The organism is Streptococcus mitis bv. 2 str. SK95 (assembly GCF_000222705.1).
Classification (GTDB): Bacteria; Bacillota; Bacilli; order Lactobacillales; family Streptococcaceae; genus Streptococcus; species Streptococcus mitis_AY.
This window is the reverse complement of sequence record NZ_AFUB01000042.1, coordinates 57672-115166: the sequence shown is the minus strand read 5'-3', so window position 1 is coordinate 115166 and position 57495 is coordinate 57672. Positions and strand designations below refer to the sequence as shown.

The following is a 57495-nucleotide window of genomic DNA, read 5'->3' as shown; positions in this document are numbered from 1 at the left end:
CTCGTTGCAGTTGAAACACCAGCCAAGTCCATGGTATTGTACTGCCCCGTCATGGTTGTATCGACAAAAGAGGCAGAATAATTGGCAAACTGATAAATCAGGATAGGGAAAAATATCTTAAGAAATAAGACAAACTTATCTTTAAATTGATGGGTTGGATACATATACGCTCTCTATTCTTATAGTTTATAGAGCAGAGTCCCATCTAGTTTTGGTAGACGATTTGTCCCTTACAAATAGTATATTTGACCTGCCCTTTTAAGGTTTCGCCGATAAATGGTGAATTGGATGATTTTGAAGCAAAGTCTGGACCAACAGTACGATTAGCCTTGTCATCAAAGATGGTGATATCCGCTGGACCATTTTCAGCTAAGTAGCCTGCTTCAAAGTTATAAAGCTTAGCTGGATTGACAGTCATTTTTTCTAGCAATTCCATTAAGCTTAGCTCACCAGCTTCCACCAAATAAGTCAAGCCGAGAGAAAGAGAGGTTTCCAAGCCAGTCATACCAGATGGCGCTTTAGTGATATCTTCTACATTTTTCTCATCTGCATGGTGAGGGGCGTGGTCTGTCGCAATCACAGTGATGACGCCTGACTTGAGACCTTCAATCACGGCACGACGATCTGACTCCAAACGAAGCGGAGGATTCATTTTAGCATTGCTACCTTGAGTCAAGAGGAGGGCCTCTGTCTTAGAGAAATGCTGTGGAGCTACTTCCGCTGTGACTTGCGCTCCCAGACCTTGAGCGAACTCCACTACCTTGACACTTTCCTCCTTAGACAAATGCTGAATATGGACATGTGCCTTAGTTGCGTAGGCAATCATGACATCACGCGCAATCATAGCGTATTCTGCCACCCCTGTCGCACCACAGATCTTGAAGTGGTCTTTAGCGATGTTTTCGTTAAAGCCAAGAATCCCATTCAAGCCTGGATCTTCCTCGTGTAGACAAACAAAGGTGCCAAGTTTCTTAGCAGTTTCCAAGGCTTCTTTGAGAACCTTACTGCTTTCAAGTGGAATACCGTCATCAGAGAAACCAACGGCACCTGCTTCTAAAAGCGCCTTAAAATCAGTCAAGTCTTGGCCATTAAAGTTCTTAGTAATGGTCGCAACTGTCTTGACATTGATCTTTTCTTTAGCAGCTGACTGGAGAACTTCTTGCAAAGTCTCCACATCCGAAATGGTTGGACTAGTATTAGCCATCATGACAACCGTTGTAAAGCCACCTGCAGCGGCTGCTAGGGCACCAGTATGAATGTCTTCTTTATGAGTTTGACCAGGTTCACGGAAATGAACATGAATATCAACTAGTCCAGGCGCAACTACAAGACCAGTAGCATCAATCAGTTCTGCTCCTTCTTTCTTGATTTCCGGAGCAATTTTGACAATTTTCCCATCTTGGACTAAAACATCACACACTTGATCCAAACCAGACTTAGGATCCATTACACGACCATTTTTGATTAGTAACATCTGCTTTCTCCTTTATTCATAGAAATCAACTTGAGTATCCAACAATTTATCCCCATCATAAACAAACTTAGCTGAAAAGAAGGGTTTGTCCTCTAAAAGCCACTCAACAAAGGTGTGGTCACCTTCCCAAGTTGGCTTGCTCAAAACTTCATCATAGGGAACCCATTCTAGCGTCCCCTCATTGCAGTCAATCAAATCACCTTCAAACTCTGTCACCTTAAAAACATAGGTGTACCAGTCTAAATCTGGTGTGAATTCTGGAAAAGTGATAATGCCTTTTAGAACTGGCTTAGCTTTCAAACCCGTTTCCTCGAAGATTTCACGCGCTGCGCATTCCTGAGGTGTCTCCCCTCGCTCTAACTTACCACCCACACCAATCCATTTGCCTTCATGGACATCATTCAGCTTCTTATTACGATGCAGCATGAGCAGTTCTTTTCCGTTATCAATGTAGCAAATCGTCGCTAACTGAGGCATATTCTCTCCTTATCTAAGCCAATCAATTGGCACTTGTCCTGTCTCTTTTAAGAATGCATTAGCCTTGGAAAAAGGCTTGGAACCCCAAAATCCTCTATAAACAGATAAAGGACTTGGGTGAGCTGATTCGATAATCAAGTGGTGAGGATTGGTAACCAAGACTTTCTTCTTGCGTGCATAAGCACCCCAGAGTACAAAAACTACAGGTCTGTCTAGATTATTGACAACCCGAATCACAGCATCTGTAAAAGGCTCCCATATCTGCCCAGCATGACCATTGGCTTGACCAGCAGGAACCGTCAAGCAAGCATTGAGAAGTAAGACTCCTTGCTCAGCCCAAGATGTCAAATCATGAGATTTCTTAACGCCAAGATCATCTGATAATTCTTTCAAGATATTTTGCAAGGATGGCGGGGCTGGGATAGAGTCAGGTACAGAAAAACTCAAGCCCTGCGCCTGACCTGGTCCGTGATAAGGATCCTGCCCCAGAATCACCACCTTAACCTCTTCAAGCGGTGTAGTTAATAGAGCCTGAAAAACTTTTTCCTTGGGTGGGTATACAGTTCCCTGAGCATAGACCTGATCCATAAATTGATTGATTTTCCCGAAATACCCCTCAGGTAATTGCTCCTTAATCAAAGCATGCCAAGATGAGTGTTGCATCTTTTTCTCCTTTACCGTATCCATCTAAAAGCACGTTTTAATTCATCTATACCATTCTCAAAAAAGCATAGACCGTGTGCAAGAATGATTTTATCCGGTTTCCAGTTTAATATACGGGCAAAGGAAACCTTTGCTTCCCTTTGTCTTCCTAAAAAAGTCATCCGATAATCGATAGGAGTTTGACCATCAGGGGCTGTTACACGGGCTAAACGATAGATTTTTCTTCGGATTGGACTAGCTATCTTTTCCGGTTCAAAATTCTCTATAAGGTCCGTTACAATGAGTGTTTTAGTCGATTTATGAAAAAACACCACTTCTTCAATCACAGAACTTCCCTTAAAAATAAGTTGATCAATCTCATCAGACCATAAGTCAGGAGACTCATCTGCTAAGGGAGCATCAAATTCCACCTTGACATTCTGACTTTTCACTCTCTCTTCAACTCCTGGACTAGACCATGCTTGTGCATAAGGATATCTTTTTTTCCAATCTGCAATATAGGCGTAGTGAATCTTATTTGGTGAAATCAGGTAAGCGACTCTGCCCAAAGTATCCAGTTCAGTAAAGAGCTCCTCATTGGGCGCAATAGGAGAATGAATCCAGAGTTTTCCATCATTTAACTTAACCACCGTCATACGTGTCTGAAAAGGAAGTTTGAAGATTTTCATATCCATTTGAATCAAATCACCATCTGCAATCCAGATATTTTGATCAACTTCCTTTAGTGTATACAATGGTTCATAAAGAGAAAGAGCTGGTCTTGACATCATTTACTATTCCTTAGTTTTTCCTGCCTCTATTATAGCAAAAAGTGGCTATTGAAACCACTTTTTACAGTTTATCTAAGAGTTCTAGTAGAGCTAGGTAAGAATGGACTTCGTAAGTCGGCTGGGCTTGCGTCTTAATTTCCAGATGATGGGGATTATACCAGATAGTATCGATACCAGCATTATTGCCACCTTGAATATCAGCTGTTAGGGAATCTCCAATCATCAGGGCCTTTTCTTTATCAAATCCAGCAATCTGCTGACCGATTTTTTCATAGAATAGTGCATCAGGCTTTTGCGTTTGCAACTGCTCGGAAATAAAGATTTGGTTGAAATAGGGAGCCAGACCAGAATGAGCCAAACGCCCTGTCTGAATGGCAGTAATCCCATTTGTCGCAGCATACAAATCATAATCACGCTCGATAAGGCTGTCCAAGAGTTCATGAGCACCTGAAAAAGTTTGTCCCTGTTGGGCTAAGTAAAATTGGTAACGCTGAGCAAGTAACGTACCGTCTTTCTCCAGTCCAAAATGAGCAAATAAACGAGAAAAGCGCGTGTTAACCAGTTCTTGTTTACTGATTTTCTTTTGCTCCAAGTCCTTCCAGAGAGCCTTGTTCATTGGAACGTAATAGTCCTTGTAGGCTTGGATATCCGTCACTCCTTCTTCTTTTAGTAGTTGTGTCAGAGCCACATCCTCAGCAGTATCAAAATCAAGCAAAGTGTGGTCAAGGTCGAAGAGTAAAAATTTGTAGGACAATTTGATGGTTTTCCTTTCTAAGCGAGAACAAGTTACTAGTATTTATTAGGGAAATATTCTTTTCCCAACTGCCATAAATACTGATCAATCTCTCTAAGATTAAATTCGTCTAATCCGTAGTATTCTCTAAAAGCAATAATTATATTTTTAAATTTTTGATAATCTTTTAGATCTGCATTCTTAAAGTTGGAAAATTTATCTGTTTTTCTAAAATATTTCAATACTTTTTCTACATAGCTATCATAAATAGGGTATTCTTTAGGATTATGATGGGAACAGTATTTGGTAGAAAAAGAATAAAACTTTCTAGTGACTCCATTAATAGTAACATTTTGAATTTCATTGACTAAAGTTACATCACCTTGTCTCAACCTCTCATCAATTTTAAGACTCAGTATATGCTCTGCAACTGGATAAACTGAAAAAATATTTGTACTATAAAAATCATTCAACGTAGCAACCTTTAATAAGATGTCAGAAATTTCTTCGTTACTTGGTAATAGCTCAAAAAACAATTTATCTAAAGCATCTTCTTGCAACTTATAATTTTTAAGATTTTTCCACGATTTTAAGTATTTTTCAACTTCAATGGCTGAAGGTTTTGAAATAACAATATTTGATTTCTGTTTTCTATTGTAGTTTATTTGCATATCTATCTCACTTCAAGTAGTTATTCAAAAAATTTGATAGATTAATTATAGCATATTACAAAACGAATGGGTAACCTCTTTATTCTCCCCTACCCCAACTCCTTCGCTATTCTGCTTTTTTCAAGTTTTCCCTTAGTAATTCGTTTCCATAAAACAAGAGGGTTCAAACTATAAGATAGACGTACGAGGAAATAATTAACCCATTCGATAAGGGCAAAAAGTTGTATCAGTGTGGCTAAGATAGCCACTTGGAAACTCTGTGTGTTCCAGACTATAAAAGGAAAGCCTGAAATAAGTAAAACAAGGTCTAGTATTCTGAAACCACCATATAGTTTGGGGACACTACCGCTTCCGAACTGAGGTTTCGATAGTCTTCTAATCAAAATCGCCCAATAGATTGAACCTTGAAGCAATATAAATGTCAGTAAAGACAAAGGATAGAGAATGGTTACTAGACTATTCCAATCAGCAAGCCGATTTTTTAAAAGGAAAAAGAAAACCAAAAGGATAGGACGGCTGTAAACTCTCCCAAACAGAGGGACATCAACTCTTTTCTAACTTTCTCTTTTTGTATGTTCATCATCTCACCCATCTATCTATCATCCTATATCAGAAAAAAGCCATTCGAAGCATCGAACAGCTTAATTCCTTTAATATCAATGCAATTCCAAACTTAGAATTACTATAAAATAAATGTTTTCGTACTATTCTAAGCCATTGATTGCTTTAAATCTAAATTTTTGAAGGATTCTAAAGCTAAAATTGTTCAAAAATCACGAGAATAAAGCTATTCGAAGCTTAGAAGAACCTTTTCTAAATTTCATTATCAATTCATCTAGTTGCTCTTGCAATTTTTCTGATGAGCTTTGAGTTTTTTCAGAGCCCAGTCATAGTGACTGGAAGTGGCACTCACAAAGTAGGAACCTAGACTTGTTCCTCCCGTCCACTTATAGACACCTTTTGTGAACAATTCGTCATTGCTGAAGCCTTCCATCAACTCTAAAACCTCTTTATGCGATTGATTGAGGAGTTTGGTCGCTTCTTCTAAGGACGTACTCTGGTGCTTCTTCCAAAAAGCGACATTCATTTCCCCATAAGTTTTCCAATTATAAGGTTCAGGGAGAAAAGGTCTTTCATGATCCTTTTGATTGGAATGTACCCAGGTCAAAAGTAACTGATGCCATTCATAGAGATGGATCAGGACATCCCGTAGATTTTTATCTCTTTTCCAGTGAGCTTCTTTTTTCTTTTGGTCTTTTGAAAAATCAAAAGGAGTCTGTAGTTCCTCTTCACTTAATTTAGATATAAAGTGATTGAGCTTTTCATAGTTTTCCTTAGAGGCTAGCACTAGCTCCTCTTTTGTTCTTGGTCTAGGCATAGGAGTTCTCCCTTCATTTTTAAGTAGAATAAGCTATTTTCTTACTTCATTATACCATAACCATAATCAAAAAGCAGTTCTTCATGTTACGAAAAACTGCTTTTACTAACTATTTTTTTATGCTTATAGTCACTACTTTACATATAAATCTCTAAAGCGACCATCCACTTCTGCTATCTGATAGAGCAAGTGGGCTAGTTCTTGGTAATCTTCTTTTAAACACGAAAGGTGGGCTTGGCCAAATAAAGAAGCCAATTCCTCTTTTAATCGTGCCCCTTCTGGATCATGATCTTTTAAGAATTTACTGAGATAGAGATTTCTAACAGCAGCAAGTTTAAAACTGAAATACTGATGCAATTGTTTTTGCTCTGTATTTAAGCCATTTTCAGCAACTGCTTTTGCATAACATTCCAATACACCACTTTGACCATCCAGATATCGGGTCTTCATAATCCTTGCTGTTTCCTGATAGATTTCAGTCTGACTAGGAGTCTTGACCTTCTTAAAATTTCCCCACATGGAGTATGCTCCGCGCTTATAGTCAATAGCCTCCGCCTTCCAGGCTTCTGAGATGTCATTAAAAGCAACTTTCATACAGGCAAAACCAGCTGGATCATGCAAATAGAGATACTGACCATCAAGAGCATACACGGTTACAAAGTGATCCACACCATAAAGGATAGTGTGATTGGGGTTGTAGGTCAGTTGGCCCATATCAAGAGGTCCCAGTACTACAGGTCCATTGGACAGAAAGGTTTCCAACTTTCTTTTAATTTCTTCCAAATTAACTTCTGCTCCATCTTTTAGATAGAAATCCTCATAGTCAAACCCTAGTATTTTTAAGGAATGGGAGATGGAAAGGTCTGGCATTCCATTATCAAAGAATACTAAAGGGTGCTCCTCATCTTCCTTTACGATACTAGCGCCATTTCCCATCACCATAATTGCCTCTAAAAACTCTGCTTTAAAGTCATAACCATAGGCGTCGAGCGCCATTGCCAATGAGTAGCTATAGCAAAGCGACACATCTCCAAAATACATCTGCATATTCATGCCTCCTTATCTTCTATGGGACTATTATACCTAGAAAACGTTACTCATACCCCATTAAATCCAAACAAAAAATATGGGTATTTGTGATTTACGGACATGAATGTCAACAATAAAAAACTCTGTAGAGATTCTTTCTACAGAGTTAGGTTTGCATCTTTATAAAAAATCAGAAAATGTTCTAGTTCTTGATCACTGGTATCCAGAGTTCCATTTGATAGTCTGGTGACGACATATCTCCTTCAGTATAGACTTCAAAGTCTGGTGAGCCTGAGTGGCGATAGCCAGTTTCTGGGAAAAAGACCTCCAAAACATACTTCCAAGCATGGTGGATGCTGGTTGGTACAGCCCCCTTGACTGGTACGATAGCATATTCAGCTTCGGAGATGTCTTTGATTGACAGACCCAATTCTTCTGCTTTGACTTTATCCGTCACATCATAGGCAGCCATATAGTTAATAATCTCGCCTTCTTTGACATCCGAGCAGACACCAAAGGATTGGCCACTGCCCATACTTTCTAAGCTTTCAAAGCTGTGATTTGCATAGAGCTGCTCCCAAGCAGATGGGCACTGGCTATTGTCGATATCTTCCAATAGGACGCCTGCTACAGTAAAAGCAGATTTCTTTTGAATCTTGATATCCATGTTCTTTCCTCCTGTAATCTTTAAGGATAATTGAAGTCTAGGAAAGACCCGATAAGGTTTTCCATTTCGAACTTCTGAGGGGGTCGCACCATGGAATTTCTTGAAGGCTGCGCTAAAGGCATCCGCAGACTCATAGCCGTATTTCAGTGCTATATCAATGACCTTCTCAGAGCCTTCCAGCAAGTCTGTCACTGCTTCTGACAGCCTGCGATTACGCAAGTATTCTGCTAATGTCATATCTGCCAGGATAGAAAATAGCCTGCTAAAGAGAGGGTAAGAATAGCCCGATAGCTGCTGAATTTTTTTCATATCCACTTCTCCAGTCAGCTGTTGCTCCAAATAATCCATGGTTTGGTTGAATTGATGCATCATATTCTTTTCTTCTTACCTCCACAAGATACAAAGGCCGTTAAAAGCAAAGTTAAAATAGGAAAATTGACGCTGAAGCTTCTGGTTCTAGGAAATTTTCTCTTTTTCTCATAGCTTTTAGGCCGTGTTCAATTCTATCTATAGTTTAACAGATATCAGATACTTCCGCCCTAGAATCTTTGTACAAGATCTAAAGGTGTAAATTTCTATAACTTATCCTTTAATTTTTCAACAAAGAGATAAGCTGCAGGGCAGGTCAAGGTGTTCTTAATCGTTAAATGGTTGATTTGATGGATCTTCTTACGATCTGTATGGGGGAACTCGCGACAGGCCTTGGGACGAACATCATAGATGGAGCAGAGATTATCTCCTCCTAGAAAGGGGCAAGGCATAGATTTAAAAACCTTATCTCCATCTTCATCTACCTGAAGGAATTCCACTTCAAAAGCTGGTAATTTCATCTTAAAGTACTTAGCAATACGGGTAATATCGGCTTCTTTAAAGTCAGGCCCCAATGTCTTACAACAGTTAGCGCAGGCAGTGCAATCGATCTCAGCAAAAACTTCTTGGTGGATCTGCTGAGCTATCTTATCTAGATTCTTTGGTGGTTTTTTCTTTAGATTAGCTAACACTTTGCGGTGCTCCTTCTGCTTTTGCAAGGCTAGCTGATGGTAATACTCAATATCAATTTCTTTAGTCATAATTTCTTTCTAATTCAAGTGTTTTTGTCTATTATACCATAAAGACTGTCCCCTTTTTGCCCCCTGAACAAAGAAAAAGCCCTTCGGATAAAATCCGAGGGGCTTAAAACGTTGTTAAATCAACGATTATTTTTTCAAGTTGTAGAATGATTTCAATCCACGGTATTCAGCTACTTCACCAAGTTGGTCTTCGATACGAAGCAATTGGTTGTATTTAGCGATACGGTCTGTACGTGAAAGTGAACCAGTCTTGATTTGTCCTGCGTTAGTTGCAACTGCGATGTCAGCGATTGTTGAATCTTCAGTTTCACCTGAACGGTGTGATACAACTGCAGTGTAACCAGCTTCTTTCGCCATTTCGATAGCGTCGAATGTTTCAGTAAGAGTACCGATTTGGTTAACTTTGATAAGGATTGAGTTAGCAGCACCTTCTGCAATACCTTTTTCAAGGTAAGAAGTGTTTGTTACGAAGAAGTCATCACCAACCAATTGAACTTTACCACCAAGACGTTCAGTAAGAGCTTTCCAACCGTCCCAGTCGTTTTCGTCCATACCATCTTCGATAGTGATGATTGGGTATTTGTTAACCAATTCTTCAAGGTAGTCGATTTGTTCTGCAGCAGTACGTACAGCAGCGCCTTCACCTTCGAATTTAGTGTAGTCGTAAACTTTACGTTCTTTATCGTAGAATTCTGATGAAGCACAGTCAAATCCGATAAATACGTCTTTACCAGGAACATATCCAGCAGCTTCAATTGCAGCAAGGATAGTTTCAACTCCGTCTTCAGTTCCTTCGAAACGAGGAGCGAATCCACCTTCGTCACCTACGGCAGTTTCCAAACCACGTGATTTAAGGATTTTCTTAAGAGCGTGGAAGATTTCAGCACCCCAACGAAGAGCTTCTTTGAATGATGGTGCACCAGCAGGTACGATCATGAATTCTTGGAAAGCGATTGGAGCATCTGAGTGAGAACCACCATTGATAATGTTCATCATTGGAGTTGGAAGAACTTTAGTGTTGAATCCACCAAGGTAGCTGTAAAGTGGGATTTCAAGGTAGTCAGCAGCAGCACGAGCTACAGCGATAGACACACCAAGAATTGCATTTGCACCCAATTTACCTTTGTTAGGAGTACCGTCAAGAGCGATCATAGCACGGTCGATAGCTTGTTGATCACGTACATCGTAGCCGATAATTGCTTCAGCAATGATGTTGTTTACGTTGTCAACAGCTTTTTGTGTACCAAGACCACCGTAACGAGATTTGTCACCGTCGCGAAGTTCAACTGCTTCGTGTTCACCAGTAGAAGCTCCAGATGGAACCATACCACGTCCGAAAGCACCTGATTCAGTATAAACTTCTACTTCAAGTGTTGGGTTACCGCGTGAGTCTAGGACTTCGCGAGCGTAAACATCAGTAATAATTGACATTTCTTACTCTCCTTTGAGCTTATTTATTTTACACCTCTATGATACCTCAAATACACGCCTTTTTCAAGGAAAAACGTTATCTTTGTGCAAATTTTCCTTAACTTTATAAAGTAATCGCTTTCTTTGGCCTGTTTTCTCATAGCTTTTGTGATATACTAATTTTATGACAGATTTATCAAAACAACTACTAGAAAAGGCTCACGGTGGGCCAAAACTAAACCCGGATGAACAACGTCGTTTTCTCGGCACTTTCGAGGAAAGAGTTCTTGGATATGCGGATGTTGAGACGGCCAATAGCCTTCAACTCCAAAAAGGATTTTTAACGATTTTGGAAAACTTTCAAGAAAAGACAGAGAGTCTTTTTGTGAAGATTTCGCCAAATATCGAGTTTGACAAACAGGTCTTTTACTTAAAACAAGCAAAGGAAAGTAATTGCCAGGCGACTATTGTTTCAGACGATCATATCACCTCTCCTTTTGGCCTTGTCATTCACACGAACGAACCTATTCAAGTATACGAAAAGGACCTAAGACTCGCTTTCTCAGACCTCTGGCAAGAGAAAAAGGCAGAGGCTCCTAAAAAATCTATCTGGAAAAAATGGTTTGGTTAATGATTTCTCAAATTTAACAAACGACCAATATTAGTAGCTGTGTGCTCCAAATAGAGACTTGCATTTTTCAAACTGTCTTCTAAAGGCTCACTTTTCTCTAAAATAGAAAAGGCAGCTTGTATATTTTCGAATGGTAGGGGAGGCAAATCGTTAGAAAGACTTCCACAAATAGCAATAACAGGGACTCCGTTAGGGGTTCTTTTTGCTACGCCGATAGGAGCTTTTCCAGTAAGGCTTTGACTATCCAGTCTGCCCTCTCCAACGATAACCAAGTCAGCATCTCCAACTTTCTTGTCAAAGTCAATCAAATCCAAGCAAGTATCAATCCCAGATACGATACAGGCCTCAGCAAAGGCGCAGAGCCCAGCCGCAATGCCACCCCCAGCTCCTGCTCCTTTCAGAGACAGGGTTAAAGGCGAAAATTTTTCATAGAACTCCTGTATAGCCAGATCTACTGTTTCAAACAAAGCAGGATCCAAACCTTTTTGTCTGCCAAATGTATAGGTTGCCCCTTGATGACCACATAGAAGGCTCACGACATCTGCTAAAATGCGGATTTTCACATCTTCAGGAATCCTATACAAGTACAAGTCGCTGTCTGAAATTGACTCGAACTCAAGCAAAGTCTGACCGCAAGCTGGCAATTCTTTTCCATTCTTATCATAAAAACGATAACCTAAACCAGCAGCAATGCCTATTCCACCGTCATTAGTAGCCGTACCGCCTACACCGATATAGATTTCCTTCATTCCTTGATCAATGAGATGACGAATCAGCTCTCCAATACCTCTGGTTTGGATGTGGAGAGGATTTCGTTTCTCATGCGGAATCTTTCCAAGACCAACCAAGTCAGCAACTTCAAAGAGTGCCCTGTTATCTTTCTGAAAGTAGCGCATTGATTCTTTTAGACCAAAAGGTCCCGTAACCTCTTGCCTTTTTTCTTCGAGATCAAGAGAATGTCGAATAGCATCTACAGTTCCTTCCCCGCCATCACCAACAGGACAGAGCAGACATTCTACATCCGCTATTGACTGTTCGAAGCCTTTTTTTATAGCTTGAGCGACCTGTTCTGCCGTCAAACTTTCTTTAAAAGAATCGGGTGCAATTACAATTTTCATAGTTCCCTCTCATTCTAAGAAATCAATCAAAGGAAGAACTTCTAAAAGATCCCTCGTATCTACATGACAAGCTATCTCAGCTTTTACGACATCTTTAGCACAAAAGGCTATACCGTGACCTGCTGATTTTAACATGAATAGGTCATTAGCACCATCACCGATTGCAATCGTTCTTTCTTTGGAAAGTCCTAATTCCTCTCTCCATTTCTCAAGAGTAGCTTGTTTTACTTGACCTGTCACAATTTCACCAACTAATTTTCCTGTTAAAAGACCGTCTTTAACTTCAAGTTTGTTGGCAGAAAAATGGGTAATCCCTAGAGATTTTGCTAATCTCTCAACTATTGGTGTAAATCCACCAGACACTAGACCGACTAGGATGCCATTCTTTTGGAGAATAGAGATAAATTTTTGAGCATTTTGGGACAGATGGATGGATTTGAAAACTGTATCCAAAACCGAAATCGGAAGACCTTTTAACAAAGCCACTCTCTCTCGCAAACTCCTTTCAAAGTCCAGTTCACCTCGCATTGCCTGGCTTGTAATCTGCGATATTTCTTCTTCGCAACCTATTTCTCTTCCTAAAAGGTCAATCACTTCCTCTACTATCAGGGTGCCATCAACATCCATAACACACAGGCCTTTTACTTGTGTCATCACTTCTCCTCTTTTCTAAACAGCCCAAAAATCGTATGAAAGAATCATACGATTTTATCTATTAGTTGACTAGACTATGGTACAAGTCAAGATAAGACTTGCAGGCTGTATCCCATGAGAAATCACATTCCATAGCTTGTTTTTGTAGATTTCTCCAAACGTCTGGCTGGTTCTTATAAACATCCAATGCTGTTTGGAAACTCCAGTTAAGCCAGTATGGTGTTAAATTGTCAAAGCTAAATCCAGTACCAGTTCCTTCGATCGGATTGAAGGCTTGAACTGTATCTCTTAGTCCACCCACTTCATGAACCAATGGTAGAGTTCCATAACGCATAGCCATCATTTGAGACAAGCCGCATGGTTCAAAACGACTTGGCATGAGGAAGAGATCACAGGCTGCGTAGATTTCTTGAGCAAGTTTGACGTCAAAAGTGATATTTGCTGATAGCTTGTCAGGATAGACTTGAGCAAACCATGAGAAAGAATGTTCAAAAGCAGGATCGCCTGTTCCTAAAAGGACTATTTGAACGTCCTCTTGTAAGAAACGATGCAAGCTTTCTACAACGACATCAAATCCTTTTTGGCGTGTCAAACGAGAGACAATCCCAACTAGCGGAACATCTGCTCGCACAGGTAGACCAACTCTCTCTTGCAATTTTGCTTTGTTTTGTGCTTTTCCAGACAAATCATCCTTATCAAAATGATGGTCTAAAAGAGCATCTGTCTCTGGATTATAGAGATCGGTATCGATTCCATTAACAATACCAGAAACCTTGCCAGACTCCATTCTAAGAATCTGATCCAAGCCACAACCGAACTGACTAGTCATAATCTCATGTGCATAGCTAGGCGATACGGTTGAGACACGATCCGCGTATAGGATACCAGCTTTCATCCAGTTTAGACAATCATTCCAACGAAGGGTCCCATCAGCGTAACGTTCAAAACCGACTCCAAACAAATCCCACAACATTCCTTCAGAAAATTGACCTTGGAATTCCAAATTATGAATAGTTAAAACAGTTCTGATTCCTTGATATGCCTGAATCCATCTGTATTTTTCCTTCAAGAGAAAAGGAATCATAGCGGTGTGATAATCATGGACATGGAGAATATCTGGAATGAAATCAATTCGCTCCATGGCTTCAAGAGCAGCCAGTTGGAAGAAGGCAAAGCGTTCACCATCATCGAAATCTCCGTAAACATGACCTCGGAAGAAATAAGTTTGATTGTCTACGAAGTAGAAGGTAACACCATTTAAGACGGTCTTCTTAATACCACAGTACTGTCTGCGCCATCCCACACTCACTTCAAAGTGAAGAACATCCTCAATCTGGTCGCCGAACTTAGCCTCTACCATGTCATAGTAAGGTAAGACAACCGCAACTTCGTGCCCTGCCTTTACCAGTGATTTGGGAAGAGCGCCAATGACGTCTCCCAAACCACCTGTTTTTGAAAAGGGCGCACCCTCTGCTGCTACGAATAAAATTTTCATGAATGAATATCCTCTGTAACTTTTTCGCCTTTTTTGACTACAACTGGGTGTTCTGCAGTACCGCGAATAACGACACCGTCAGCAACTTCAACCCCTTTGTCCAAGATTGCATACTCAACTTGGGCACCTTGACCAATCACAACACGTGGGAAGAGAAGGCTGTCTTTAACTAGACTATCCTTATGAACGTGAATATTACGTGATAGGACCGACTGAACTACTTCACCCTCTATGATACTACCAGAGGCGAACTGCGAAGTACTTACCTTAGAGGTATTTGAGTAGTAAGTTGGTTCTTCGTTCTTAACCTTGGTATAAATCTTTTGGTTAGGTGAGAAGAGAGAGTAGAATTTTTGAGACTCCAGCATATCAATATTGGCTTGATAATAGGATTGAACAGAGTGAATATTGGCTAGGTAGCCAGTGTATTCATAAGCAAAAGCACCTTCTTTAGCTGCCAACTCACGTAAAACATAGCGTAATTTTTCTGGGTATTCTTTTTGAACTTCTTCTTCCAAACGCTTAATCAACCACGGAGTATCAACGACGAATATATCTGTAGACATGTTGAAAAGTTCATCTGTTGATTTGGCATCAAAAAGTTTATGAGAAAGAACACGGTCTGTTTCATCCACTTCCAAGATGGCATTAACATCTGAAATATCCTTTTTAGGTAATTTCTTATAAACAACCGTAATTGGACGCCCAGCAGTAGTATGTAAATGGAATACTTGATTGAGGTCAATATTCACCACGATATCACAGTTAAGTGCAACCGTCTGATTTGATCCTGAACGTTTCAAATAAGTGAGAAGCTGTTGGTAATATTCTTTCCCAACTGTGCTACTTTCAACACGCGTATTATAAATACCTAGATAGTAGTGACTGAGAAGGGTAGATAAGCCCCACTCACGTCCTGAACGAATGTGGTCAAAGACTGAACTGATATTATCTTGTTGGAAAATTCCAAAGACACTACGAACACCAGCATTTGCAAGGCTAGAAAGAGGGAAGTCAATCAAACGATATTTTGCTCCAAATGGCAAACTGGCTACTGGACGATGATCTGTCAAAGTTGACATATCGTGAAAACCAACGGTGTTTCCTAAAATGGCTGAATATTTATCAATCTTCATCTGTTGCTACCCCCACTACTTCATCATATCCTACTACTTGTACTTCGTCTGTTCCATCAATTTCGACACCTTCAGAAATAACAGCACCTTCACCAATGATGGCACGTTTAATTTTTGCACCTTTTCCGATAATGGCACCACTCATGATTACAGAGTCTACTACTTCAGCGCCCTCACGTACTTGCGCTTCTGTTGAGAGAATAGAATGCTTAACAGTTCCATCCACGAGACAGCCATCCACAACTAAAGAATCTTCTACATGAGCGTGTTTTCCAATAAAGTTTGGTGGTGAAATCAAGTTGCGTGAGTAGATTTTCCACTGACGATCACGACTATCCAAAGCGTTGTTTGGATCAATGTATTCCATATTTGCTTCCCATAGAGACTCGATAGTACCAACGTCTTTCCAGTAGCCTTTGAATTCATAAGCATAGACACTTTCTCCAGACTCAAGGTAATTTGGAATAACGTTTTTACCAAAGTCTGACATATCTACCTTGCTCTTTTCAGCAGCAACAAGCATATTGCGAAGTCGTTTCCAGTCAAAAATATAAATCCCCATAGAAGCCTTTGTAGACTTAGGTTGAGCAGGTTTTTCTTCAAATTCAACGATACGATTATTGGCATCTGTATTCATGATACCAAAACGGCTAGCTTCTTTGAGAGGCACATCTAGAACAGCTACTGTCAAGCTGGCGTTGTTGTCCTTATGGGACTGAAGCATATCATCGTAGTCCATCTTGTAGATGTGGTCACCAGAAAGGATCAGAACATATTCAGGATTGACACTGTCGATGTAGTCAATATTTTGGTAGATAGCGTGGCTAGTTCCTTCAAACCAACGATTTCCCTCGCTTGCAGAGTAGGGTTGAAGAATAGAAACACCTGTGTTAATTCCATCCAGACCCCAGCTCGAACCATTTCCAATATGGTTGTTTAAGGCAAGAGGTTGATACTGCGTAATAACACCGACGTTGTGAATCCCAGAGTTAGCACAGTTTGAAAGCGCAAAGTCAATGATACGGTAGCGCCCACCGAATTGCACTGCTGGTTTGGCAATGCTTTGAGTGAGTTTTCCGAGACGTGTTCCTTGCCCACCGGCAAGGATCAAAGCTAGCATTTCATTCTTCATTTTCTACTCCTTTTTGGGTTTTATTTGTGACAGTTTTAGTTGGTTTCAAGCGACGTTTAATCTTCCAGATACTTGCTCCCATAGCTGGCAAGGTAAAGGTCAAGGTCTGCTCATAATCCTTCCATAATCCTTCTTGAGTTTGAACCGTTTGGTTGTATTCTTTCCAGACACCACCCCATTGTTCCAATTCTGTATTCCAAACTTCTTCATAAACTCCTGCGACAGGAAGTCCGATTGTAAAGTCTTTTCGTTCAACAGGCGCCATATTAAAGACACAGACTAGCATTTCACCCTTTTTACTCTTACGAATAAAGGAAAGGACACTCTGATCTCTATTATCCGCATCGATAATTTCGATGCCATCGTAGCTGGTGTCAATTTCCCAAAGGCAACGATGCTCTTTATAGAATTGATTGAGTTGAGAAGTGAAGTACTTCATCTTAGCATTCATTGGATCTTCCAAGTTAGACCATTCTAGCTGTTCCTCAGACTTCCACTCTAAAAACTGACCATACTCGCTTCCCATGAACAAGAGTTTCTTACCTGGATGACAAATTTGATAAGTGTAGAGATTTCGCAAACCTGCAAATTGATTGTAGCGATCTCCCCACATCTTGTGCATCATGCTTTTCTTACCATGCACGACTTCATCGTGTGAGAAAGGTAAGAGGTAGTTTTCATTGAAAACGTACATGAAGCTGAAGGTTACCAAGTTAAAATCATACTTACGATAAATCGGGTCCTCCTCGTAGAAACGGAGAATATCATTCATCCAACCCATATTCCACTTGTAGTCAAATCCAAGACCGCCCATTTCTTTCATACCAGTAATCTTTGTTGCTGATGAACTTTCTTCTGCAATCATCATCACATCTGGATGAGCCAACTTGATAACTGTGTTCAAACGTTGAAGGAAATAGTAGCCTTCGTAGTTGAGATTGCCACCGTCTTTGTTTGGAGTCCAAGGAGCATTATCATAGTCGAGGTAGAGCATATTGCTGACTGCATCCACTCGAATACCGTCTAAATGATAAAAGTCAATCCAGAATTTAATGCTAGAAATCAAGAAAGACTGAACTTCATTCTTCCCAAGGTCAAAGTTAAGAGCTCCCCAACCATAGTTATGAGCCTTATTGTGGTCTTGGTATTCAAAAGTCGGTGTTCCATCGTAATAAGCAAGAGCGTCATCGTTGATGGTAAAATGACCTGGAACCCAATCCACAATTACACCGATATTGTTTAAATGACATTCCTCAACAAAATCTTGGAATTCCTCTGGTCGCCCATAAGAGTGCTCCATAGCAAAGTAACCCATAAGCTGGTAGCCCCAACTCAATCCAAGCGGGTGAGCCATTAAAGGCATAAACTCGATGTGAGTGTAGTTCATCTCAACAAGATAAGGAATCAGCTCCTCCTTAAGTTGTGCAAAGCTGTATGGACTACCATCTGGATTTCTTTTCCAAGATCCAGCATGGGCTTCATAAATATTGACTGGTCTCTCAAAAAAGCCCCAGCGTTTTCTCCTAGCTAGCCAAAGACCATCTTTCCATTTTTTCTCTGGAATATCAGTCAGGATGGCTCCAGTCTCTGGGCGAGCCTCAAAACGAACTGCCAATGGATCAATTTTCATAATCTGGTGCCCATTTGCACGCGTGATATGATACTTATAAATCTGCCCTTCATGAGCTAGACTTGTGAAGACTTCCCAAACACCCGATTCATTCCGTACCATAGGAATTTGGTGTTCTGTCCAGTTTGTAAAATCACCAACTAAGTGCACAGCCTGAGCGTTAGGTGCCCAAACACGGAAAGTAAAACCAATTTCTCCGTCTTTTTCCTCTTTATGTGCTCCTAGATAGTGCTGAAGATGAAAATTTTCTCCAGTAGTGAAGGTTCTCAATGCTTCTTGATTATTCATCCAATCCCCTTTCTTTTTGTAAGCGTTTTCTATAATTCTATTATACACTCTTTTAAGATAACTTTCAAGTAATTTACGGAATTTCACCAAAATTATCTTGAAAATTTTGGAAAAAATATCTTAACTTAGCTTTCACTCATTTCAGAGAGAAAAGAATAATTTCCATATATTTTTTTATTATAATACCAGAATATTCGTTTTTTATCAATTTTAAACTGTAATTTTTTGAAAAAATAAAATCAGGAAGCCCTTTTCCTGATTTTATAGATTATTTCACATCAAAAACAATGGATTTGACATTTGTCATTGCTTCAATGCTGTATTTAATCCCTTGCACACCAGCACCAGATCCTTTGACCCCAAGGAATGGGAAATTATCTGGTCCACGCTGTGTTTTATTATTAATATGAACGGTGCCCACTTCAAGTTTTTCAGCGATTTCAAACGCTTTTTTAAAGTCATTTGTGAATACGGATGATTGAAGACCGAACTCAGATTCATTGGCAATTGCTACCGCTTCACTTGCATCGGAAACACGGATAATTGGCAGAACAGGACCAAATGGTTCTTCCCATGCTAATTTCATATCTCTTGTGACATAATCAAAAAGTCCTGGCCAAATGAGATTGCCCTCACGTTTGATTGGACTGAGCGCTTTGGCACCTTTACCTTGCGCATCCTGAATCAATCCCCAGATAAAATCAGCTGAATCATTGTCAATAACAGGTGTGATATCAGCATTGTCAAATGGGTCACCAACGGTTAGCTTAGCAACTTCTGCTTTAAGTAATTCAGCCAATTTATCCGCTACACTTTCCACAACCAAGACACGCTTGATGGCAGTACAACGTTGTCCTGAATAGCTAAAGGCTCCACCGACGATTTGTTTAGCTGCGTGTTCCAAGTCTGCATCTTCGAGAACAATAGCTGCATCTTTCCCACCAAGTTCAAGCATGATAGGACGCATTCCAGCTAAACGACCGATTCGCTCACCAATTGGAGTCGAGCCAGTAAAGTTGATAAAGTTAACTTCTTTGTGTTCAATGATATAGTCACCGATTTCAGAACCTCGTCCAGTTATCGTATTAAATACTCCTGCTGGAACACCTGCCTCATCAAAAGCCTTGGCTAATAACAGACCTGAGATAGATCCTTGTGTTGGCGGTTTAAACATGACGACATTCCCTGCAATCAAAGCCGGAGCAATCTTAGATCCAGAAAGGTTAACTGGATAGTTAAATGGTGCGATAGCTAAAACGACACCAACTGGCTCACGACGGACAACGGCCAGTTTGTTTTTACTTGCAGCTTCAAAACCGCCCCCTTCCATTGCTTGTCCAGTGATACGGAGACCTTCTTCAGCAGCAAAACGAATCAAATCTGCTGTACGTACTACTTCTCCAATGGCTGCTTTTATCCCTTTGGCAACCTCTTTGACAAGAATTGTACCAATTTTTTCTTTATCGCGTTCTAAAATAGCTGCTACCTTATGCAGATAGGCTGCACGTTCAACTGGTGCTAAATCACGCCATGCTGGGAGAGCTGCACGCGCAGCTTTCATAGACTCATCTACTTCAGCCTGACTCATAGCTGGTACTGTCCCCAGCTTTTCCTGATTAATGGGTGAATAGATTGTAATTTCCTTTTCAGATGATTTCCAATTTCCATTTACTAAATTCTGATATCTTGCCAATTTTCTTCCTCCTAAAAATTATTAAGACTTATTTTATCAAATTTTCAGAAAATTACAACCCTTTTTGTGAAAAATTGAGATTTTTTTCACAATCTTGATCCTTCAAATTATTTGAAACTTAATTCTACTCTTCATTAAAAACCTCATAAATGACAAAAAGGATTAGATAATCTAACCCTTTTTACTACATTAATTTATGAGAGAACTTTTAAAACTGCGACACTAATATCATCAATAACATTTTCTTGTTTTGAACGACTGTTGGTAAGGAACATTTCAAGCTTACCTGCATTTTCAAAGTAGAAGGAGGTTCCCTTAGCATTAAATACCACCAATAAGTGCTCTGCTCCACCGTGAATCTCATAAACAATCCACCCGCTATTCTCAGCAGCTGTATGGACAAAGACATGACGGTAAATTTCTTCATATGTTGGATAAGAGAAGGCACTGATTTGCGTTTTTAGGCGGATAATCTGACGAATAAACTCAATGCTGTCTTGGCGTTCATTGATCAGATCCCAGTTGACTTGGTTAACACTGTCCGGAGCATTATAGCTATTCATAGCACGTTCTCGGTCTGCAGGAGTTAGTTCTCCATGTTCACCAGTTGGAATCAACTTAGTTCGACCAAACTCTTGACCTAGTTCTATAAAGGCCATTCCTTGCATGAGAAGATTCATAGCTGTCGCTGTCTCAACCTTGCGCATAATCTGGTCGGAACTCTTATCAGGATGAAGGGTTGCTAGCAAGTCATGAAGATTGTAATTGTCATGAGCTTCAACATAGTTGAGAACTTGGTTTGGACTGAGATAAGATCCCAACTCTCGGCTACCAAGAATAGCCTTGGCGACGATTGGTTCTGTAGCAGCACCACTCACAAATCCTGATTTGATTGCTCCATAAACTTCTCCTCCTTTGATCGCATCACGCTGATTATCGTTAAAGAAACCTATATTTGGCATCTGATAGGCGTTATCCTTCTTAGCCTTGTCATAAGGAGCAAGACCTGTTCCCATATCCCAGCCTTCTCCATAAGTGAGAATACGCGGATCGACCTCATCCAGTGCCCAACGAATTGCCTGCATAGTTTTGACATCATGAATGCCCATCAAGTCGAAACGGAAACCGTCAATATTGTATTCTTTCACCCAATAAAGGATGGAATCAATCATATACTTGCGGAACATCTCGTGTTCACTTGCAGTTTCATTTCCTACCCCCGTACCGTTTTGAAAAGTTCCATCACGATTCATACGATAGAAATAATCGGGAACAGTTGTCTGGAATGGAGCGTCAACTGTTGAAAAGGTATGGTTGTAAACGACATCCATAATGACACCGATTCCTGCATCATGATAAGCCTGAATCATGGTCTTGAGGTCTCGAATAACCTGTCCGGGATCATCTGGATTGCTAGAGAAGCTCGTTTCTGGTGCGTTGTAGTTTTGAGGATCATAACCCCAATTATAGGTTACATTTCCGTTCTCGTCATATTCCTTATGACGATCAAAAATAGGCTGAAGTTGAACATAGTTGCAGCCAAGTTCTTTGATATAGTCAAAGGCGGTTGCTTGACCGTATTGGTTAACCGTTCCAGTCTGAGCAGCACCCAAGAAGGTTCCGCGGAGTTCTTCAGGAACACCAGATGTAGGCGATTTGGTAAAATCACGAATATGCATTTCACAGATAACTGCTTTACATGGATTCTCCAAACGCCATGGAGCTTCTGTCCCATGTTTGACTTTGAATCCTTCTACTTGTCTGTCTTGATGAGAAAGAATTACGGAACGTTTTCCGTCAGGACTTGTGGCAATCGTGTAAGGGTCTCTCGTCAAAGTCTGGTGGTGAGGAAATTCAATCTGATACTGATAAGCCTTACCAGCAAGATTTTCATCTAAGTCTAGACTCCACACACCAATGGTATTGTACTTATGGCTGTATGAATAGCTATTACCACGCTCTAGATTAAAAGTTTTCCAAATCGGTGCATCGTTACTAGTGTTTTCATAGACAACCACCTGAACAGCTGTAGCTGTTGGAGCCCAAAGTTTAAAACTTGTCTGATAATCTGAAAGGCTGTAACCTAGTTCTCCTTGGTATCCCCAGTGATGATCAAAGCTTGCGCTATGGATGGCTTTATCAAAGGCAAATGGATTCTGATCCTTATAATATGGACTAGCAATAGCTGGATTTTCTGAATAATACACAGTCTCGTCTCCCTCTAAAATCCAAGCTTCTGTCAGCAAGGGATAGTAGTTAAAACGTACAAGATATTCTTTTAATACACCATCTATCTCGGCTTTGAAGGTGAAACTATCCACCTTCTCCTGACTGGTCACGGTAAAAGAAAACTGAAGACCAAAATAAGTGGTCTCTGAAGTTAAAGAGCTTTTGTTTTCATCTCGGTCTGTGCTAAATGAGCAAGCTGTATAATCTCCATTTTTTCTATGAAAATGGAGAAGAACGGGATAATTGTACATGTTTTTTCCTAATTTCTAATTTCTATTTTAATTTTATTTGATTCTGATGGATTCAATTGGCATTTCATCACGATGGACAACAGATTTTAACCATGTCAAAACACATCAGGAGAAATAGTTTCAGGTTATCTGATACCTAGTTTTCAACTATTCTTTACAAACTTTCTAGCCAGGCTTCATCTCGAACTTCGATACCTAGTTCTTGTGCTTTTTGCAGTTTACTTCCCGCATCGGCTCCTGCTACGACAAGATCCGTTTTCTTGGATACACTGCCTGTAACTTTGGCACCAAGACTTTCGAGTTTACTTTTGGCTTCTGAGCGTGTGAGCCGTTCCAATTTTCCAGTTAATACAACGGTCAAACCTGACAAGGCTGCATCTTCTACTACTGTCTGTCCTTTGTAGTCCAGATTTACTCCAGCTTCTTTCAACTCGTCTAAGAGAATCTTCGATCCTTCTGTAGCAAAATAAGTCTGAAGGCTTTGAGCAATCACACCACCCAAGCTCTCGATACTTGCCACTTCATCTGGATTAGCTTGTACTAGATTTTCAATAGAGTGGAAATGTTGGAGCAAGAGCTGACTTGTTTTACTTCCGACATGGCGAATTCCCAGACCAAATAAGAGCTTTTCAGCAGAGTTTTCCTTAGATGCTTGAATGGCCTGATGCAGTTTCGAGGCTGATTTTTCCTTGACGCCCTCTAAAAGGAGGAAATCGTCTTCTTTCAAACGGTAAATATCTGCCACATCTTTGACTAAATTGGCAGCAAAAAGCTTTTCAACGATAGATGGACCAAGTCCTGTAATATTCATGGCATCTCGAGAGGCAAAGTGAATCAAACCTTCCATGATTTGGGCAGGGCATCTTGGATTGATACAACGAAGAGCCACTTCATCTTCAAAATGAAGCAAATGACTATCACAACTTGGACAGTTAGTCGGAATATCTAGTTTTTCTTCAGAAACACGCTTAGACTCTACCACACGCAAAACAGCAGGAATGATGTCCCCCGCCTTATAAACGATAACCGTATCATCTTTGCGGATATCCTTTTCAGCAATATAATCTACGTTGTGCAGTGTTGCACGACTAACAGTTGTTCCAGCTAGTTGTACTGGTGTTAGATTTGCAGTTGGGGTCACAACACCCGTACGACCTACTGTCCAGTCAACTGAGAGTAGTTGGGCTTCTTTTTCTTCAGCAGGGAACTTGTAAGCTACTGCCCACTTGGGTGCTTTAACGGTAAAACCGAGTTCTTCTTGACCTGCTAGGTCATTGACCTTGATTACCACCCCATCAATGTCATAAGGTAAATTGTCCCGTTCTTGTCCAACTTCTTGGATAAAGTCCCATATCTCACCTATACTTTTAGTCAATATTCGTTTAGGATTAACCACAAAACCTAGTTGTTCTAGGTGCTTCAAGACCTTTTCTTGGCTATCACGAGTAGAAGGGCTTGCTTCTTGATAGAGGAAAGTGGCAAGATTGCGTTTGGCTACTACTGCTGTATCCAACTGACGCAAAGTTCCAGCCGCCGCATTACGAGGATTAGCAAATTCAGGCTCTCCATTTTCTTGGCGAGCTTGGTTGACTTGGTCAAACGAAGCGCGTGGCATATAACACTCTCCACGAACGGTAATATCAAGTTCTTCTGGCAAGGTTAAAGGAATGTCCTTGACACGCTTGAGATTTTCTGTGATATTTTCACCAACAGAACCATCTCCACGTGTAGCACCGACAACCAAAATCCCCTTTTCATACGTAAGCGAGATAGACAAACCATCGATTTTCAGCTCACAAATATAGGTCGGTTGGGATAATTCTTTTCGCACACGCGCATCAAAAGCTTCTAACTCTTCACGTGAAAAAGCATCCTGCAAACTATAAAGAGGATACTGATGACTGTATTTTTCAAAACCATCTAAAACCTTACCACCAATACGATGGGTCGGACTGTCCGCTAAAACTTGATCTGGATAGGCAGCTTCCAATTCGACCAACTCTCGGTAGAGACGATCATACTCGCTATCTGACACCGAGGGATTGTCGCTCGTATAGTACTCGGTCGCATAGCGGTTGAGCAAGGCAACTAACTCATTCATTCTTTCATTCATAAAACTATTCTACCATAAATCAAGCCCTCCTCACAATAGAGAAGGGCTGAAAAATGGATTGTAGAGAAATATTTTTTAAAAAAGAGAAATTATAACTCTTTTTTAAAATGACTTCGCACATAAAAGAGGGATAAACAAGACAGGGCAATAACCCCGCTTCCAATTATCAGAAAAGAAGAGAGATGTACACTTGGCAGCACCGTCATAAAGCCTTTTGCAATTGGCATAAATAGAATGGCTAATGTAAAAATTGTACTTAGCACTCTCCCCAAGTATTCCCCCTCAACTTTGGTTTGCACCTGAGTAAAAAAGTGAATATTAAAAATCGTCATAAACAGTTCACAAACTAAATTTCCAGAAAAGGAAAGAAAAGTTGGCAGTGGTAACCCCATCATAAAAACTCCAACTCCAGTCAAAGCCAATAGAATCAAAAGATTATAAACACTTGCCTTTATTTTACTAGCTAGAAGAGCTCCGATAATCGAACCAATAGCGCCCATAGTTAAAATAGTTGCATAAGCTCCTTCTACCCCATATAGTCGATTTGAAAAAGGAAGGAGAAATTCAAAAGCCGCAAAAAAGAAATTGACACTGGAAGCTACTAACAAAAGGAAAAAAATCTCTTGCTGGCGCCAGATATAGCCAAGTCCTTCTTTCATATCAGCAAAAATATTTTTCCAGCTGAAAGTCTTTTTCTCTTGTTCCTGAGTCTCTTTTTGGGGGAGAAAAGCTACTAATGTAAATGCGATGAAAAAACTAATGGCATCTAAAACGAGCGTCATATGGAGACTGGCAAATTGTAAAACGATGAAAGAAAGTACAGGGGAGCTAACGCCTACAACCTGCAAAACGAGCTCTAAGCGAGCATTATAGGTCACAATCTCGTCTTTCTCTACAACCTCAGTTATAATAGCTTTATTGGCTGTACGAGAAAATGCAAAGGCAACCGCCTGAACAATATTGGCAAAAATCAAGGCAGCAATCATCAAGCTATCATTTCTGATGAAAGAAATAGCTAAACAGAGAATACCGCAAATCAAGTCCGTCGTCATCAAAATTTTGCGACGCGAAAAGCGGTCTGAAATCACTCCACCAAAGGGATTGACCAGAATCGATGTGACGAGTTCAGAAATTTGATAAATCCCAAGAACAGTCTGCCCTATCGTCCCCATTGATGCTAACCAAATACTATTTCCATAATCATAGAGCATATTTCCTATCTTATTAATCGCACCACGACTAATCAACTGGATTGCATGTCGATTCATATAAAAAACTCCTCTCAAATTTTGAAACTATTGTATCAAAACTGAAAGGAGTCTCTTTATTTTTCCCTTATTTGGGAAATTTAAACATTTACAAATTTTTCATAATGTTCCTGATAGTAAGCCACTTGCTCTGGGAGTCCTAGCACTTCAAAGATATGCATGGCTTCCTGCATCTGTCTACAACCTTCTTCTTTCTGACCTCTCTGGTAGAGGGAAAATCCCTTGATATAATGGAAGATATTTCGCTCATAAAGCTTGATACCATTTCCAATCAACTTCTCTACATAACCCTCGAAATAGTCCGCATCCGTAAAGGAACGGTTCTCCAAACAATGCTGGTAACAGTTAAGAGCTAGAATCAAAACGAGTTTTCGATGGCGACCAATTTCTTTGTAGTACTCTTCTCGTTCCATGACTTCTCTACCAATCCGAGCCACATAGTCCACATTGTAGAAAGTATAGAGATTACCAAAAAGGATCAACTCATACATGGTCCATTCTTCTGTTTGGAAAAGATAATCCGCCACTTTATCCAAATCACTCTGTTCCATACTGTAACTAGTATCTCTTTGACAAATAAGGCCTTGTAGCAGAATCCAATTCAGCTCAAAATAGAGGGAATTGGTCGAACTCTTTGCTTTCTGTAGTTGTTCTTTTTGAAGCTGTTGAAAACCTGCAATATCATTTGAGTAGTAAAGCGGAATAATCTGCGCCATCAAGGCAACGTGTTCATGATTTTGAAAATCCCTAGCCTTGTCCATAAAATTTTCAACAGTCACGTGAATATTATCCAAAATCTCAAAGAAACGGGAAACTGCTAGATCAGACTCGCCAAGCTCGAAGCGAGATAACTGAGAGGTCGAGCAAGAATCGCCCGCTGCTTCCTTTAAAGAGTACTTCCCACTTGTTCGAAATTCGCGAAATACCTTTCCAAGATGATTCATTTTACACCTGCTCCGATAATTCTTCCCATTCCAGCATAGCCTCTTCCTGACGGTGACTGATTTTGTCCAGTTCAGCCTGCAATTCTATCAGTTTTTCGGCATCATTGGTTTCCAACATTTGTTCAGAAATGGCTTGACTTTGATTTTCTAAGGTTTCGATTTCAGCCTCCAAGTTTTCGATTTGACGCATAAGTTTGCGAGCTTCTTTCTGACTTTCTTTCTGGGCTTGATAGTCATTAACTGGACTTGCTTCTTTTTCTTGATTGCTAGTAGAAAGTTCCTCAGTTCGACTCACTTCTACTTCTGCTTTCTTTTCAACATAGTAGTCATAGTCTCCTAGATAGAGGGTCGAACCATTTTCGGATAATTCCAGTACATGAGTAGCCACGCGGTTGATAAAGTATCGGTCGTGGCTGACAAAAAGAAGCGTTCCATCAAAGTCTATCAAGGCATTTTCTAGCACTTCCTTACTGTCAATATCCAAGTGGTTGGTCGGCTCATCCAGAATCAGGAAGTTGTTGTTTTCCATAGAAAGTTTAGCAAGTAACAAACGAGCCCTTTCACCGCCTGACAGCATTCCAACTGATTTTTTGACATCATCACCAGAGAAGAGGAAGGCACCTAGGCGGTTGCGGATTTCAACCTCTGGTGTCAGTTTAAAATCATTCCATAGTTCATCCAGAACAGTATTACTTGGTGTTAACTTGCTTTGAGTCTGGTCATAGTAACCAACCTCAACATTTGCTCCAAAACGCTTCTCTCCTTTGATAAAAGGAATCTGGTCTACTATTGACTTGATAAAGGTTGACTTCCCGATGCCGTTTGGTCCAACGATGGCAATAGCATTCATTTTACGAAGGTCCAGATTGATAGGCTCTGACAATATTTCCCCATCATAACCAATAGCTGCATTTTCAACTGTCAGGACAACATTACCAGATGTTTTTTCAGACTGGAAAGTCATATTGGCTGATTTCTTCCCAGATTCAGGCTTATCCAAGCGATCCATTTTTTCCAGTTGCTTACGCCGAGATTGGGCACGTTTGGTTGTCGAAGCTCGTACTAGATTGCGATTGACAAAGTCTTCCAGAGCAGCAATTTCCTTCTGTTGCTTTTCATAATTTTTAGCTTCGGTTGCTAACTTTTGCTCTTTTTGTTCAACAAAACGAGAGTAATTCCCCACATAGCGATCTAAGGAATGCTTAGTCAAATCAAGTGTAACCGTCGCAACCTTGTCCAAAAAGTAACGGTCGTGACTGACAATAATGAGTGCACCGCTATAGTTCACCAAGTAATTCTCTAGCCAGGCAATGGTTTCAATATCCAAGTGGTTGGTTGGCTCATCTAAGACCAAAAGATTTGGTTTTTCAAGGAGCATTTTGGCCAGAGCTAGACGAGTATTTTGACCACCTGAAAGCTCAGCAATTTTCATCTGCCACATAGTCTCATCAAACTTGAAACCATTTAAAATAGCTCGTATATCTGCTTCGTAGGTGAAGCCACCTGCCTGACGGAAATTCTCTGACAAACGGTCATAATCCGTCATCAGTTTATCCAACTCTGCACCAGACTTTTCACCCATTTCCAACTCCATCTGACGCAGTTGTGTCTCTGTACGCCGTAGACCATCAAAGACATGGAGCATTTCATCGTAAATGGTATTCTCAGACTCAAATCGGCTATCTTGGGCTAGGTAAGACAGTGAGATGTCTTTTTTCTTATTGATTTCCCCACTAGTTGGCTCCTCTTCCCCAACTAAAATCTTCAAAAGAGTAGACTTTCCTGCTCCATTTCTCCCAACAAGAGCAATCCGATCACGTTCATCTACCTGCAGATTGATATTATCAAAAAGAACCTCTCCTGCAAAAGACCGTTCAATTTTATTAGCTTGTAAAATAATCATATAGCTAGTATAGCATGTTTCCCTAAGGGGTTCAAGACTATAGAATCCATTTCATTTCAAGCTTTTTCAGAAAGTTATGCTAACGTTTTACTAAAATCCTAAATCATGGTATAATGAAAGCGATTAAAAGAATTTACAATAAAGGAGACGCTCAATGACTTACCAAGAAAACTATCAAAAATGGCTCGATTTTGCTGAACTTCCAGACTACCTTCGTCAAGATTTGGAAAACATGGACGAAAAGACAAAGGAAGATGCCTTCTATACCAATCTTGAATTTGGTACTGCCGGTATGCGTGGATTGATTGGTGCTGGTACCAACCGCATCAATATCTATGTTGTCCGTCAGGCGACTGAAGGTTTAGCTTGTTTGATTGAGTCAAAAGGTGGAAATGAAAAAGAACGCGGTGTGGCAATTGCCTACGATAGCCGTCACTTCTCACCTGAGTTTGCCTTTGAATCTGCTGCAGTTCTTGCTAAACATGGTATCAAATCTTACGTATTTGAAAGCCTCCGTCCAACTCCAGAACTTTCATTCGCTGTTCGTCACCTCAACTGTTTCGCAGGTATCATGATTACTGCCAGTCACAACCCTGCTCCATTTAACGGTTACAAGGTTTACGGTGAAGACGGTGGACAAATGCCTCCTCACGATGCAGATGCTTTGACGACTTACATCCGTGCAATCGAAAATCCATTCGCAGTTGAAGTTGCTGATGTGGAAGCTGAAAAAACTTCTGGCTTGATTGAAGTCATTGGTGAAGCTGTCGATGTAGAATACCTTAAAGAAGTCAAAGATGTGAACATCAACCCAGCCTTGATCGAAGAATTTGGTAAAGACATGAAGATTGTCTACACACCACTTCATGGTACTGGTGAAATGTTGGCTCGTCGTGCTCTTGCTCAAGCAGGATTTGACTCAGTTCAGGTCGTGGAAGCGCAAGCAACTCCAGACCCTGACTTCTCAACTGTTAAGTCTCCTAACCCAGAAAGCCAAGCAGCCTTTGCACTTGCAGAAGAACTCGGACGTAAAGTTGGTGCTGATGTGCTTGTCGCAACTGACCCTGACGCTGACCGTGTCGGTGTCGAAGTTCTTCAAAAAGATGGTAGCTACCTCAACCTTTCAGGTAACCAAATCGGTGCTATCATGGCTAAATACATCTTGGAAGCCCACAAAAATGCTGGTACTCTTCCTGAAAATGCTGCTCTCTGCAAATCCATCGTATCAACTGACTTGGTAACGAAGATTGCCGAAAGCTACGGCGCAACCATGTTCAACGTCTTAACTGGTTTCAAATTTATCGCTGAAAAGATTCAAGAATTCGAAGAAAAACACAATCACACTTACATGATGGGATTTGAAGAAAGCTTCGGTTACTTGATTAAACCATTCGTACGTGATAAAGACGCGATCCAAGCCGTTCTTGTCGTTGCTGAGCTTGCTGCCTACTACCGTTCACGTGGTTTGACACTTGCTGATGGTATTGAAGAAATCTACAAAGAATACGGCTACTACGCTGAAAAGACTATCTCTGTTACTCTTTCTGGTGTTGATGGTGCTGAACAAATCAAAGCGATTATGGCTAAGTTCCGTAACAATGCTCCGAAAGAATGGAACTCAACAACTATCACTGTCGTAGAAGACTTCAAAGCTCAAACTGCTACTGCTGCAGACGGTACTGTTACAAACTTGACAACTCCTCCAAGTGACGTGTTGAAATACACACTTGCAGATGGTTCATGGATTGCCGTTCGCCCTTCAGGTACCGAACCAAAAATCAAGTTCTACATTGCAGTTGTAGGTGAAACAAACGAAGAATCACAAGCTAAGATTGCCAACATCGAAGCTGAAATCAATGCTTTTGTAAAATAAAAATCTATAAAAGATGAGACCAGCCAATCTCATCTTTTTTTCGTATCAAATCTAAGCAATTTTAGAAACTTTATGGCATACTAGTTTTATCAAAAAAGAGAGGTATTCTTATGAATCAGTTTTTAGAAGATATTAAAGCCCTTGAAGTGACTACAGTTTCGCGCGCTCAAGAAGCACTCGATAATAAAGAAACAGCAACCTTCTTCATCGGTCGCAAAACTTGCCCTTACTGCCGTAAATTTGCTGGCACATTGGCAGGTGTCGTAGCTGAAACCAAAGCTCACATCTACTTCATCAACAGTGAAGAACCAAGCCAATTGGAAGCCTTGCAAGATTTCCGTTCACGTTATGGTATCCCAACTGTTCCGGGATTCGTTCATGTTGCTGATGGCCAAATCAATGTCCGTTGCGACTCTTCAATGTCAGCACTAGAAATCAAAGAATTCGCTGGATTGTAAAAGACAATAAATAAAAGAAGGCACTCGCCTTCTTTTTATATATCTGTCAGTGGTGTTGCTGTATCTGGGGAAGTGTCGTAAACCTTAAAGTCTACTCCTACTCCCAGATCAGCTTGAGCCAGCTGATTGACCATGGTCATATGAGCCAACTCCTTGATATTGTTCTCTTTGGACAAATGCCCGAGGTAGATTTTCTTGGTCCGATTTCCCATTGCACGAATCATGGCCTCAGCACCGTCTTCGTTAGAAAGGTGACCGAGATCTGATAGAATTCGCTGTTTAAGACGCCAAGCGTAAGAACCTGCTCTCAAGATTTCCACATCGTGGTTGGACTCGATGAGATAACCGTCCGCATTCTCGACAATCCCTGCCATACGGTCACTTACATAACCCGTATCGGTCAACATGACAAAACTTTTGTCGTCTTTCATAAAGCGGTAAAATTGTGGCGCTGCCGCATCGTGGCTGACCCCAAAACTCTCAATGTCGATATCGCCAAAGGTTTTGGTTTTACCCATTTCAAAAATGTGCTTCTGCGATGAATCCACCTTGCCGAGGTACTTGCTATTTTCCATAGCTTGCCAAGTTTTCTCATTAGCGTAAAGATCCATACCATACTTACGAGCCAATACACCGACTCCATGGATATGGTCGGAATGCTCATGCGTAATCAAAATCGCATCCAGATCCTCAGGTTTGCGGTTGATTTCACTCAAGAGACTGGTAATTTTCTTACCAGACAAGCCTGCATCCACTAAGATTTTCTTTTTTGGGGTTTCCAGATAAAAGGAATTTCCACTGGAACCTGATGCTAAAATACTGTATTTAAAGCCTATTTCACTCATTCTAGTCTTCTATTTCGTCCTCCCATATTTCTTCTTTTACGGCATCCTTATCATAAGGGAGCACGATGGTAAAGGTTGAGCCCTTACCGTATTCACTTTTGGCCCAAATAAAGCCATTATGTTGTTTGATGATTTCTTTGGCGATAGCCAAACCTAGACCAGTTCCACCTTGAGCACGACTTCTTGCGCGATCCACACGGTAAAAACGGTCGAAAATCTTCGGCAAATCTTGCTTTGGAATACCTAGACCTTGGTCTTTTATGGATAAAATCATCTGGTCATCAGTAGTTTTCATGCTGACAGTGATTTTTCCACCATCTGGTGAGTACTTGATGGCATTGTTGAGAATATTATCAATCACCTGGGTCATCTTATCAGTATCGATTTCGATCCAAACTGAATTGATTGGGTAATCTCTAACCAGCTCATATTTTTTCTCTTCATCCTGGCTCCTCATCTTATCGAAACGATTGAGGATAAAGGTGATGAAGGCTGTAAAATTAATCAATTCCACATCCAACTGAGTGGTCGCATTATCAATACGAGAGAGATGCAAGAGATCTGCCACCATCCGCATCATACGGTTGGTTTCATCAAGCGAAACCTTGATAAAATCAGGAGCAACAGGATCATATAAGGCTCCCTCGTCTAAGGCTTCAAGATAAGATTTAACACTCGTCAAAGGAGTCCTCAACTCATGGCTAACATTGGACACGAAGAGTCTCCGTTCGCGCTCCTCCTTCTCCTGTTCGGTCGTATCGTGCAAAACGGCAACCAAACCAGAGATGAAACCTGACTCACGGCGAACCAGAGCAAAACGTACGCGAAGGCTGAGATACTCTCCATTAGCATTTTGGGAATCAATCATCAATTCAGGAATCTGTGTAATGAGGTCACGCAGTTCATACTCTTCCTCTATCTTAAGCAATTCGAGGATGCTTTTGTTCAATGCTTCTTCTTTTACGATACCCAGCTGTTTCTTAGCCATATCGTTAATCATAGTAATCTGACCACGGCGATTGGTTGCAAGAACTCCATCTGTCATATAAGAAAGAATACTGTTAAGCCTTTTTGTTTCTTGCTCCAGATTTTCCTGCGTTAAACGAATGACCTCAGACAAATCATTGAGGTTATTGGTGATGTTGGTAATTTCAGAGCTTCCCTGCATATCCAAAACTCGAGAATAATCTCCTGCAATTAAATCTTTAATCTTTTGATTAATCTGCTTTAGACGAATATTATCCCGACGATTTTCTAGTAACAACAAGGTTACCACCAAGATAAAGCCAAGTAAAATCAGGATAAAGATAAAATCACTGGTCAGAATCGTTTGTCTAATATCTTCAATCATTATTTCTCATATAGTAACCCACACCACGACGTGTGAGGATGTACTCTGGACGGCTTGGAGTGTCTTCAATTTTTTCACGTAAACGTCGGATGGTCACGTCTACTGTACGAACATCACCAAAATAATCATAGCCCCAAACAGTCTCAAGCAAGTGTTCACGAGTAATGACTTGACCAATATGAGAGGCCAAGTGGTACAAAAGTTCAAACTCACGGTGGGTCAATTCCAGTTCCTCACCATATTTTTTGGCTACGTAAGCGTCCGGCAGAATTTCCAAATCGCCAATCTGTAGGGGTTGGGATTTCTTTTCATCAGACTCTTGACTATCCACTGAAGCGAGGTCTGTACGACGGAGTAATGCCTTGACACGCGCCTGCAATTCACGGTTTGAGAAAGGCTTTGTGACATAATCATCTGCACCTAACTCCAAACCAATAACCTTGTCAAATTCACTATCCTTAGCCGAGAGCATAATGATAGGCACACTGCTCGTCTTACGAATGGCTTTGGCTACTTCTAAACCATCAATTTCAGGTAGCATCAAGTCTAGGATAATAATATCTGGTTGCTCCGCCTCAAATAGCTCGATAGCTTCTCTACCGTTAAAGGCTGTTACAACCTCATAGCCTTCCTTGGTCATATTAAACTTAATAATATCTGAGATTGGTTTCTCATCATCTACAACTAATATTTTTTTCATATGTTCACCTTTTCTCTATCTATTATAACAAAAAAATGTAAAGAAGGCACAAATGGCTAATTCCAGCCTTCATCTTCAAGAACTGTTTTATAAGCCTGCCAAATCTTTTGTTGAGGTTTAGCAAATGGATAATCAGAAAATTCCTGAGGAGAAACCCAGCGAATTTCTCTGTCAGAAAACTGTTTTGATTCTATCACCTGACCCGCTAGGATTTGAATATGCCATTTCCGATGACTAAATACATGCTTGACTTGATCAAATACTTGATGGGACCAATCAACTTCTAAATCATAATCTTGCTCAAAACTTTCTTGGGGTGTTGGACCGAAAGTAACGCTTTTTTCAGCGACCTGAGCAAACAGATTCAGCTGTTCCTCTTCCTGTGAAAACTCCTCTACTTCTATCAAGGGGAAATGCCAAAAACCAGCTAGCAGTTTCTCACTTTCATTTTTCTCAAGTAGATATTGACCTTGAGCATTGCGCACAACCAAAGCCTTGAGATAGATTGGGAGAGGCTTTTTCTTGGGTTCTTTAATCGGATAAGAATCCATGGTTCCATTCTGATATGCAGCACTAAAGTCCTTAACAGGGCTTTCTTCTGGTCTAGGATTAACTGGCGCCTCTATGTCAGAACCCAAGTCCATCAAAGCTTGGTTAAAGTCTCCCGGCCGTTCTGGATCAATCAAGATTTCCATCATAGCTTGAAAAATCTTTCGATTGCTAGGAACTCCGATATCATGATTGACCTCAAACAAACGTGCCAAAACCCGCATAACATTGCCATCGACCGCGGGCTCAGGTAAATTAAAAGCGATACTGGAAATTGCTCCCGCAGTATAAGGACCAATCCCTTTTAAACTAGAAATTCCTTCATAGGTGTTTGGAAATTGACCACCAAAGTCAGTCATAATCTGCTGGGCCGCAACCTGCATATTACGCACTCTAGAATAATAACCTAACCCCTCCCATGCTTTCAGCAAACGCTCTTCAGGAGCATTCGCCAAACTTTCTACAGTTGGAAACCAGTCCAAGAATCGTTCATAGTAGGGAATAACTGTCTCTACTCTAGTCTGTTGGAGCATAATTTCAGAAACCCAGATATGATAAGGATTTTTACTTCTACGCCATGGTAAATCCCGCTTGTTTTCATCGTACCAGTTGAGGAGTTTCTCGCGGAAAGAGGAAATCTTCTCCTCCGTCCACATGTCAACACCGTATTCTTTCAAATCTAACATATATCTAGTATAACATAGAAGCTTCTAACTGTCCTTTTCTCAGTACTAAAAAGCCCCTTCCTTTAGTAGAAGAGACTCCATTTCTTATTGATTGATCGCCTGAGCTGCTGTGATGAGAGTTAATTTGTAAACATCATCTGGGTTACATCCACGTGATAGATCGTTGACCGGTTTATTCAATCCTTGTAGAACGGGACCAATAGCTGCGAAACCACCTAGGCGCTCAGCTATTTTGTATCCAATATTACCTGCCTCGATACCTGGGAAGATGAAGACATTTGCTTGACCTGCTACATTGCTCCCTGGAGCTTTTAGGGCTGCTGTTTCTGGAACGAAAGCTGCGTCGAATTGCAATTCCCCATCAATCTCAAGGTCTGGACGTAGATCGTGTGCTAATTTAGTTGCTTCAACCACCTTATCAACACTATCACCAAAACCAGAACCTTTTGTAGAATAGCTTAGCATAGCGATTTTGGGTTGAATCCCAAACATTTTGGCAGTAATTGCTGAGTTAATAGCAATTTCAGCCAGAGCTTCTGCATCAGGATTAATATTAAGGGCACAGTCACCAAACAAGTAACGTTCTGTACCACGCACCATAAGAAAAGCTCCTGAAGTACGAGTTACATTTGGACGCGTTTTAATAATTTGAAGAGCTGGACGAACTGTTGAAGCTGTTGAGTGAATAGCACCCGATACCATTCCATCTACCAAGCCCATATAGACAAGCATAACACCAAAGTAGTTAACATCTTTTAGCAAGATCTGGCGCGCTTCTTCTTCTGACATTTTTCCTTTACGACGTTCTACAAGTGCAACCACCATATCTTCAAATTGAGGATAGTGTTGGGGATCAATCACTTCATAACCATCCATGATCCCTTCGATTTCAAGATAAATTTTAATTTTTGCAGGATTTCCAAGTAAAACAGGAACAACTTCTGTTTCTTTTACCAAGCGTTTTGTCGCTTGAAGGATACGAGGCTCTTCCCCTTCAGGTAGAACAATACGAGCATTTTTGCCAACTAAACTGGCTTTGAGACTTTCAAAAACTTCCATGAGTTTCTCCTTTAAGATAATTAATTATACTCAAAATAGATTTTAAAGAGTATTAGTTGATAACTGAGTGATAAGATTGTTAAAATCATCTGGCAAAGGGCTCTCCAGCTCCAGCTGACGCCCTAAGAAGGGATGATAAAATGATAAGGAATGGCAATGCAGGGCCTGGCGTTGAATGCCATCTTCTAGGCTACCACCATAGAGATCATCTCCCAACAAGGGGAAGCCGATATGAGAAAAATGCACTCGGATCTGATGAGTTCGACCAGTATGCAGGCGAATATCGACTAGGTAAATATCTCCATAAGACGCTACAACTTTATAAGATGTATGAGCGTATTTCCCACCCTTGGCGACTCGTCTCGTAATAATGGAGTCCACATCACGCGCAATCGGGGCAATAATTTCCCCTTCAGGATCCAAAACACCATCTCCTTTAACCAGTGCAAAATACCTTTTTTCGATAGACTTTCGTTGCAGTTGCTTGTCTAAACGTGCATGAGCATAGCCGTGCTTGGCAAAGAGCATCAAACCAGATGTATCTCTATCAAGCCTGGTCACGATGTGAACCTGCTGGTTTTCATATTCCCGCTTGACATAGTAACCCTTGATAAAATTGGCAATGGTATTAGAATGATTAACACTAGGAATAGAGGCTACTCCATATGGCTTATTCAAAACCAGAAAATGGTCATCCTCATACAAGATATCTAGTGGTCGATCAATAGCTTCAAGGCTCTCAAACCCTTCCTCTGCTGGAATATCAATGGTAACCCTGTCTCCAACATCTAAGAGATAAGTCGCATTTTGAGGTTGGTCGTTGACCAAAATAGCCCCACCTCGAAACTTTATCTTAGCCAAAAGTCCTTTAGAAACCTCGTGTTTCTTAAGAAAGGTTTTGACTTTGACATGTTCATCTGCGATAAATTCAAACCTCATTCGTCCACCTCGCCGATGAAGGCATCTTTGACGCGATTCCAGAAACTAGTGTGACTTGGCGTCGCTACGAAGTGTATCTTGTGATGGTCGATTTGGTACTCAATCCGTTCTATATTTCGGAAAGAATAGATACTATTGTCAACTGATAGCGTGTGATAGTCATTACGAGTCGGTAAAAGCTCAATTTTATCTTTCTTCGGAACGATGATTGAAGAACCTAGGGTTCGATAAACTCGGTTGTTGAGACTTGCAATTTCAGTCAGTTGCAAAGCCTCAATAGTAGGATGCAAGACAGCTCCCCCCAAGGACTTGTTATAGGCAGTGCTTCCCGTCGGCGTTGAAACAGTTACTCCATCTCCTCGAAATCGCTCAAACGGAACATGGTTAATGATGATATCCGCAACCATGGTGCGATCCGATCGACGGATGCTGGCTTCGTTTAATGCACGGAAGGTCTTAACTTCTCCGTTTTCAAGTGTCACCTTGACATTCAAAACAGGATAGGAAACCTTGGCACCAGTATCCAGTTGGAGATTGGTAACCAACTGGTCCAGCTCAAAGTCGCGGTAATCCGTGTAGAATCCCAAGTGTCCTGTATGTACGCCAATAAATCGAACTTTATCTAACTGATTCTCGTACTTGTGAAAGGCAGACAAAAGCATCCCATCTCCACCAATTGATATGACGATGTCAGGATTGGTGTCGTTGAGTATAAAATGATGTTTTTTCAACTGATTTTTCAGCTCATACAAAACCTTTTGACTCTGCGGTTTTCTATTTGCAATCAGATCAATTCGTTTACCTGTATTCTTCATCTGTATCGTCACTATTTCCTACACCGTCGTTTAGTTTTCTACTTAAAGGATCAAAGAGAGCCTGTGCTTCCTGAATATCATCACGAATTTTCCCCATTTCTTCATCCAATTGATGGGAAATTCTAGCTGTAATCTCCAAGCGTTTCTTGATCTCCTCTGGGAAATCCCCCTGATACTTATAATTGAGCGAATGCTCAATCGTAGCCCAAAAATTCATGGCTAAAGTCCGGATTTGAATTTCAGCCAGAATCGTCTTAACACCACTGATGGTGTCAACTGTATACTCTACCACCACATGATAGGAGCGATAGCCCGAAGCCTTACGATGAGTGATATAATCTCGTTCCTGAACGACTCTCATATCATGGCGTTTGCGTAAAATCGCAACAACTTCCTGAACATCATCGACGAACTGCACCATGACCCGCAAACCCGCGATATCCTGTAAGTCATGTTCCAAAGTATCGTAGCCAATCCCTCTGCGATTCATTTTTTCTTTGATACTTTCAATCGGTTTGACACGACCCGTTACAAACTCAATCGGAGAATGCTTGTTTTGTTTACGATACTGTTTGCGAATCCCACGAAGTTTAATCTTCAATTCACCAACAGCTTGAATGTAAGGATCTAAAAATTCTTCCCATTCTATGGTCATATTTTCTCCCTTTTGGTATGTGATTGTGTTGTTTAAAATTTTTGATTTTTTCACTACAATCATATACAATAAATACATTGTCCATTATACCATAAATCGCTTTCAAAGATAAAAAAAAGGTTAGAAAAATGAAACATTTAGAAATTGAACTGAAAACACTACTGAAAAAAGAGGATTACGATCATTTAAAAGAACAGTTTCCCCATATCCAACCCATCCTACAGAAAAACTACTACATTGATACACCTGATTTCCAATTGCGTGAAAAAAAGGTTGCCATGCGCATTCGTATCTTTTCAGATTGGGCGGAGTTGACCTTGAAGGTGCCACAAACTGTAGGAAATATGGAATACAATCAGAAACTGAATCTTCCAGAGGCTGAATCTTACCTAGAAAAACAAATACTTCCTCAAGGACTCGTTCTAGAGGAACTTGCTAAGATTGGTATTCTAAGCCAAGACTGGTTTGTTCTGGGTTGTCTTTCAACTCTTCGTTACGAAATGGAAACGCCGATTGGTCTAATGGCTTTAGATCAAAGTCACTACTTTGATCAGACAGACTATGAACTCGAGCTTGAAGTCACAGACCATGAAAAAGGGAAAGCTGATTTTCAGAAATTCTTAGAAGAAAATCAGATCACTTATCAGAAAGCTCCTTCAAAATTAATTCGTTTTATTAAAAGCATGAAAAAAAGCTGAAATAATCTCCTTTTTTTGGTAGAATAGAAAAGATAAAAATAAAAGAATCTCCCTTTGAAAAACAGAACTTTCTCAAAGGAGATTCACAAAGTTTACAGAGGACGGTCTATAATGTCAGATAGAAACAACATGAAACTTTTTGCACTTAATTCCAATCATGAAATTGCACAAAAAATCGCAGAAACGGTTGGGGTACCTCTCGGGAAATTATCTTCTCGCCAATTTTCTGATGGAGAAATCCAAGTCAACATTGAAGAGAGCGTTCGTGGTTATGATGTCTACATCATCCAATCAACCAGCTACCCCGTTAGCAACCACTTGATGGAGTTGTTAATCATGGTTGATGCCTGCGTACGTGCAAGTGCCCATAGTATCAACGTTGTGCTTCCTTATTTTGGTTATGCACGTCAAGATCGTATCGCTTCTTCTCGCGAACCTCTCACTGCAAAACTCGTTGCTAATATGCTCGTCAAAGCAGGTGTTAACCGTGTTCTAACCCTTGATCTACATGCCGTTCAGGTGCAAGGTTTCTTTGACATTCCTGTGGACAATCTTTATACAATTCCTCTTTTTGCTAAACACTATTGTGACAAGGGCTTACTTGGACCAGATGTGGTTGTTGTTAGTCCTAAAAACTCTGGTGTCAAGCGCGCTCGTAGCTTAGCCGAATACCTAGATGCACCAATCGCAATCATCGACTATGCTCAAGATGACTCAGAGCGGAGCCAAGGTTATATCATTGGAGATGTTGAGGGCAAGAAGGCTATCTTGATTGATGATATCCTAAACACTGGCCGTACTTTCTCAGAAGCGGCAAAAATCGTTGAGCGTGAAGGTGCAACTGAAATCTATGCGGTATCCAGTCATGGTCTCTTTGTAGAAGGCGCTGCTGATCTTCTTGATGCTACTAACATCAAAGAAATCCTTGTGACAGACTCAGTAGCCACAAAAGAAAGAACTCCGAAAAATGTGTGCTACATTACCGCTAGCGAATTGATCGGTGATGCAATCGTCCGCATCCACGAAAGAAAACCAGTCAGCCCACTCTTTGCATACAACAAAAAGAAATAAGGTGATTCTTTGATTTATTTGGACAATGCTGCTACGACTCCTATGTCAGCAGTAGCTATTGCAGAAATGACCAAGGTCATGCAGGAAACCCATGGGAATCCTTCTAGTATTCATAGTCATGGTCGGCAGGCTGGTAAACTGCTCCGTGAAGCCCGTCAGGAGTTAGCCCATTTACTAGGAACCAAGCCACAACGAATCTTTTTCACATCTGGCGGAACAGAAAGTAATAATACCGCTATCATCGGCTATTGTCTACGCCATCAAGAGCGTGGAAAACACATCATCACGACAGCTATTGAACACCATTCCGTGCTTGAGACTATCGATTACCTGGTGCAACATTTTGGTTTTGAAGTGACAATCATCCAACCAGTAAATCAAGAAATCACTGCGCAGCAAATTCAAGAAGCGTTGCGTGACGATACCATCCTAGTTTCTACCATGTATGCCAATAATGAAACGGGCAGTCTCTTGCCAATAGCTGAGATTGGACGTGTTTTAAAAGAGCATCCTGTTGCTTATCATGTTGATGCTGTTCAAGCTATCGGAAAAATCCCTATCCATCCCGAGGAGTTAGGAATTGATTTCCTTAGTGCTTCTGCTCACAAGTTCCATGGACCAAAAGGAATTGGTTTTCTTTACGCTTCGTCTATGGACTTCGATTCCTATCTTCACGGTGGGGACCAAGAACAAAAGAAACGAGCTGGAACAGAAAACCTTGCTGCCATCGTCGGTATGGTTGCTGCCCTCAAAGAAGACTTGGATCATCAGGCTGAGCATTACCAAAAACTGGAGGGATTAAAAACTGTTTTTCTAGAAGAAATTGCAGGTCTCAACTACTATCTCAATGAAAGCAAACACCAACTTCCTTATGTTTTCAACATTGGCTTCCCTGGTCAAAAAAATGACTTACTCTTGCTTCGGTTAGACCTTGAAGGAATCTCAATCTCAACTGGTTCAGCCTGTACTGCTGGTATTGTGCAAACGAGCCATGTCCTAGAGGCTCTTTATGGAGCGGATTCCCATCGCTTAAAAGAATCTGTCCGTATTAGTCTGTCCCCTCATAATACTGAGGAGGAACTGAAACAACTGGCACAAACCTTAAAAAATATTATTGGAGATTAATCTAATGGCATTCGAAAAAACCATTAAACTACAAAACTGCCGCTACGACTATACACTTAGTCCAACTGTAAAAAAGTTTACACTAAAAGACAATACTTTCTTTGAAACAAAAGTCGGAAACTACGAACTGACTCGTCTACTTGAAAAAGTTCCTAATAGTGGTGAAGGCTTCCTACTAAAAATTATCATTAACAAGGAACTTACTGGAGCCAAGCTTAACATCACTGACAAATCTGGTCTTCGTTTGGTCAATATCTTTAAATCTGAAGAACACCATATCCACCAAGAGAAATTCTACTTCCTCATGGACAGTTTAGTAGAACGCGGTATCTTCACTAAAGAAGAAAGATAATTGACTATGTATAGACTTACCTATCAAGATAGTTATCAAGTAGAACGCACACTTGAATTTTCCGATTACGAAGAGCTTATGCTATCACTATCAGGCTGTGTCACCCTGCCCGACACTCTCCTAATCAGCTCCTTAACACTGAATGATAAGGTGATTTATCAAGGATTAGTTGGCGATCTCTACCGTTTTTTATCACAAACTAATTTTTCAGATTAAAACTAAGAATTCTCTTAGTTTTTTCTTGTTTTTGTTGATTTTTTCACAATGTTTCTATAAAATAGAAGAATAGAAAGGTTGTGATTTTGTGAAAGATAAACAGTCTGCTATTCCAAAAGCAACAGCAAAAAGACTCTCTCTTTACTATCGAATTTTCAAGAGATTTCATGCCGAGAAAATCGAACGTGCCAACTCCAAACAAATTGCAGAGGCTATCGGTATCGATTCTGCGACCGTTCGTCGAGATTTTTCCTATTTTGGTGAACTTGGTCGTCGTGGATTTGGTTATGATGTTAAAAAATTGATGAATTTTTTTGCTGATCTCCTAAATGATAACTCAATTACAAATGTTATGCTGGTTGGGATTGGAAATATGGGGCATGCCCTTCTCCACTACCGCTTCCATGAGCGCAACAAGATGAAGATTATCATGGCCTTTGACCTAGATGACCATCCAGAAGTTGGCACCCAGACACCTGACGGGATTCCAATCTATGGCATCTCTCAAATTAAAGAAAAGATCAAAGAAGCAGATATCAAAACTGCTATCCTAACTGTTCCAAGTGTTAAATCACAAGAAGTTGCCAATCTTTTGGTCGATGCAGGTATAAAAGGTATTCTCAGTTTTTCGCCCGTCCACCTTCACCTTCCAAAAGATGTGGTCGTTCAGTATGTTGATTTGACAAGCGAACTCCAAACTCTCCTCTATTTTATGCGTAAAGAGGATTAGAAAGCGAAAGCATTTATGAAAAAACCAGTTATTGGGATTACAGGAAATGAAAAAGCTCATCCAGATGATGATGTCATGATGAGCTATGCGGCAAAAGGTTTTGTTGAAGGAGTCAAGGACGCTGGCGGAATTCCCATCATCCTACCGATTGGTGATCAAGAAATGGCAAGCCATTACGTCGCTATGATTGACAAACTCATCCTTACGGGTGGGCAAAATGTTGATCCAAAATACTATGGCCAGCCTAAAACAATTGACAGTGATGACTACCATCTTCAAAGAGATGAATTTGAATTAGCCCTTATCAGAGAAGCGATCAAACAGGAGAAACCAATTTTCTCTGTTTGTCGGGGTACCCAGCTCTTCAACGTCGCTATGGGAGGCACACTTCACCAAGATATTGAGGATCATTGGCAGGACTGTTCAGCCGAATACACAACCCAACGCCTCGTGACTGAGCCTGATACAATTCTCCGAGAGATCTATGGAGAAATCTCTCATATCAACTCCTTCCACCACCAGAGTATTAAAGATCTAGCTCCTAATCTTAAGGTTGTGGCTTATGATCCCAAGGATAAGATTATCGAGGCAGTCACAACTACAGATGATTTTCCTTATCTTGGTGTCCAATGGCATCCAGAATTTCTATTTGAAAATCGTCCCAAGGATAAAACACTATTTGACTATGTTGTAAACGAGCTTTAAATCAGATCCGTCTTTTCACGGTAACTAAAGTAATCCGAGTGCGAGACAATCAGATGATCCAGAAACACAATTCCCATCAGTTCGCAAGCTTCCTTGACTAGCTTAGTGACATGATCGTCATTTCGACTAGGAGATACAGCACCAGATGGATGATTGTGAACGAGAATCACAGAGGTGGCCATATGCTTGATGGCATAGTGAAGGATTTCCCTCGGTTCAGCAATACTGCGTGTCGCAGATCCGATAAAGATGGTCTGCTGATGAATGATTTGATTTTGAGTATTGAGATAGAGCGCCACTAGGTGCTCTTGTTTTTTATCACCAAGTTCATGTTGCATTTTCTTGGCTAGCTTTTGACTACTGAGAATACTTTCCATCTCAAGAGTTTCATGTTTGTGAATACGATGCCCTAGTTCTATCATAGCTTGTAATTCAATGGCTTTAACACGTCCAATACCTGACAGACTCTGCAATTCCTGCAGGGTCATTTTTTTCAAATCAGTTAGACCGTTGAGACTACTCAAGACTTTCTGAGCGATTTCAAAAACATTAGCTTGACGCGTTCCGGTTCTGAGCAGAATCGCTAGCAATTCTTGATTGCTCAGAGCCTCTACTCCTTCTTTAACTAGTCTTTCTCTGGGTAAGAGTGAATCTTCTTGGAATGAAATACTATACATAAAAATCCTCCTCACTTTATTATTCGTGAGAAGGATGAAAAATTAGATTTTTTTCTCAATTGGGGCAACACTGGCTAAGAGTTTTTTCAGCCCCACTTCTGGGAAATTGATTTTCAATTCCTGAGTATCACCACTACCCGACACTTCAAGAACTGTTCCCTCTCCCCACTTCTTGTGAAGGGCAATATCCCCAATAGACCAGTTGGTATCGCTGGTATCATTTTTGTTTCCAGCTGTAAATTGTCCAAACGGGAGACCGCTTGACTGGATAGAGCTTGGTGCAGCCTTGCGTTTCCGTTCTTGAAGTGCCTGAGCCAAACTCATTCCTTGACCGAAAGCAATCCCACCACTGCTATAAGAAGCCTTGAAACTGGTATTAGCTGGTCGAGCCAAGCCTTGATAGTCAAGCAAGTCCGAACTGATTTCATTGATGAAACGTGTTGGACGGTTATAGCTTGTACGACCGAAAAGCAAGCGAGAGTTGGCATTGGTCAGATAGAGAATCTTCTCAGCGCGCGTGATACCGACATAGGCCAAACGGCGCTCTTCTTCCAACTCATCAGGATCTTCAGCTGCTCGACTAAGTGGAAAGACATTTTCCTCCATCCCGATGATAAAGACAACCGGAAACTCAAGCCCTTTAGCAGCATGCAAGGTCATCAAGGTCACTTCCGATGTTTCCTGACTACCAGAGTCCGTATCAGCAATCAAGGCTAGGTCATTCAAGAAACGACTGAGTTTATCTAAACCTGTTTCCTCTTCTTGACTATCAGGATTGTCGTCAAAATTCTTAGTAACAGATAGGAACTCTTGGATATTCTCAGCCCGAGCCTTGCTTTCCAAGGTTGCCTGAGCATTAAGAATATCGACATAACCTGTTTTTTCTAGAACCGCCTCAACCAACTCAGTAATCGTTAATTGATCCAGTTGCTCTCGCAAATCCAAAATCATATTGGCAAACTCCCAGATAGACTGGGCTGCCTTACCCTTGATTCCTGATAACATGATATTGGCTGAAGCGTCTAGCATGGACATCTCTTGTAGGTTAGCAAAGTCGCGAATTTTCTCAACAGTACCTGGCCCAATTCCACGTTTCGGCTCGTTGATAATGCGCTCAAAACTGATATTGTCACTCAGATTGGCAATGAGGTTAAGGTAGGCAATAATATCGCGAATTTCCTTACGGCTGTAGAACTTGGTTCCTCCAACCATAGTATAAGGTATGTTTGACTTGAGCAGGGCTTCCTCAATAGTACGGGATTGCGCATTAGTCCGATAAAGAACTGCAAAATCCTTGTGAAGGAAGTTTTGGCTGCGACCGAGTTCATCGATGGTTTTTGCTACAAAAACAGCTTCGTCTTGTTCGTCGTTAGCACGATAGTAAATAATCTGCTCCCCATCGGCATTCTGGGTCCAGAGATTCTTAGGACGACGATTTTTATTGTTTTTGATGACGTCATTGGCGGCTTGCAGAATAGTTTTGGTTGAACGATAGTTTTCTTCTAACAAGACAACCTTGGCTTTGGGATAGTCTTTCTCAAAATCCAAGATATTTTGCATATCAGCCCCACGCCAACCGTAGATAGACTGGTCCGCATCCCCAACCACACAGATATTTTTAAAGCGAGATGCCAAGAGTTTGACCAATTGGTACTGAGCATGGTTGGTATCTTGGTACTCATCCACGTGGATGTATTGGAACTTCTGCTGATAGTAGGTTAAGACGTCAGGATTCTGATCAAAGAGACGCAGGGTCAGCATAATCAAATCATCAAAGTCAACCGATTCTGACTGACGAAGTTCTTTTTGATAGGCTGTGTAACACTGGGCCACGATTTGCGTGTACATATCGCCAGCTTGGGCAGCATAAGCCACATCATCAATTAGGTCATTCTTAGCATTGGAAATAGTCCCCAAAATAGTCCGTTCATTCCATTTTTTCGGATCCAAGTTCAATTGCTTGAGAATGCGCTTCATAAGGGTTCGCTGTTCACCAGGATCTACAATGGTGAAGTTCCGATTGTAGCCAATATGATCCGCATCGCGACGTAGAATACGAACACACATGGAGTGAAAGGTCGCAATCAGACAGTCCTGAGTTGTTGGATTGAGCCCATAAGCACGCTCCTTCATCTCACGCGCAGCCTTGTTGGTAAAGGTAATGGCCAAAATATTCCAAGGATTGACCATTTTTTCATCAATCAAGTAGGCGATTCTGTGAGTCAAAACACGAGTCTTCCCAGAACCAGCACCAGCCATGATTAACAAGGGGCCTTCTGTCGTTTGCACCGCCTCAGCTTGACGGTCATTCATTCCATTCAATAATGCGTTCATTTTCTCTTCCTTACTCTTGAAGTCAATGTTTCTATTATATCAAAAATCAGGAAAAATATCTTTACCTAGACTGATTGCGTCTAGAAAGTAACTCTATTATCAGCTGAAGACAACTCCTTAAATCTAGATAAAAAAATGAGCTTGGATATTATTTCCAAACTCATTTGAAATCAATTGCAATATACTAGAACAATCCTAGAACAGTTCCATCACTTTCAACATCCATGTTGAGAGCGGCTGGACGTTTTGGAAGTCCTGGCATGGTCATAACATCACCAGTTAAGGCAACGATAAAACCTGCACCTAATTTTGGTACCAATTCACGAATGGTAATTTCAAAGTTCTCTGGAGCTCCAAGTGCATTTGGATTGTCAGAGAAACTGTACTGAGTTTTAGCCATACAGATTGGCAATTTGTCCCATCCATTTTGAACGATTTGAGCAATTTGCGTTTGAGATTTCTTCTCAAAGTTCACTTTGCTACCACGATAGATTTCAGTGACAATTTTTTCAATCTTTTCTTGGACAGAAAGGTCATTGTCATAAAGACGAGTGTAGTTGGCTGGATTTTCAGCAATAGTCTTAACAACCGTTTCGGCAAGCGCTACGCCACCTTCTGCACCATCAGCCCAGACACTAGCCAACTCAACTGGAACATCGATTGAGGCACAGAGTTCTTTCAAGGCTGCGATTTCAGCTTCTGTATCAGAGACAAATTCATTAATTGCAACAACTGCTGGAATACCGAACTTACGGATGTTCTCAACGTGGCGTTTCAAGTTGGCAAAACCTGCACGCACTGCTTCTACATTTTCCTCTGTCAAAGCATCCTTAGCTACACCACCATTCATCTTAAGGGCACGAAGGGTTGCGACGATGACAACAGCATCTGGAGATGTTGGCAAGTTTGGTGTCTTGATATCAAGGAATTTCTCAGCCCCAAGGTCTGCACCAAAACCAGCTTCAGTAACTGTGTAATCAGCCAAGTGAAGGGCTGTTGTAGTTGCCAAGACAGAGTTACATCCATGAGCGATATTGGCAAATGGACCACCGTGTACAAAGGCAGGTGTACCGTAAATTGTCTGAACCAAGTTCGGTTTGATAGCATCTTTCAAAATCAATGCTAAAGCACCTTCAACCTGTAAATCACCTACAGAAACAGGAGTGCGGTCATAGCGATAACCAATTACAATATTAGCCAAACGACGTTTCAAATCTTCAATATCAGTCGCCAAGCAAAGAATCGCCATAATTTCTGAAGCAACGGTAATATCGAAACCATCCTCGCGTGGAATACCATTTAGAGGACCACCAAGGCCAACTGTCACATGACGAAGGGCACGGTCATTCAAGTCCACGACACGTTTCCAGAGAATACGACGTTGGTCGATTCCCAGCTCATTTCCTTGGTGCAAGTGGTTGTCAATCAAGGCAGAAAGTGCATTGTTGGCAGTTGTAATAGCATGCATATCTCCAGTAAAGTGGAGGTTGATGTCTTCCATTGGCAACACTTGGGCATAACCACCACCGGCTGCACCACCTTTGATCCCCATTACTGGACCAAGAGACGGTTCGCGGATAGCAATCATAGTTTTCTTGCCAATCTTGTTCAAGGCATCCGCAAGACCAATGGTAATGGTAGACTTCCCTTCACCAGCAGGTGTTGGGTTGATAGCAGTTACCAAGATCAATTTTCCAACTGGATTGCTCTCAACTGCACGGATTTTATCAAAACTAAGCTTAGCCTTGTACTTCCCGTACAACTCCAAATCATCGTAAGAAATACCAAGTTTCTCCACAACATTCACGATTGGTTTCAACTCAATACTCTGCGCGATTTCAATATCTGTTTTCATAACAAACTCCTCTAATCTCTAATGTGATAATTCATTATAACACAAAACAAGATTTTTAACACTATTAAGCCCTTAAAACGTTCGTAAATATCAATATTTCAAAGATTATAATAGCGCTTTTTAAAATTTTATATGCTTTTATAGTTTTAGACTATAAAGAATCTGAAAACGATCTAGTCAAGAAAATAACTATCAATTTCAGACAAATCATGGAGAATTTTTTTGTCTTCAATTTCTAATTTTTCCGCCATCTCAATAGAGTACTCAAATCTAAGTTTAGTATTTATTGACAAATCAAACGAATACTCTTGTATCTCACCCAATTTTTTATACTTTTCTATAATTTCATTATAAATAACAAGATAATTCTCGTCTAAAGTTTTTATGTAACTATTCAAATTTTCTCTATAAACTTGAATTATGTTTTGTTCTCTTTCGTTTAAAATCCCCTTACCTATCTCCCATATTATAGAAGTAGCTATTGAGCCCACTACAGAACCTAGAACAGGTATTGGAATCATGATCTGACCAATACAAGCACCAATTGTAGCAAAGGAAGCATCTATTACATTTAATGTCAAGAGGTTCATAAGTTCATCTTGAGTTATTTCAGAAGATCTAAATCTCAAAACAACATCTATCATTCCATAAGTAGCCATTACTAAAGCACTGGCATTTGGAGCGCTAATACCCAAAATATTTGTTAATCCGTAAATTGAATATCCTGATATTGCTCCACTTGCAACACCTTGTAATGAATTCAATCCACAATCTAACCAATCTGATTCTTCGAATTCAAAAATATTTTTTCCTTCTTTGTATTTTCCATATACAGTCGACATCAAAGCTAAACCACCCTGTAAAAAAGCTGCGTTTCTTGCAACCTTGTTAGCTTCTTTTAAATTTGGTAATGCATGTTTTTGGGCCACTAATCTTTTTTTATTTAATTCTTGTTGTTTTAGTCTGACTGTTTTACGAATATTCTTCTCTTCAGAATCTATAAGAGAATGAATTGAATTTTTTTGAGCGTCTTTATAATCTAGAGCAGAGGATTTCATCCAATATTTGTATGAAGTAAGTCCCTTGCTTTCAGTGATATCATTAATCATTTGGCGTATATCCGTAATTTGTTTAATGGATAATCTCTTGCCATTCAATTCAACTTCTTTTGCTCCAGCCATTATTTTTTCAAATACTTGAACGTGATCTTTTGGAAACATCATTTTCATTTTTGAACTGTAATGAAACGATTGAGCTAGTTCATCACGTAAATTACCATAAAACTTCATTTGAATGGTATTTCTACCAATTAATAAATCGGCTGGTCCATTATCATTCAATACTTTGACAATAGGATTTAACCCTTCAATGGCTCTCCTCGCATTTACAATCCCTGCTTCTGCAAATTCAGCGATAAACCCGTGACCACCGTAGTCTCCTCCACGCTTCTTTAGAATAACATCTTCAATATTATCTCTAGTATAGTTTAAAATCTTTGAGGCATTGTCCTTGTTTAAGATGACTCTGCGTGCTTCATCCTCTATGATTTTCATAGCATTATGTAAATCTTGAATTCTCAAGTTATTTAAACAATTGACATATGCACCAATGCCTTGGTTAAAAGCTTGATTAATAATCTGGTTACTCATTTATTCTAATTTCCTTATTTACCATAGCAGTCAATGATAGAGTTGAATTCACTAAAGCACCTGCTTGATATTTTTCGTCATCAGTAAATAAGCTATAGTCCATCCCAGTTAAAGATAAATTAGCTAAGTATATTCCCTCTGTTTGTTTTTCTGTTAGTTCTATTAATTCTGTAACTTCTATTACTTTTTCTTTAAGTTGTCTAGTCAACAATTCTACCTTTTTCTGTTCCTCTATAGCTTCTTTTGCAACTTCTTCATTTTTCCTATTAGCTACTACACCAGCGCCTACAGAAGCGGTCAACATAACGCCTGCAATTCCCCAACCGACAGGACCAGCTAATGCTAAAAATGCGTTACCTGCTGCCACTCCACCGCCACCAGCTGCTAAACTTCCACCACCTAACCAAGCCAGAGCGGCGCTATTTGCTGCAGCACCTGTCAAACTTGAAATTGCAGTACCTGTTGATGCAACACCAAATGTAGTTGCAACACCCATAGCGACAGTAGGTCCTAAAGTTGCAACTGTTACTCCTAATGCGCTAAGTGAAGCCGTAGCCGCTGTGCTACCACTTGCTAATTCAGCTTCCTTAATTGACTGTGAAATAGCAATTTGCTTATCTTCAAAATTCTGAATTTCAACATCAATTTCTTCTAATTTTGTTTCAAACTCTTTTGGTTTATTTGCTAGTTTGTTAATTCTTTCTTCAACAATTTTTACAACTTTGATAGCTTTATCCCTAACCTGATAAAGCTCTATTGATTTATTAGCCAAGTTATCAGCTTCCTCATTATAACAACTAATAGCTTCATTATATCCATCAACAGCTTCTTGTCTTAGTTTAGAATTAAAAAGATCTACCGATTCAATTTGTTCTTTTGTATTATTCGCTATTTTCCCAGCTTCGTTAAATGTTTGAGAAGTCACATTTGATATCTGATTTGCTACATCTCCAGCAACTTCAACGGCTTTCCCTGAGACATCTGAGACAACATTACCAACTTGGTCTGATACTTCACCTATAGTTTTTGCAGATTCTGTAATAACTTCTCCAGTAAATTTACTCGCTTCATTTAAGGCTTCGCTAGTAGCAGAACCGACATCGTTCAATACTTTACCAGCTTCCTTTGCAATGTTGTCTGCTAATTTAAAAAAATCCATAAAACATACCTCTCTTTTTGCATATACTTTTATTATGCAATAAACGACTTAAATTGTCAAAATCAACCATATATTAATTTGTTCAATTTTTATCGCTTTCATTTTACTTACTGTTTATTTTTGTGTACAATAGTCCTATGAAAATTTTAGTTACGTCGGGCGGTACGAGTGAAGCTATTGATAGCGTCCGCTCTATTACGAACCATTCCACAGGTCGCCTGGGGAAAATCATCACAGAAACCTTGCTTGCTGCGGGACACGAAGTTTGTTTGATAACGACAAAACGAGCTGTGAAGCCAGAAGCTCATCCCCATTTAACCATTCGAGAAATTAAGAACACCAATGATCTTCTTCTGGAAATGAAGGATTGTGTTCAAAATTATCAGGTCTTGATTCATTCGATGGCTGTGTCCGACTACACTCCTATTTATATGACGGGGTTGGAGGAGGTACAAGCTAGCTCCAATCTAGAAGAATTTTTAAGCAAGCAGAACCATCAGGCTAAGATTTCTTCAACTGATGAGGTTCAGGTTTTATTCCTGAAAAAAACACCTAAAATCATCTCTCTAGTCAAGAAATGGAATCCAGCTATTCATCTGATTGGTTTCAAACTGCTAGTTGATGTCTCTGAGGATTATCTCATAGAAATTGCTAGACAGAGTCTTATCAAGAACCGAGCAGACTTGATCATTGCAAATGACCTTACTCAAATTTCAGCAAATCAGCATCGGGCAATCTTTGTTGAGAAAGAGCATCTTCAAACTGTTCAAACCAAAGAGGAAATTGCAAGCCTCCTCCTTGAAAAAATTCAAGCATACGATTCTTAGAAAGGAAAGCCATGGCAAACATTCTAATCGCAGTGACAGGTTCCATCGCCTCCTATAAAGCAGCTGATCTCGTCAGTTCTTTAAAAAAACAAGGCCATAATGTCACTGTCTTAATGACCGAGGCGGCGAGAGAGTTTATCCAGCCTTTGACACTACAGGTACTCTCACAAAATCCTGTTCACCTTGATGTCATGCAGGAACCCTATCCTGATCAAGTCAATCATATTGAAAGAGGCAAAGAAACCGACCTTTTTATCGTCGTCCCTGCTACCGCTAATACCATTGCCAAACTAGCACATGGTTTTGCGGATAACATGGTTACGAGTATAGCTCTTGCCCTGCCAGACCATGTCAAAAAGTTAGTCGCACCAGCCATGAACACAAAAATGTATGACCATCCGGCAACTCAGGCTAATCTAAAAACATTAGAGACCTATGGTTATCAGATTATCTCTCCAAAGGAATCTCTACTAGCCTGTGGCGATCACGGCAAAGGCGCCCTAGCTGACCTGAATACTATTTTAGAAAGAATAAAGGAAACCCTCGATGAACAAACGCTCTAACATTGCTCCAATTGCTATCTTTTTTGCAGTTATGCTCGTTATCCACTTTTTGAGCTCTCTCCTATTTAATCTTTTCCCATTTCCAATCAAACCAACTATCGTTCATATTCCAGTAATCATTGCTAGTATCATCTATGGCCCACGAGTTGGTGTTACACTCGGTTTTTTGATGGGGCTACTCAGCTTGACGGTTAACACGATTACAATCCTTCCAACCAGCTACCTATTCTCACCTTTTGTACCAAACGGAAACATCTATTCAGCAATGATTGCCATCCTACCTCGTATTTTGATTGGTCTGACTCCTTACCTAGTTTATAAATTATTGAAAAACAGAACAGGCCTCATCATTGCTGGTGCTCTCGGTTCCCTTACCAACACCGTCTTTGTCCTCGGGGGGATATTCTTCCTTTTTGGAAATGTCTTCGATGGCAATATCCAAAAACTCCTAGCAACTGTCATCTCTACAAACTCAATCGCTGAACTCCTCATCTCAGCCATCCTAACTGTAGCAATTGTCCCACGTCTCGAAACCTTGAAGAAATAAACATAATTCCACTTTCAGCCTTGAAGGTGGAGTTTTAGTTTTCACCAGTAAAGGCTCATCTTCTATTCATAAATGGTTATTTACCAGGGAGTCATTAGTTCAAAATTTTGAAAATATATGAAAATCCTTTGAATCTATCACCTATACTTTTGAAAATTTTCAATAAAATCAAAATAAATTCTTGACATGTCTATCTATTTATTGTACTATACTTGTGTATATACAGTTAAATGGAGGTTCTTATGGATATACGGAAAAAAACGCAGTTTATGACGATGACTGCCCTACTCACTGCAATCGCGATTTTGATTCCAATCATTATGCCTTTTAAAATCGTCATCCCACCCGCTTCTTATACCTTGGGAAGTCATATCGCCATCTTTATCGCCATGTTCCTATCACCTTTGATGGCTGGTTTTGTGATCATCGCTTCTAGTCTTGGCTTCCTGATGGCAGGCTATCCCATGGTTATCGTCCTGCGCGCCTTTTCTCACATCGTTTTTGGTATTTTGGGAGCATTTTACTTAAAAAAATTCCCTGAAACCTTGGATAAACCAAAGGCATCTTGGATTTTTAACTTTGTTTTGGGTGTTGTTCATGCTATCGCTGAAGTACTGGCTTGTATCATCTTCTATGCCACTTCAGGGACTAACGTTGAAAATATGTTTTATGTTCTCTTTGTCCTAGTTGGATTTGGCACAATTATCCACAGTATGGTAGACTATACATTAGCACTAGCTGTCTATAAAGTGCTTCGAAAACGTCGCTAAAAGGAAAAACTATGACAAAGGATCGCAAACAAGCTCTTCTCAAACTATTAAAAGAGGCGCCAAAAGCTCTCAATGGTCAAACCTTGGCTGAACACTTTCATGTTACGCGCCAAGTCATTGTACAGGATATCGCTATTCTCCGAGCAGATGGGGCTCCTATCCTATCCACCAATCGTGGTTATATCTACAAAGAAAATAACGCCAGTCCCTACGTTCACAAACTCTTTAAAGTGAAACATGAACTGGAAGAAATCGGGCAGGAACTTCTAGCTATTGTAGATAATGGCGGACGCGTTCAAAATATTTTAATTGATCATCCCGTTTATGGTGAAATTGAAACTCTGCTCAAACTCACCTGTCGCCGAGATGTCCAGCATTTTCTGGAACAAGTCGAGAATTCTGACTTTAGACCACTTTCTGAATTGACAGACGGCATTCATTACCACCTTGTTGAAGCTGAAACACAACAAGACCTCCACTATATCGAGGAGGCCTTGGATCAGTTAGGTTATTTAGTAAAAGACTAGAAAATTTCTTTCTCCCAGCCGTCCTCTGTACGGTGACGATAGAAGAACTCTGATTTGTCAGGTGCTTCCATCATTTCCATCAAGGGTAGCATATCATAGGCCAGATCCAAGTTTGGAATCTGGTCTTTTTGCACCCAAGATACTTCTCCTTCTTCTGAGGATTGGAGATTTCCAGTAAACTCTGTCGCCTTATAGCAAACGACGATGTAGCGCTCACCTGTATCTAGTGGCCAATTTTTAATGCCGACAAGTTGAGGATTTTGGATAGTCAATCCTGTTTCTTCATAGATTTCACGAATGACAGACTCTGCGAAAGACTCTCCATTTTCTACATGGCCTCCAGGAAAGGCATAACCAGACCAGCGATTCTCTTCAGGAGAGCGATACTGCATAACCACGCGCTGAGTTTCGAGGTCTTCAATCAGACAAATGTTTGTTAAAATCGTTAATTGGGAGCGGGACATAAATTTACTCACTTTCTAAGTTGTTATATAACTTTTTCAGACTTAATATCAGATTTCATGATGAAGGGATTGATCAGCTCATGATAATAGTATACATCATGAAGCAAATATCCTCTTGTTATGACAATTTCTTGTCCTCTAACTTCATAATCAATAGTGATTGGAACAGGAGGATTTGGAATAAAAGCGAAGACGACAATTACAAATAACCAAATATAAAAACTACAAATCGCACTGCGCACTCCTTCAAGGAAGCGATATTTCCCCTTTAAAAAGTAAATAAAAATATGCGAAATAGAGAGGATAATTGGAACAAAAAGCTTTGTATTCCACGCTATGGGAATAAATTTCAGTCCAAATATCCCAAATAGAAGATCAAGAATTGCAAAGGACCTCAAAAAGCGAATAAATAGAGTAAAAATTAGAAGAAAGAGCCAAATATTCCAAATAATCGGAGTAAATGATAAACCAAATGACCATAATATGACATGAACAATAACAAATGCTATCAGTAAAGAATATAGGATAGTATAAATGAGCTTGTTAAAAATACTCGAATCTTTCACTATTAATTTCTCCTTTAAATTCAAACTACTAACTAATGACTAATATCTATCACTTTTAAATTATCTCGTCTATTATTTTAACACAAATAATTACATATAAAATTTTTAGTTAAAATTACTTCCATAATAGAGCATCTTATGATTTTGAACCTTTAAAGGGACACTACTGCCCGAACGATATCCTTTAGCACCATAGTAGTAAGAAACCTCATAAAAGGCATCTGGCAACTCGGCATTATCTATCCCATTTGAAATAAATCCTGTCAGTCCGCCTTCACTATCAAAATAATCTTTCTCACCCTCTTCTAAAACAGTATCTTTATATCTAACACTTCCTTTAATAATTCCTTTTTCCAAGAATTCATCAATAGGAAGATCATACAAACCTTGAAAAGCTTTCCTTTCCTTACGATTCTTTTCAATGAGGGCATAATAGTCTTGGATATTTTCAGATTCAGTATCGATACTCCAGTAACTATTCACATATTCTAGATTTGGATTTTCATATTGCTTAAAAAAATTCTCTACCTTCTCTTTATTAGAAACACTGACAGGATGCTGGTTGAGTAGTTTATGAGCCATGTCTGAAAATTCTTGTAACATGGTTCTCGTAGTCCCATCATAGGCTAGTTCTTCATCAGTCTTTTAGGGATTGTATTTTGAGGACTTTGGACGATAAAACAAGGCATGACTCACAGTGACTCTACTTCCATCAACCTCTTCACTATAATCGTATTCAATTTTGTATTTTTCAGAAGTCCATTTATCTCTAGAAAACTTCGTAACCTTCATATCTCCTTTAAAACCATACAAATCAAGGGTTCTCCTTACTGCTGTCTCTACCTCCGATTGATTTGCTTCAGGAAAAATATCATAAGTTGTTGTAAAGATAAGGAAGGCAAAACGTAGAATAAAGAATAAAGGGACAATATTTATAATACAAAAAATTAAAAGTAACTTTCTTTTCATTACTAGATTCTCCTTATTAATAAAAAGATTATAATTTCTTTGAAGCTTTAATTTTTTCTCAACTCAACGATAAGAAATTTTCGAACTTTCTATCTCTATATCAGGATTGGCAAGTTTGAAATAAGGAGCAATATAGTCTGCATCCGTAACCTTTGGCCCTAGAATAACTTTTGAGTATTTCAAAGGAGCCAGATTGATGTATACAAATAAATCATATCTGCCATTATCTTTCGCGCTTAATACGATATACTTCCTAAAATCATTAATTTGGAACAGGACATAGGACTCTCTTTCTATATTAAATGACTTTTTCGTACTTGATTTTAGATTTCATAATGAAGGGATTTATTCGTTCATCGTAATAATATACTTCATGAAGCAAATATCCTTTTTGAATGACGATTTCTTGTTCCTGAACTTCATAATCAATAGTGATTGGAACAGGAGGATTTGGAGTAAAGGCGAAAACGACAATTACAAATAACCAGATATAGAAACTACAAAAAGCGCTACGGATTCCTTCTAAGAGATGATATCGGTTCTTAAAATAATCACAAATATTATGCGCCATAACCAAAATAACTGGTAAAAAGAGCCCTGTATTAAATACTATAGGAATAAATTGTATTCCAACTATCCCAAAAAGAAGATCAAGAATTACCAAAGGTCTCCAAAAGTGAATAAACAGAGTAAAAATTAAAAGGAAAAGCCAACTGTCCCGAAGAATGGGGGTGAATGATAAACCAAATATTGAAAGGCAAAATCGATAAGGACAAATGCTAGTAAAATCAGATAGACCATTCTAAAAAAGTTAAATGTTTCATCATGGTATATTCCTCATTTTTTCCATATGATTCTGCAATAGAACGGTTAAGCCAGCAAGGGAGAAAAAGAACAGGTAAGTTGAAATCGGAAACCAGATGTAGCGGTAATC

The 57495-nt window shown here is 40.1% G+C and carries 57 protein-coding genes and 2 pseudogenes (1 of these 59 cut by a window edge); 15 read left to right on the top strand and 44 right to left on the bottom strand.

The genetic code is table 11. The features are described from left to right. From HMPREF9965_RS09190 to eno, 13 genes and pseudogenes are all read right to left on the bottom strand, one after another. Window positions 1-164 carry the start of an MATE family efflux transporter gene (locus tag HMPREF9965_RS09190; protein ID WP_000283620.1) on the bottom strand. It extends 1192 nt beyond the left edge of the window, so 164 of the gene's 1356 nt are visible here — the first part of the coding sequence; it begins with the start codon at window positions 162-164; its stop codon lies beyond the left edge, outside the window. Between the two features lie 41 nt (window positions 165-205). Beyond that, a complete protein-coding gene (locus tag HMPREF9965_RS09185) occupies window positions 206-1474 on the bottom strand; it encodes a dihydroorotase (RefSeq protein ID WP_000924521.1) in 1269 nt (422 codons plus the stop codon). Between the two features lie 12 nt (window positions 1475-1486). Continuing rightward, window positions 1487-1951: an NUDIX hydrolase gene (locus tag HMPREF9965_RS09180; protein WP_001135752.1), complete on the bottom strand. Its 465-nt coding sequence runs from the start codon at window positions 1949-1951 to the stop codon at window positions 1487-1489. Between the two features lie 9 nt (window positions 1952-1960). Next, window positions 1961-2614: a uracil-DNA glycosylase gene (locus tag HMPREF9965_RS09175; RefSeq protein WP_001164847.1), complete on the bottom strand. Its 654-nt coding sequence runs from the start codon at window positions 2612-2614 to the stop codon at window positions 1961-1963. Window positions 2615-2625: 11 nt separating this feature from the next. Further along, a complete protein-coding gene (locus HMPREF9965_RS09170) occupies window positions 2626-3381 on the bottom strand; it encodes a DUF4336 domain-containing protein (protein WP_004243722.1) in 756 nt (251 codons plus the stop codon). 64 nt (window positions 3382-3445) lie between these two features. Then, window positions 3446-4138 carry a YjjG family noncanonical pyrimidine nucleotidase gene (locus HMPREF9965_RS09165; RefSeq protein ID WP_000120624.1) on the bottom strand — a complete coding sequence of 231 codons (693 nt, stop codon included), beginning with the start codon at window positions 4136-4138 and terminating at the stop codon, window positions 3446-3448. A gap of 35 nt (window positions 4139-4173) precedes the next feature. Further along, complete coding sequence (locus HMPREF9965_RS09160) at window positions 4174-4788, bottom strand: hypothetical protein (protein ID WP_001166739.1); 615 nt, start codon at window positions 4786-4788, stop codon at window positions 4174-4176. An 89-nt stretch (window positions 4789-4877) separates the two neighbouring features. After that, window positions 4878-5380: pseudogene (locus HMPREF9965_RS13395) on the bottom strand (hypothetical protein). Between the two features lie 243 nt (window positions 5381-5623). Beyond that, on the bottom strand, window positions 5624-6166 hold the full coding sequence (locus HMPREF9965_RS09150) for a ClbS/DfsB family four-helix bundle protein (protein ID WP_001137921.1): 543 nt from the start codon (window positions 6164-6166) through the stop codon (window positions 5624-5626). A 132-nt stretch (window positions 6167-6298) separates the two neighbouring features. Beyond that, window positions 6299-7213: a hypothetical protein gene (locus HMPREF9965_RS09145; RefSeq protein ID WP_001178518.1), complete on the bottom strand. Its 915-nt coding sequence runs from the start codon at window positions 7211-7213 to the stop codon at window positions 6299-6301. Between the two features lie 184 nt (window positions 7214-7397). Continuing rightward, window positions 7398-8234 carry an AraC family transcriptional regulator gene (locus HMPREF9965_RS09140; protein ID WP_000972217.1) on the bottom strand — a complete coding sequence of 279 codons (837 nt, stop codon included), beginning with the start codon at window positions 8232-8234 and terminating at the stop codon, window positions 7398-7400. Window positions 8235-8437: 203 nt separating this feature from the next. Then, on the bottom strand, window positions 8438-8932 hold the full coding sequence (locus HMPREF9965_RS09135) for a YkgJ family cysteine cluster protein (protein WP_000159480.1): 495 nt from the start codon (window positions 8930-8932) through the stop codon (window positions 8438-8440). A 126-nt stretch (window positions 8933-9058) separates the two neighbouring features. Then, window positions 9059-10363, bottom strand: coding sequence for a surface-displayed alpha-enolase (eno, locus tag HMPREF9965_RS09130; RefSeq protein WP_000022821.1), 1305 nt, complete (start codon window positions 10361-10363; stop codon window positions 9059-9061). A 163-nt stretch (window positions 10364-10526) separates the two neighbouring features. On the opposite strand from eno, the gene HMPREF9965_RS09125 reads away from it, so the two are divergent. Then, window positions 10527-10973, top strand: coding sequence for a DUF1694 domain-containing protein (locus HMPREF9965_RS09125; protein ID WP_000131085.1), 447 nt, complete (start codon window positions 10527-10529; stop codon window positions 10971-10973). Here HMPREF9965_RS09125 and HMPREF9965_RS09120 read toward each other — a convergent pair. The 12 genes from HMPREF9965_RS09120 to HMPREF9965_RS09065 form a co-directional block, all read right to left on the bottom strand. Beyond that, complete coding sequence (locus HMPREF9965_RS09120) at window positions 10970-12091, bottom strand: glycerate kinase (protein WP_000706408.1); 1122 nt, start codon at window positions 12089-12091, stop codon at window positions 10970-10972. The genes HMPREF9965_RS09125 and HMPREF9965_RS09120 overlap by 4 nt on opposite strands. A gap of 9 nt (window positions 12092-12100) precedes the next feature. Continuing rightward, on the bottom strand, window positions 12101-12745 hold the full coding sequence (gene serB, locus HMPREF9965_RS09115; RefSeq protein ID WP_000195445.1) for a phosphoserine phosphatase SerB: 645 nt from the start codon (window positions 12743-12745) through the stop codon (window positions 12101-12103). A 61-nt stretch (window positions 12746-12806) separates the two neighbouring features. Further along, complete coding sequence (glgA, locus tag HMPREF9965_RS09110) at window positions 12807-14240, bottom strand: glycogen synthase GlgA (RefSeq protein WP_000697319.1); 1434 nt, start codon at window positions 14238-14240, stop codon at window positions 12807-12809. After that, window positions 14237-15376, bottom strand: a complete 1140-nt coding sequence (gene glgD / locus HMPREF9965_RS09105) for a glucose-1-phosphate adenylyltransferase subunit GlgD (RefSeq protein ID WP_000687021.1) — start codon at window positions 15374-15376, stop codon at window positions 14237-14239. The genes glgA and glgD overlap by 4 nt, the downstream gene beginning before the upstream one ends. Further along, window positions 15366-16508: a glucose-1-phosphate adenylyltransferase gene (locus HMPREF9965_RS09100; RefSeq protein ID WP_000787260.1), complete on the bottom strand. Its 1143-nt coding sequence runs from the start codon at window positions 16506-16508 to the stop codon at window positions 15366-15368. Before HMPREF9965_RS09100 ends, glgD begins: the two co-directional genes overlap by 11 nt. Further along, on the bottom strand, window positions 16498-18426 hold the full coding sequence (gene glgB, locus HMPREF9965_RS09095) for a 1,4-alpha-glucan branching protein GlgB (RefSeq protein ID WP_001064524.1): 1929 nt from the start codon (window positions 18424-18426) through the stop codon (window positions 16498-16500). Before glgB ends, HMPREF9965_RS09100 begins: the two co-directional genes overlap by 11 nt. A gap of 268 nt (window positions 18427-18694) precedes the next feature. Next, window positions 18695-20119, bottom strand: coding sequence for an NADP-dependent glyceraldehyde-3-phosphate dehydrogenase (locus tag HMPREF9965_RS09090; RefSeq protein WP_000135235.1), 1425 nt, complete (start codon window positions 20117-20119; stop codon window positions 18695-18697). A gap of 194 nt (window positions 20120-20313) precedes the next feature. Beyond that, window positions 20314-22599 carry a type I pullulanase gene (gene pulA, locus HMPREF9965_RS09085; RefSeq protein WP_000283098.1) on the bottom strand — a complete coding sequence of 762 codons (2286 nt, stop codon included), beginning with the start codon at window positions 22597-22599 and terminating at the stop codon, window positions 20314-20316. 154 nt (window positions 22600-22753) lie between these two features. Beyond that, a complete protein-coding gene (gene ligA, locus HMPREF9965_RS09080) occupies window positions 22754-24712 on the bottom strand; it encodes an NAD-dependent DNA ligase LigA (protein WP_001005748.1) in 1959 nt (652 codons plus the stop codon). 89 nt (window positions 24713-24801) lie between these two features. Further along, window positions 24802-25980, bottom strand: coding sequence for an MFS transporter (locus HMPREF9965_RS09075; RefSeq protein WP_001079348.1), 1179 nt, complete (start codon window positions 25978-25980; stop codon window positions 24802-24804). An 80-nt stretch (window positions 25981-26060) separates the two neighbouring features. Further along, the gene (locus HMPREF9965_RS09070; RefSeq protein WP_001015959.1) at window positions 26061-26924 is read right to left on the bottom strand and encodes an XRE/MutR family transcriptional regulator; all 864 of its coding nucleotides are present in this window, start codon (window positions 26922-26924) and stop codon (window positions 26061-26063) included. A gap of 1 nt (window position 26925) precedes the next feature. Continuing rightward, on the bottom strand, window positions 26926-28827 hold the full coding sequence (locus tag HMPREF9965_RS09065) for an ABC-F family ATP-binding cassette domain-containing protein (RefSeq protein WP_000584900.1): 1902 nt from the start codon (window positions 28825-28827) through the stop codon (window positions 26926-26928). A gap of 154 nt (window positions 28828-28981) precedes the next feature. On the opposite strand from HMPREF9965_RS09065, the gene HMPREF9965_RS09060 reads away from it, so the two are divergent. Beyond that, a complete protein-coding gene (locus tag HMPREF9965_RS09060) occupies window positions 28982-30700 on the top strand; it encodes a phospho-sugar mutase (protein WP_000222126.1) in 1719 nt (572 codons plus the stop codon). Window positions 30701-30810: 110 nt separating this feature from the next. After that, window positions 30811-31158 (top strand): thiol reductase thioredoxin, encoded by a 348-nt coding sequence (locus HMPREF9965_RS09055; RefSeq protein WP_001071321.1) that lies wholly within the window; start codon window positions 30811-30813, stop codon window positions 31156-31158. Window positions 31159-31193: 35 nt separating this feature from the next. Here HMPREF9965_RS09055 and HMPREF9965_RS09050 read toward each other — a convergent pair whose 3' ends face one another. The 8 genes from HMPREF9965_RS09050 to HMPREF9965_RS09015 all read right to left on the bottom strand — a co-directional run bounded on the left by HMPREF9965_RS09050 (window position 31194) and on the right by HMPREF9965_RS09015 (window position 38757). Continuing rightward, window positions 31194-32003 carry an MBL fold metallo-hydrolase gene (locus tag HMPREF9965_RS09050; RefSeq protein WP_001289488.1) on the bottom strand — a complete coding sequence of 270 codons (810 nt, stop codon included), beginning with the start codon at window positions 32001-32003 and terminating at the stop codon, window positions 31194-31196. A gap of 1 nt (window position 32004) precedes the next feature. Then, a complete protein-coding gene (gene vicK, locus HMPREF9965_RS09045) occupies window positions 32005-33354 on the bottom strand; it encodes a cell wall metabolism sensor histidine kinase VicK (protein ID WP_000568725.1) in 1350 nt (449 codons plus the stop codon). Further along, window positions 33347-34054, bottom strand: a complete 708-nt coding sequence (gene yycF, locus HMPREF9965_RS09040; protein WP_000723163.1) for a response regulator YycF — start codon at window positions 34052-34054, stop codon at window positions 33347-33349. Before yycF ends, vicK begins: the two co-directional genes overlap by 8 nt. A gap of 56 nt (window positions 34055-34110) precedes the next feature. Then, on the bottom strand, window positions 34111-35289 hold the full coding sequence (mutY, locus tag HMPREF9965_RS09035) for an A/G-specific adenine glycosylase (RefSeq protein ID WP_000886165.1): 1179 nt from the start codon (window positions 35287-35289) through the stop codon (window positions 34111-34113). An 84-nt stretch (window positions 35290-35373) separates the two neighbouring features. Continuing rightward, window positions 35374-36348, bottom strand: a complete 975-nt coding sequence (pta, locus tag HMPREF9965_RS09030) for a phosphate acetyltransferase (RefSeq protein WP_000451593.1) — start codon at window positions 36346-36348, stop codon at window positions 35374-35376. Window positions 36349-36390: 42 nt separating this feature from the next. After that, entirely contained in the window at window positions 36391-37287 is an 897-nt protein-coding gene (locus tag HMPREF9965_RS09025) for an RluA family pseudouridine synthase (protein WP_001209997.1), read from the bottom strand. Next, a complete protein-coding gene (locus tag HMPREF9965_RS09020; protein WP_000799045.1) occupies window positions 37284-38102 on the bottom strand; it encodes an NAD kinase in 819 nt (272 codons plus the stop codon). Before HMPREF9965_RS09020 ends, HMPREF9965_RS09025 begins: the two co-directional genes overlap by 4 nt. Next, window positions 38086-38757 carry a GTP pyrophosphokinase gene (locus tag HMPREF9965_RS09015; protein WP_000151563.1) on the bottom strand — a complete coding sequence of 224 codons (672 nt, stop codon included), beginning with the start codon at window positions 38755-38757 and terminating at the stop codon, window positions 38086-38088. Before HMPREF9965_RS09015 ends, HMPREF9965_RS09020 begins: the two co-directional genes overlap by 17 nt. A 128-nt stretch (window positions 38758-38885) precedes the next feature. Here HMPREF9965_RS09015 and HMPREF9965_RS09010 point away from each other — a divergent pair, with 128 nt between their 5' ends. The 7 genes from HMPREF9965_RS09010 (at window position 38886) to HMPREF9965_RS08980 (ending at window position 43654) form a co-directional block, all read left to right on the top strand. Further along, on the top strand, window positions 38886-39455 hold the full coding sequence (locus HMPREF9965_RS09010) for a CYTH domain-containing protein (protein ID WP_000681298.1): 570 nt from the start codon (window positions 38886-38888) through the stop codon (window positions 39453-39455). A 111-nt stretch (window positions 39456-39566) separates the two neighbouring features. Continuing rightward, entirely contained in the window at window positions 39567-40526 is a 960-nt protein-coding gene (locus tag HMPREF9965_RS09005; protein WP_001283841.1) for a ribose-phosphate diphosphokinase, read from the top strand. Window positions 40527-40535: 9 nt separating this feature from the next. Beyond that, window positions 40536-41651, top strand: coding sequence for a cysteine desulfurase family protein (locus tag HMPREF9965_RS09000; RefSeq protein WP_000639645.1), 1116 nt, complete (start codon window positions 40536-40538; stop codon window positions 41649-41651). Window positions 41652-41655: 4 nt separating this feature from the next. Further along, window positions 41656-42003: a DUF1831 domain-containing protein gene (locus HMPREF9965_RS08995; protein ID WP_000863527.1), complete on the top strand. Its 348-nt coding sequence runs from the start codon at window positions 41656-41658 to the stop codon at window positions 42001-42003. Between the two features lie 6 nt (window positions 42004-42009). Beyond that, window positions 42010-42219, top strand: a complete 210-nt coding sequence (locus HMPREF9965_RS08990; protein ID WP_042898814.1) for a DUF4649 family protein — start codon at window positions 42010-42012, stop codon at window positions 42217-42219. An 88-nt stretch (window positions 42220-42307) separates the two neighbouring features. Beyond that, window positions 42308-42949 (top strand): redox-sensing transcriptional repressor Rex, encoded by a 642-nt coding sequence (locus HMPREF9965_RS08985; RefSeq protein ID WP_000653411.1) that lies wholly within the window; start codon window positions 42308-42310, stop codon window positions 42947-42949. A gap of 15 nt (window positions 42950-42964) precedes the next feature. Continuing rightward, window positions 42965-43654 carry a gamma-glutamyl-gamma-aminobutyrate hydrolase family protein gene (locus HMPREF9965_RS08980; RefSeq protein WP_000743328.1) on the top strand — a complete coding sequence of 230 codons (690 nt, stop codon included), beginning with the start codon at window positions 42965-42967 and terminating at the stop codon, window positions 43652-43654. On the opposite strand, the gene radC is transcribed toward HMPREF9965_RS08980, so the two are convergent. The 5 genes from radC to HMPREF9965_RS08955 form a co-directional block, all read right to left on the bottom strand. Continuing rightward, window positions 43651-44331, bottom strand: a complete 681-nt coding sequence (gene radC / locus HMPREF9965_RS08975) for a RadC family protein (RefSeq protein ID WP_000286943.1) — start codon at window positions 44329-44331, stop codon at window positions 43651-43653. The genes HMPREF9965_RS08980 and radC overlap by 4 nt on opposite strands. Before the next feature lie 42 nt (window positions 44332-44373). Next, window positions 44374-46665 (bottom strand): DNA helicase PcrA, encoded by a 2292-nt coding sequence (gene pcrA / locus HMPREF9965_RS08970; RefSeq protein WP_000992904.1) that lies wholly within the window; start codon window positions 46663-46665, stop codon window positions 44374-44376. 184 nt (window positions 46666-46849) lie between these two features. Then, window positions 46850-48520 (bottom strand): formate--tetrahydrofolate ligase, encoded by a 1671-nt coding sequence (locus HMPREF9965_RS08965; protein ID WP_000845301.1) that lies wholly within the window; start codon window positions 48518-48520, stop codon window positions 46850-46852. A gap of 173 nt (window positions 48521-48693) precedes the next feature. Next, window positions 48694-50169: a hypothetical protein gene (locus HMPREF9965_RS08960; protein WP_000070720.1), complete on the bottom strand. Its 1476-nt coding sequence runs from the start codon at window positions 50167-50169 to the stop codon at window positions 48694-48696. After that, window positions 50162-51328, bottom strand: coding sequence for a hypothetical protein (locus HMPREF9965_RS08955; protein ID WP_000345301.1), 1167 nt, complete (start codon window positions 51326-51328; stop codon window positions 50162-50164). Before HMPREF9965_RS08955 ends, HMPREF9965_RS08960 begins: the two co-directional genes overlap by 8 nt. A gap of 137 nt (window positions 51329-51465) precedes the next feature. On the opposite strand from HMPREF9965_RS08955, the gene coaB reads away from it, so the two are divergent. The 5 genes from coaB to HMPREF9965_RS08930 all read left to right on the top strand — a co-directional run bounded on the left by coaB (window position 51466) and on the right by HMPREF9965_RS08930 (window position 54562). Further along, complete coding sequence (gene coaB / locus HMPREF9965_RS08950; protein ID WP_000699518.1) at window positions 51466-52155, top strand: phosphopantothenate--cysteine ligase; 690 nt, start codon at window positions 51466-51468, stop codon at window positions 52153-52155. A gap of 11 nt (window positions 52156-52166) precedes the next feature. Then, window positions 52167-52718 carry a phosphopantothenoylcysteine decarboxylase gene (coaC, locus tag HMPREF9965_RS08945; protein WP_001274053.1) on the top strand — a complete coding sequence of 184 codons (552 nt, stop codon included), beginning with the start codon at window positions 52167-52169 and terminating at the stop codon, window positions 52716-52718. After that, window positions 52702-53265: an ECF transporter S component gene (locus HMPREF9965_RS08940; RefSeq protein WP_001042725.1), complete on the top strand. Its 564-nt coding sequence runs from the start codon at window positions 52702-52704 to the stop codon at window positions 53263-53265. Before coaC ends, HMPREF9965_RS08940 begins: the two co-directional genes overlap by 17 nt. A 242-nt stretch (window positions 53266-53507) precedes the next feature. Then, window positions 53508-54035, top strand: coding sequence for an ECF transporter S component (locus tag HMPREF9965_RS08935; protein ID WP_000354638.1), 528 nt, complete (start codon window positions 53508-53510; stop codon window positions 54033-54035). A gap of 11 nt (window positions 54036-54046) precedes the next feature. Then, window positions 54047-54562: a transcription repressor NadR gene (locus tag HMPREF9965_RS08930; RefSeq protein WP_000159163.1), complete on the top strand. Its 516-nt coding sequence runs from the start codon at window positions 54047-54049 to the stop codon at window positions 54560-54562. Here HMPREF9965_RS08930 and HMPREF9965_RS08925 read toward each other — a convergent pair. From HMPREF9965_RS08925 to HMPREF9965_RS13375, 6 genes and pseudogenes are all read right to left on the bottom strand, one after another. Further along, entirely contained in the window at window positions 54559-55026 is a 468-nt protein-coding gene (locus HMPREF9965_RS08925) for an 8-oxo-dGTP diphosphatase (RefSeq protein ID WP_000091547.1), read from the bottom strand. The genes HMPREF9965_RS08930 and HMPREF9965_RS08925 overlap by 4 nt on opposite strands. Before the next feature lie 23 nt (window positions 55027-55049). After that, on the bottom strand, window positions 55050-55592 hold the full coding sequence (locus tag HMPREF9965_RS08920) for a hypothetical protein (protein ID WP_000655357.1): 543 nt from the start codon (window positions 55590-55592) through the stop codon (window positions 55050-55052). 105 nt (window positions 55593-55697) lie between these two features. Further along, window positions 55698-56195: a hypothetical protein gene (locus tag HMPREF9965_RS13390; RefSeq protein WP_000938758.1), complete on the bottom strand. Its 498-nt coding sequence runs from the start codon at window positions 56193-56195 to the stop codon at window positions 55698-55700. Between the two features lie 42 nt (window positions 56196-56237). Then, window positions 56238-56561: a hypothetical protein gene (locus HMPREF9965_RS13385; protein WP_000823709.1), complete on the bottom strand. Its 324-nt coding sequence runs from the start codon at window positions 56559-56561 to the stop codon at window positions 56238-56240. Window positions 56562-56624: 63 nt separating this feature from the next. Beyond that, window positions 56625-56828, bottom strand: a pseudogene (locus HMPREF9965_RS13380) (hypothetical protein); the annotation flags it as partial. A gap of 31 nt (window positions 56829-56859) precedes the next feature. Continuing rightward, window positions 56860-57132, bottom strand: coding sequence for a hypothetical protein (locus HMPREF9965_RS13375; RefSeq protein ID WP_243701294.1), 273 nt, complete (start codon window positions 57130-57132; stop codon window positions 56860-56862). Window positions 57133-57495 lie beyond the last annotated feature (363 nt).

Coding starts and splice junctions, on each gene's coding strand:
- HMPREF9965_RS09185 (WP_000924521.1), bottom strand. CDS start 1,474: ATGTTACTAATCAAAAATGGTCGTGTAATGGATCCTAAGTCTGGTTTG.
- HMPREF9965_RS09180 (WP_001135752.1), bottom strand. CDS start 1,951: ATGCCTCAGTTAGCGACGATTTGCTACATTGATAACGGAAAAGAACTG.
- HMPREF9965_RS09175 (WP_001164847.1), bottom strand. CDS start 2,614: ATGCAACACTCATCTTGGCATGCTTTGATTAAGGAGCAATTACCTGAG.
- HMPREF9965_RS09170 (WP_004243722.1), bottom strand. CDS start 3,381: ATGTCAAGACCAGCTCTTTCTCTTTATGAACCATTGTATACACTAAAG.
- HMPREF9965_RS09160 (WP_001166739.1), bottom strand. CDS start 4,788: ATGCAAATAAACTACAATAGAAAACAGAAATCAAATATTGTTATTTCA.
- HMPREF9965_RS09150 (WP_001137921.1), bottom strand. CDS start 6,166: ATGCCTAGACCAAGAACAAAAGAGGAGCTAGTGCTAGCCTCTAAGGAA.
- HMPREF9965_RS09145 (WP_001178518.1), bottom strand. CDS start 7,213: ATGCAGATGTATTTTGGAGATGTGTCGCTTTGCTATAGCTACTCATTG.
- HMPREF9965_RS09140 (WP_000972217.1), bottom strand. CDS start 8,234: ATGATGCATCAATTCAACCAAACCATGGATTATTTGGAGCAACAGCTG.
- HMPREF9965_RS09135 (WP_000159480.1), bottom strand. CDS start 8,932: ATGACTAAAGAAATTGATATTGAGTATTACCATCAGCTAGCCTTGCAA.
- eno (WP_000022821.1), bottom strand. CDS start 10,363: ATGTCAATTATTACTGATGTTTACGCTCGCGAAGTCCTAGACTCACGC.
- HMPREF9965_RS09125 (WP_000131085.1), top strand. CDS start 10,527: ATGACAGATTTATCAAAACAACTACTAGAAAAGGCTCACGGTGGGCCA.
- HMPREF9965_RS09120 (WP_000706408.1), bottom strand. CDS start 12,091: ATGAAAATTGTAATTGCACCCGATTCTTTTAAAGAAAGTTTGACGGCA.
- serB (WP_000195445.1), bottom strand. CDS start 12,745: ATGACACAAGTAAAAGGCCTGTGTGTTATGGATGTTGATGGCACCCTG.
- glgA (WP_000697319.1), bottom strand. CDS start 14,240: ATGAAAATTTTATTCGTAGCAGCAGAGGGTGCGCCCTTTTCAAAAACA.
- glgD (WP_000687021.1), bottom strand. CDS start 15,376: ATGAAGATTGATAAATATTCAGCCATTTTAGGAAACACCGTTGGTTTT.
- HMPREF9965_RS09100 (WP_000787260.1), bottom strand. CDS start 16,508: ATGAAGAATGAAATGCTAGCTTTGATCCTTGCCGGTGGGCAAGGAACA.
- glgB (WP_001064524.1), bottom strand. CDS start 18,426: ATGAATAATCAAGAAGCATTGAGAACCTTCACTACTGGAGAAAATTTT.
- pulA (WP_000283098.1), bottom strand. CDS start 22,599: ATGTACAATTATCCCGTTCTTCTCCATTTTCATAGAAAAAATGGAGAT.
- ligA (WP_001005748.1), bottom strand. CDS start 24,712: ATGAATGAAAGAATGAATGAGTTAGTTGCCTTGCTCAACCGCTATGCG.
- HMPREF9965_RS09075 (WP_001079348.1), bottom strand. CDS start 25,980: ATGAATCGACATGCAATCCAGTTGATTAGTCGTGGTGCGATTAATAAG.
- HMPREF9965_RS09070 (WP_001015959.1), bottom strand. CDS start 26,924: ATGAATCATCTTGGAAAGGTATTTCGCGAATTTCGAACAAGTGGGAAG.
- HMPREF9965_RS09065 (WP_000584900.1), bottom strand. CDS start 28,827: ATGATTATTTTACAAGCTAATAAAATTGAACGGTCTTTTGCAGGAGAG.
- HMPREF9965_RS09060 (WP_000222126.1), top strand. CDS start 28,982: ATGACTTACCAAGAAAACTATCAAAAATGGCTCGATTTTGCTGAACTT.
- HMPREF9965_RS09055 (WP_001071321.1), top strand. CDS start 30,811: ATGAATCAGTTTTTAGAAGATATTAAAGCCCTTGAAGTGACTACAGTT.
- HMPREF9965_RS09050 (WP_001289488.1), bottom strand. CDS start 32,003: ATGAGTGAAATAGGCTTTAAATACAGTATTTTAGCATCAGGTTCCAGT.
- vicK (WP_000568725.1), bottom strand. CDS start 33,354: ATGATTGAAGATATTAGACAAACGATTCTGACCAGTGATTTTATCTTT.
- yycF (WP_000723163.1), bottom strand. CDS start 34,054: ATGAAAAAAATATTAGTTGTAGATGATGAGAAACCAATCTCAGATATT.
- mutY (WP_000886165.1), bottom strand. CDS start 35,289: ATGTTAGATTTGAAAGAATACGGTGTTGACATGTGGACGGAGGAGAAG.
- pta (WP_000451593.1), bottom strand. CDS start 36,348: ATGGAAGTTTTTGAAAGTCTCAAAGCCAGTTTAGTTGGCAAAAATGCT.
- HMPREF9965_RS09025 (WP_001209997.1), bottom strand. CDS start 37,287: ATGAGGTTTGAATTTATCGCAGATGAACATGTCAAAGTCAAAACCTTT.
- HMPREF9965_RS09020 (WP_000799045.1), bottom strand. CDS start 38,102: ATGAAGAATACAGGTAAACGAATTGATCTGATTGCAAATAGAAAACCG.
- HMPREF9965_RS09015 (WP_000151563.1), bottom strand. CDS start 38,757: ATGACCATAGAATGGGAAGAATTTTTAGATCCTTACATTCAAGCTGTT.
- HMPREF9965_RS09010 (WP_000681298.1), top strand. CDS start 38,886: ATGAAACATTTAGAAATTGAACTGAAAACACTACTGAAAAAAGAGGAT.
- HMPREF9965_RS09005 (WP_001283841.1), top strand. CDS start 39,567: ATGTCAGATAGAAACAACATGAAACTTTTTGCACTTAATTCCAATCAT.
- HMPREF9965_RS08995 (WP_000863527.1), top strand. CDS start 41,656: ATGGCATTCGAAAAAACCATTAAACTACAAAACTGCCGCTACGACTAT.
- HMPREF9965_RS08990 (WP_042898814.1), top strand. CDS start 42,010: ATGTATAGACTTACCTATCAAGATAGTTATCAAGTAGAACGCACACTT.
- HMPREF9965_RS08980 (WP_000743328.1), top strand. CDS start 42,965: ATGAAAAAACCAGTTATTGGGATTACAGGAAATGAAAAAGCTCATCCA.
- radC (WP_000286943.1), bottom strand. CDS start 44,331: ATGTATAGTATTTCATTCCAAGAAGATTCACTCTTACCCAGAGAAAGA.
- pcrA (WP_000992904.1), bottom strand. CDS start 46,665: ATGAACGCATTATTGAATGGAATGAATGACCGTCAAGCTGAGGCGGTG.
- HMPREF9965_RS08965 (WP_000845301.1), bottom strand. CDS start 48,520: ATGAAAACAGATATTGAAATCGCGCAGAGTATTGAGTTGAAACCAATC.
- HMPREF9965_RS08960 (WP_000070720.1), bottom strand. CDS start 50,169: ATGAGTAACCAGATTATTAATCAAGCTTTTAACCAAGGCATTGGTGCA.
- HMPREF9965_RS08955 (WP_000345301.1), bottom strand. CDS start 51,328: ATGGATTTTTTTAAATTAGCAGACAACATTGCAAAGGAAGCTGGTAAA.
- coaB (WP_000699518.1), top strand. CDS start 51,466: ATGAAAATTTTAGTTACGTCGGGCGGTACGAGTGAAGCTATTGATAGC.
- coaC (WP_001274053.1), top strand. CDS start 52,167: ATGGCAAACATTCTAATCGCAGTGACAGGTTCCATCGCCTCCTATAAA.
- HMPREF9965_RS08940 (WP_001042725.1), top strand. CDS start 52,702: ATGAACAAACGCTCTAACATTGCTCCAATTGCTATCTTTTTTGCAGTT.
- HMPREF9965_RS08935 (WP_000354638.1), top strand. CDS start 53,508: ATGGATATACGGAAAAAAACGCAGTTTATGACGATGACTGCCCTACTC.
- HMPREF9965_RS08930 (WP_000159163.1), top strand. CDS start 54,047: ATGACAAAGGATCGCAAACAAGCTCTTCTCAAACTATTAAAAGAGGCG.
- HMPREF9965_RS08925 (WP_000091547.1), bottom strand. CDS start 55,026: ATGTCCCGCTCCCAATTAACGATTTTAACAAACATTTGTCTGATTGAA.
- HMPREF9965_RS13390 (WP_000938758.1), bottom strand. CDS start 56,195: ATGTTACAAGAATTTTCAGACATGGCTCATAAACTACTCAACCAGCAT.
- HMPREF9965_RS13385 (WP_000823709.1), bottom strand. CDS start 56,561: ATGAAAAGAAAGTTACTTTTAATTTTTTGTATTATAAATATTGTCCCT.
- HMPREF9965_RS13375 (WP_243701294.1), bottom strand. CDS start 57,132: ATGGCGCATAATATTTGTGATTATTTTAAGAACCGATATCATCTCTTA.